General features: G+C 60.4%; 41 protein-coding genes, 1 tRNA gene, 2 rRNA genes and 2 pseudogenes (2 of these 46 only partly in view). 35 read left to right on the plus strand and 11 right to left on the minus strand.

Going from position 1 to position 57,671, the window contains the following annotated elements; all coding sequences use genetic code 11:
* The 3 genes from A0U93_RS15335 to A0U93_RS15345 all read left to right on the plus strand — a co-directional run.
* Positions 1 to 1,573, plus strand: a 23S ribosomal RNA gene (locus A0U93_RS15335) (it extends 1,166 nt beyond the left edge of the window).
* 117 nt (positions 1,574 to 1,690) lie between these two features.
* Positions 1,691 to 1,805: ribosomal RNA gene (rrf, locus tag A0U93_RS15340) — 5S ribosomal RNA — on the plus strand.
* 27 nt (positions 1,806 to 1,832) lie between these two features.
* Positions 1,833 to 1,909 (plus strand) — tRNA-Met (locus A0U93_RS15345).
* On the opposite strand, the gene A0U93_RS15350 is transcribed toward A0U93_RS15345, so the two are convergent.
* Together A0U93_RS15350 and A0U93_RS15355 are read right to left on the minus strand one after the other, a co-directional pair.
* On the minus strand, positions 1,866 to 3,545 hold the full coding sequence (locus A0U93_RS15350; RefSeq protein WP_077808603.1) for a recombinase family protein: 1,680 nt from the start codon (positions 3,543 to 3,545) through the stop codon (positions 1,866 to 1,868). The genes A0U93_RS15345 and A0U93_RS15350 overlap by 44 nt on opposite strands.
* Positions 3,546 to 3,558: 13 nt before the next feature.
* Positions 3,559 to 3,747 (minus strand): hypothetical protein, encoded by a 189-nt coding sequence (locus tag A0U93_RS15355; protein WP_077808088.1) that lies wholly within the window; start codon positions 3,745 to 3,747, stop codon positions 3,559 to 3,561.
* A gap of 678 nt (positions 3,748 to 4,425) precedes the next feature.
* On the opposite strand from A0U93_RS15355, the gene A0U93_RS15360 reads away from it, so the two are divergent.
* From A0U93_RS15360 to A0U93_RS15375, 4 genes are read left to right on the plus strand one after another with little or no spacing between them, the layout of a single operon-like run.
* Positions 4,426 to 7,179 carry a hypothetical protein gene (locus tag A0U93_RS15360; RefSeq protein ID WP_149026887.1) on the plus strand — a complete coding sequence of 918 codons (2,754 nt, stop codon included), beginning with the start codon at positions 4,426 to 4,428 and terminating at the stop codon, positions 7,177 to 7,179.
* Positions 7,176 to 8,243, plus strand: coding sequence for a hypothetical protein (locus A0U93_RS15365; protein WP_077808090.1), 1,068 nt, complete (start codon positions 7,176 to 7,178; stop codon positions 8,241 to 8,243). The genes A0U93_RS15360 and A0U93_RS15365 overlap by 4 nt, the downstream gene beginning before the upstream one ends.
* A gap of 12 nt (positions 8,244 to 8,255) precedes the next feature.
* Positions 8,256 to 13,799 carry a DUF1998 domain-containing protein gene (locus A0U93_RS15370; protein ID WP_077808091.1) on the plus strand — a complete coding sequence of 1,848 codons (5,544 nt, stop codon included), beginning with the start codon at positions 8,256 to 8,258 and terminating at the stop codon, positions 13,797 to 13,799.
* A gap of 18 nt (positions 13,800 to 13,817) precedes the next feature.
* Positions 13,818 to 15,803 carry a DEAD/DEAH box helicase gene (locus tag A0U93_RS15375; protein ID WP_077808092.1) on the plus strand — a complete coding sequence of 662 codons (1,986 nt, stop codon included), beginning with the start codon at positions 13,818 to 13,820 and terminating at the stop codon, positions 15,801 to 15,803.
* Positions 15,804 to 15,820: 17 nt separating this feature from the next.
* Here A0U93_RS15375 and A0U93_RS15380 read toward each other — a convergent pair whose 3' ends face one another.
* Entirely contained in the window at positions 15,821 to 17,749 is a 1,929-nt protein-coding gene (locus A0U93_RS15380) for a Druantia anti-phage system protein DruA (RefSeq protein WP_245824959.1), read from the minus strand.
* A 198-nt stretch (positions 17,750 to 17,947) separates the two neighbouring features.
* Positions 17,948 to 19,546, minus strand: a complete 1,599-nt coding sequence (locus A0U93_RS15385) for an ATP-binding protein (RefSeq protein ID WP_077808094.1) — start codon at positions 19,544 to 19,546, stop codon at positions 17,948 to 17,950.
* 661 nt (positions 19,547 to 20,207) lie between these two features.
* On the opposite strand from A0U93_RS15385, the gene A0U93_RS15390 reads away from it, so the two are divergent.
* The 5 genes from A0U93_RS15390 (at position 20,208) to A0U93_RS15415 (ending at position 25,339) form a co-directional block, all read left to right on the plus strand.
* The gene (locus tag A0U93_RS15390) at positions 20,208 to 20,888 is read left to right on the plus strand and encodes a DNA methyltransferase (protein WP_077808095.1); all 681 of its coding nucleotides are present in this window, start codon (positions 20,208 to 20,210) and stop codon (positions 20,886 to 20,888) included.
* A 365-nt stretch (positions 20,889 to 21,253) separates the two neighbouring features.
* Complete coding sequence (locus A0U93_RS15395; protein WP_077808096.1) at positions 21,254 to 21,670, plus strand: hypothetical protein; 417 nt, start codon at positions 21,254 to 21,256, stop codon at positions 21,668 to 21,670.
* Positions 21,671 to 22,396: 726 nt separating this feature from the next.
* Positions 22,397 to 22,738 carry a DUF736 domain-containing protein gene (locus A0U93_RS15405; protein WP_077808098.1) on the plus strand — a complete coding sequence of 114 codons (342 nt, stop codon included), beginning with the start codon at positions 22,397 to 22,399 and terminating at the stop codon, positions 22,736 to 22,738.
* On the plus strand, positions 22,735 to 23,406 hold the full coding sequence (locus A0U93_RS15410; protein ID WP_077808099.1) for a lytic transglycosylase domain-containing protein: 672 nt from the start codon (positions 22,735 to 22,737) through the stop codon (positions 23,404 to 23,406). Before A0U93_RS15405 ends, A0U93_RS15410 begins: the two co-directional genes overlap by 4 nt.
* Before the next feature lie 193 nt (positions 23,407 to 23,599).
* Positions 23,600 to 25,339, plus strand: coding sequence for a relaxase/mobilization nuclease domain-containing protein (locus tag A0U93_RS15415; protein ID WP_077808100.1), 1,740 nt, complete (start codon positions 23,600 to 23,602; stop codon positions 25,337 to 25,339).
* A gap of 11 nt (positions 25,340 to 25,350) precedes the next feature.
* Here the strand turns inward: A0U93_RS15415 and A0U93_RS15420 are convergent, their stop codons facing one another.
* From A0U93_RS15420 to A0U93_RS16540, 3 genes are all read right to left on the minus strand, one after another.
* Positions 25,351 to 26,247: an abortive infection family protein gene (locus A0U93_RS15420; protein WP_048851032.1), complete on the minus strand. Its 897-nt coding sequence runs from the start codon at positions 26,245 to 26,247 to the stop codon at positions 25,351 to 25,353.
* Positions 26,244 to 26,906 (minus strand): hypothetical protein, encoded by a 663-nt coding sequence (locus tag A0U93_RS15425; protein ID WP_077808101.1) that lies wholly within the window; start codon positions 26,904 to 26,906, stop codon positions 26,244 to 26,246. The genes A0U93_RS15420 and A0U93_RS15425 overlap by 4 nt, the downstream gene beginning before the upstream one ends.
* Positions 26,907 to 27,095: 189 nt before the next feature.
* Positions 27,096 to 27,248: a hypothetical protein gene (locus A0U93_RS16540; RefSeq protein WP_007396835.1), complete on the minus strand. Its 153-nt coding sequence runs from the start codon at positions 27,246 to 27,248 to the stop codon at positions 27,096 to 27,098.
* Positions 27,249 to 27,420: 172 nt separating this feature from the next.
* On the opposite strand from A0U93_RS16540, the gene A0U93_RS15430 reads away from it, so the two are divergent.
* The 12 genes from A0U93_RS15430 to A0U93_RS15485 all read left to right on the plus strand — a co-directional run bounded on the left by A0U93_RS15430 (position 27,421) and on the right by A0U93_RS15485 (position 39,343).
* A complete protein-coding gene (locus tag A0U93_RS15430; RefSeq protein WP_077808102.1) occupies positions 27,421 to 29,421 on the plus strand; it encodes a conjugal transfer protein TraG in 2,001 nt (666 codons plus the stop codon).
* Between the two features lie 7 nt (positions 29,422 to 29,428).
* Positions 29,429 to 29,860: a ribbon-helix-helix protein, CopG family gene (locus A0U93_RS15435; protein WP_025861363.1), complete on the plus strand. Its 432-nt coding sequence runs from the start codon at positions 29,429 to 29,431 to the stop codon at positions 29,858 to 29,860.
* A 149-nt stretch (positions 29,861 to 30,009) separates the two neighbouring features.
* On the plus strand, positions 30,010 to 30,987 hold the full coding sequence (gene trbB / locus A0U93_RS15440; protein WP_077808103.1) for a P-type conjugative transfer ATPase TrbB: 978 nt from the start codon (positions 30,010 to 30,012) through the stop codon (positions 30,985 to 30,987).
* Entirely contained in the window at positions 30,984 to 31,316 is a 333-nt protein-coding gene (locus A0U93_RS15445) for a TrbC/VirB2 family protein (RefSeq protein WP_025861360.1), read from the plus strand. The genes trbB and A0U93_RS15445 overlap by 4 nt, the downstream gene beginning before the upstream one ends.
* Positions 31,316 to 31,594, plus strand: a complete 279-nt coding sequence (locus tag A0U93_RS15450) for a VirB3 family type IV secretion system protein (RefSeq protein WP_025861359.1) — start codon at positions 31,316 to 31,318, stop codon at positions 31,592 to 31,594. Before A0U93_RS15445 ends, A0U93_RS15450 begins: the two co-directional genes overlap by 1 nt.
* Positions 31,595 to 31,606: 12 nt before the next feature.
* Complete coding sequence (gene trbE / locus A0U93_RS15455; protein WP_077808104.1) at positions 31,607 to 34,048, plus strand: conjugal transfer protein TrbE; 2,442 nt, start codon at positions 31,607 to 31,609, stop codon at positions 34,046 to 34,048.
* Positions 34,045 to 34,818, plus strand: coding sequence for a P-type conjugative transfer protein TrbJ (gene trbJ, locus A0U93_RS15460; protein WP_077808105.1), 774 nt, complete (start codon positions 34,045 to 34,047; stop codon positions 34,816 to 34,818). The genes trbE and trbJ overlap by 4 nt, the downstream gene beginning before the upstream one ends.
* Positions 34,819 to 34,823: 5 nt before the next feature.
* Positions 34,824 to 36,254 carry a P-type conjugative transfer protein TrbL gene (trbL, locus tag A0U93_RS15465; RefSeq protein ID WP_077808106.1) on the plus strand — a complete coding sequence of 477 codons (1,431 nt, stop codon included), beginning with the start codon at positions 34,824 to 34,826 and terminating at the stop codon, positions 36,252 to 36,254.
* A 5-nt stretch (positions 36,255 to 36,259) separates the two neighbouring features.
* A complete protein-coding gene (gene trbF, locus A0U93_RS15470) occupies positions 36,260 to 36,943 on the plus strand; it encodes a conjugal transfer protein TrbF (RefSeq protein WP_077808604.1) in 684 nt (227 codons plus the stop codon).
* On the plus strand, positions 36,940 to 37,941 hold the full coding sequence (trbG, locus tag A0U93_RS15475; protein ID WP_077808107.1) for a P-type conjugative transfer protein TrbG: 1,002 nt from the start codon (positions 36,940 to 36,942) through the stop codon (positions 37,939 to 37,941). Before trbF ends, trbG begins: the two co-directional genes overlap by 4 nt.
* Positions 37,938 to 39,113: a TrbI/VirB10 family protein gene (locus A0U93_RS15480; RefSeq protein ID WP_077808108.1), complete on the plus strand. Its 1,176-nt coding sequence runs from the start codon at positions 37,938 to 37,940 to the stop codon at positions 39,111 to 39,113. The genes trbG and A0U93_RS15480 overlap by 4 nt, the downstream gene beginning before the upstream one ends.
* A complete protein-coding gene (locus A0U93_RS15485; RefSeq protein WP_077808109.1) occupies positions 39,110 to 39,343 on the plus strand; it encodes a DUF2274 domain-containing protein in 234 nt (77 codons plus the stop codon). The genes A0U93_RS15480 and A0U93_RS15485 overlap by 4 nt, the downstream gene beginning before the upstream one ends.
* Before the next feature lie 2 nt (positions 39,344 to 39,345).
* On the opposite strand, the pseudogene A0U93_RS15490 reads toward A0U93_RS15485, so the two are convergent.
* Positions 39,346 to 39,696: pseudogene (locus A0U93_RS15490) on the minus strand (LysR substrate-binding domain-containing protein); the annotation flags it as partial.
* Between the two features lie 2 nt (positions 39,697 to 39,698).
* Between A0U93_RS15490 and A0U93_RS15495 the strand changes: the two are divergent.
* From A0U93_RS15495 to A0U93_RS15525, 7 genes and pseudogenes are all read left to right on the plus strand, one after another.
* A pseudogene (locus tag A0U93_RS15495) lies at positions 39,699 to 40,112 on the plus strand (DNA-3-methyladenine glycosylase I); the annotation flags it as partial.
* Positions 40,109 to 42,292: an SF1B family DNA helicase RecD2 gene (gene recD2, locus A0U93_RS15500; protein WP_077808111.1), complete on the plus strand. Its 2,184-nt coding sequence runs from the start codon at positions 40,109 to 40,111 to the stop codon at positions 42,290 to 42,292. The pseudogene A0U93_RS15495 and the gene recD2, both read left to right, overlap by 4 nt.
* 236 nt (positions 42,293 to 42,528) lie before the next feature.
* Positions 42,529 to 44,703 carry a beta-glucosidase family protein gene (locus A0U93_RS15505; RefSeq protein WP_077808112.1) on the plus strand — a complete coding sequence of 725 codons (2,175 nt, stop codon included), beginning with the start codon at positions 42,529 to 42,531 and terminating at the stop codon, positions 44,701 to 44,703.
* A gap of 178 nt (positions 44,704 to 44,881) precedes the next feature.
* Positions 44,882 to 45,709: a retropepsin-like aspartic protease gene (locus A0U93_RS15510; RefSeq protein ID WP_169852789.1), complete on the plus strand. Its 828-nt coding sequence runs from the start codon at positions 44,882 to 44,884 to the stop codon at positions 45,707 to 45,709.
* Between the two features lie 345 nt (positions 45,710 to 46,054).
* On the plus strand, positions 46,055 to 46,666 hold the full coding sequence (locus A0U93_RS15515; RefSeq protein WP_077808114.1) for a hypothetical protein: 612 nt from the start codon (positions 46,055 to 46,057) through the stop codon (positions 46,664 to 46,666).
* 184 nt (positions 46,667 to 46,850) lie between these two features.
* Positions 46,851 to 47,453, plus strand: a complete 603-nt coding sequence (locus A0U93_RS15520; RefSeq protein ID WP_147151231.1) for a hypothetical protein — start codon at positions 46,851 to 46,853, stop codon at positions 47,451 to 47,453.
* 287 nt (positions 47,454 to 47,740) lie between these two features.
* Positions 47,741 to 48,736: a hypothetical protein gene (locus A0U93_RS15525; RefSeq protein ID WP_077808116.1), complete on the plus strand. Its 996-nt coding sequence runs from the start codon at positions 47,741 to 47,743 to the stop codon at positions 48,734 to 48,736.
* A 152-nt stretch (positions 48,737 to 48,888) separates the two neighbouring features.
* Here A0U93_RS15525 and A0U93_RS15530 read toward each other — a convergent pair whose 3' ends face one another.
* The 3 genes from A0U93_RS15530 to A0U93_RS15540 all read right to left on the minus strand — a co-directional run bounded on the left by A0U93_RS15530 (position 48,889) and on the right by A0U93_RS15540 (position 55,270).
* Complete coding sequence (locus tag A0U93_RS15530) at positions 48,889 to 53,250, minus strand: NACHT domain-containing protein (protein WP_077808117.1); 4,362 nt, start codon at positions 53,248 to 53,250, stop codon at positions 48,889 to 48,891.
* 547 nt (positions 53,251 to 53,797) lie between these two features.
* Positions 53,798 to 54,817, minus strand: a complete 1,020-nt coding sequence (locus A0U93_RS15535) for an LLM class flavin-dependent oxidoreductase (RefSeq protein WP_077808118.1) — start codon at positions 54,815 to 54,817, stop codon at positions 53,798 to 53,800.
* Between the two features lie 78 nt (positions 54,818 to 54,895).
* A complete protein-coding gene (locus A0U93_RS15540; RefSeq protein ID WP_077808119.1) occupies positions 54,896 to 55,270 on the minus strand; it encodes an HU family DNA-binding protein in 375 nt (124 codons plus the stop codon).
* Positions 55,271 to 55,548: 278 nt separating this feature from the next.
* On the opposite strand from A0U93_RS15540, the gene A0U93_RS15545 reads away from it, so the two are divergent.
* The 4 genes from A0U93_RS15545 to A0U93_RS15565 all read left to right on the plus strand — a co-directional run.
* The gene (locus A0U93_RS15545) at positions 55,549 to 56,229 is read left to right on the plus strand and encodes a DNA methyltransferase (RefSeq protein WP_077808120.1); all 681 of its coding nucleotides are present in this window, start codon (positions 55,549 to 55,551) and stop codon (positions 56,227 to 56,229) included.
* 437 nt (positions 56,230 to 56,666) lie between these two features.
* A complete protein-coding gene (locus A0U93_RS15555) occupies positions 56,667 to 56,894 on the plus strand; it encodes a transcriptional regulator domain-containing protein (protein ID WP_077808122.1) in 228 nt (75 codons plus the stop codon).
* A gap of 99 nt (positions 56,895 to 56,993) precedes the next feature.
* Positions 56,994 to 57,215 (plus strand): helix-turn-helix transcriptional regulator, encoded by a 222-nt coding sequence (locus A0U93_RS15560; protein WP_077808123.1) that lies wholly within the window; start codon positions 56,994 to 56,996, stop codon positions 57,213 to 57,215.
* Between the two features lie 26 nt (positions 57,216 to 57,241).
* On the plus strand, positions 57,242 to 57,671 hold the start of the coding sequence (locus tag A0U93_RS15565) for a replication initiator protein A (protein ID WP_077808605.1). Its footprint extends 686 nt past the window's final position; 430 of the gene's 1,116 nt are visible here — the first part of the coding sequence; the start codon lies at positions 57,242 to 57,244; the stop codon falls past the right edge of the window.

The raw sequence follows: 57,671 nt of genomic DNA on the forward strand, positions 1-57,671 counted from the left end.
GCGGTAGCGGAGCGTTCCGTAGGTCTGCGAAGGAGACGGGGTGACCCTCTCTGGAGATATCGGAAGTGCGAATGCTGACATGAGTAGCGACAAACAGTGCGAGAAACACTGTCGCCGAAAGTCCAAGGGTTCCTGCGCAAGGTTAATCCACGCAGGGTGAGCCGGCCCCTAAGGCGAGGGCGAGAGCCGTAGTCGATGGGAACCAGTTGAATATTACTGGGCCTGCCAGAAGTGACGAATGCAAGATGTTGTCTGGTCTTATTGGATTGATCAGGCTTTTGGCGCATTCCGGGAAATAGCTCTGGCGTATAGACCGTACCCGAAACCGACACAGGTGGACTGGTAGAGTATACCAAGGCGCTTGAGAGAACGATGCTGAAGGAACTAGGCAAATTGCTCGTGTAACTTCGGGATAAACGAGACCCGATCGTGGGCAACCATGACCGGGTGGCACAGACCAGGGGGTAGCGACTGTTTAGTAAAAACACAGGGCTGTGCGAAGTCGAGAGACGACGTATACGGCCTGACGCCTGCCCGGTGCCGGAAGGTTAAGAGGAGATGTGCAAGCATTGAATTGAAGCCCCGGTAAACGGCGGCCGTAACTATAACGGTCCTAAGGTAGCGAAATTCCTTGTCGGGTAAGTTCCGACCTGCACGAATGGCGTAACGACTTCCCCGCTGTCTCCAGCATCGGCTCAGCGAAATTGAATTCCCCGTGAAGATGCGGGGTACCCGCGGTCAGACGGAAAGACCCTATGAACCTTTACTGCAGCTTTGCAGTGGCATCAGAGACATTCTGTGTAGGATAGGTGGGAGGCTTTGAAACCGGGGCGCCAGTTCCGGTGGAGCCATCCTTGAAATACCACCCTGAATTTTTCTGATGTCTAACCGAGACCAGTCTAGCCTGGTCCGGGACCCTGCATGGTGGGCAGTTTGACTGGGGCGGTCGCCTCCCAAAGTGTAACGGAGGCGCGCGATGGTGGGCTCAGGTCGGTCGGACATCGACTGTTGAGTGCAATGGCATAAGCCCGCCTGACTGCGAGAGTGACAGCTCGAGCAGAGACGAAAGTCGGCCATAGTGATCCGGTGGTCCCACGTGGACGGGCCATCGCTCAACGGATAAAAGGTACTCTAGGGATAACAGGCTGATCTCCCCCAAGAGTCCACATCGACGGGGAGGTTTGGCACCTCGATGTCGGCTCATCACATCCTGGGGCTGGAGCAGGTCCCAAGGGTTCGGCTGTTCGCCGATTAAAGTGGTACGTGAGCTGGGTTTAGAACGTCGTGAGACAGTTCGGTCCCTATCTGCCGTGGGTGTATGAGACTTGAGAGGATTTGTCCCTAGTACGAGAGGACCGGGATGAACATACCTCTGGTGCACCGGTTGTCGCGCCAGCGGCACAGCCGGGTAGCTAAGTATGGACGGGATAACCGCTGAAAGCATCTAAGCGGGAAACCCACCTCAAAACGAGGTCTCACAGGGCCGTGCAAGACCAGCACGTCAATAGGCCGGGTGTGGAAGCGCAGTAATGCGCGCAGCTAACCGGTCCTAATCGCCCCTATCGCTCACACAACGCCTCCTCACCACAGCGTGACGGTAGGCACACACATGCACAGCAGTCATCCACGCAACACACACACACAACCCATCACCAACCTATCCCACCCCCAAAAAGGGTGGTTCAGAAGACCTGGTGGCCATGGCGGGAGACTTCCACCCGATCCCTTCCCGAACTCGGCCGTGAAACGCCCCAGCGCCTATGATACTGCATCTCAAGATGCGGAAAAGTCGGTCGCCGCCAGGTCCCCTGAACTACCCACACAATCACCAACGCGGGGTGGAGCAGCCCGGTAGCTCGTCAGGCTCATAACCTGAAGGCCGCAGGTTCAAATCCTGCCCCCGCAACCATCTGAACTTGCGATGCGAACGCATCACGAACCCCAGTCTGGAAACGGGCTGGGGTTTTCGTTTGTCCGCCCGACGCGACCGTCAGGATGCCGGCCAGATCGCCCCGGACGTCGATCTGAAGCCCCTTGTCGGATGGCGTCAGGATGATCGCCTCGATCAGCGAACGGATCACCTCGGCTGCCTCCTGGCGCTTCTCGTCCAGCTCCGAATGCAGCATGTCGTGTAGCCGCGCGAGTTGCCGGTGGTAGAACTCCGCCATCTGGGGATGGAGCAGGGGCGGCGGCGCCTCGGCGGTGGCGAGGAACTCCTTCAACTCCGCCTTGCGGGCTTCGAGCTTGGATCCGCGTTCCTTGACTGTCTCGATGGAAATGGCTTCGGAAAGATAGAGGTCCATCAGCCGCTGGATGTCGCGTTCGACCCGCTTCAGTTCTGATTCCGCTGCACCGATGTCGGCTGATGCCTCCATGCGCAGCCGGTTCATCTCGGTGGTGAAGGCCGAACAGAATTCGGCGAACAGATCCGGATCCATGAGGTGGTGACGCAGGGCGTCGAGGACGCGGCGCTCCAGTTCCTCGCGGCGCATGTTGGTACGGTTGTCGCAGGTGCCCTTGTTGCGGGCTGTCGAGCAGCCGAGCAAAGTGCCGGAGATCATGGAATAGCCGCCACCACAGCAGCCGCATTTGCTGAGGCCGGAGAACAGGTAACGCGGACGGCGTTTCTCCCGGAAATGATTGGGCGAGGATGTGTCGCGTGTGTCGCGGCTGGCGCTGACACTGGCCTGCCGCACCTTGACCGCGTCCCACAGCTCCTGATCGACGATCCGCAGCTCTGGCACTTCCTGGATTACCCACTCAGAGTCCGGATTGGGACGGGCCTGACGCTTGCCGGTGTCGGGATCCTTGATGAAGCGCTGGCGGTTCCAGACCAGCCTGCCCACGTACATTTCATTATTGAGGATACCGGTGCCGCGTAGCCGGTTGCCATTGATGGTGGAAAATCCCCAGGCACCGCTGCCCGGTGCGGATATGCCTTCCTCGTTGAGACGGAAGGCTATGGCGCGTGGCCCCAGTCCGGCCGCGAAGTCACGAAAGATACGACGGACCACTTCGGCTTCCGCTGGATTGATGGTCCGGTCGCCCCGGATGGGCTCGCCATTGGCGTCCAGTCTGCGCACCACGTCATATCCATAGGCGTTGCCGCCGCCGGACTTGCCCAGTTCCACGCGTCCCCGCAGGCCGCGATGGGTCTTCTCGGCCAGGTCTTTCAGGAACAGGGCGTTCATCGTGCCCTTGAGGCCGACATGAAGGTGGGAGACTTCGCCTTCGGAGAGGGTGACGATCCGCACGCCGGCATAGTTCATGCGCTTGAAGACGCCGGCGATGTCCTCCTGGTCGCGGGATAGGCGGTCCATTGCCTCGGCCAGCACGATCTGGAACCGTCCGCGTTGTGCGTCGGCGATCAGCGCCTGGATGCCGGGCCGCATCAGGGAGGCGCCCGAGATAGCGTGGTCGGTATACTCCTCGACGATGCTCCAGCCCTGTTTCTCCGCGTGGGTGCGGCACACCCGAAGCTGGTCGGCGATCGAGGCGTCGCGCTGGTTATCTGATGAGTAGCGGGCGTAAAGCGCGACCTTCATGACGAGGTATCCCTTACGGTCCGGAGCGGCGGCGCTGCTCCTGTTGCTGTGACCGGAACCAGTCCCGTGCCGCGCGGCGTGCCATGAGGCGGACCAGCGCCACCAGACGCGGGTCGGGAGTGTTGGGGCGCAGGACGAGCCGCAACTCGGGCTCGGGCGGCCGATACGCCGGGGCAATGGACTGGCAGGGTCTGTCCGTCATCGTCGCTCTCTTCCGACCGCAAGGCAAGGAAAACAGACACACGATCTGGACAGATCGCTGTTATTTCAATGGAAATCCGCACTATGGACAGGCGTGCTCAGGCGTATTCCAGCGTACGGAATCGTAGTTACGGCTGGTCCCGGATACAGGCGCGTCGTACAAATACTGGCTAATGGCGGTATCCAGAAGAACAAATGAATACGCACGTCACCGAAATCGCATTTACGGAAGCGCCGGCAGGTTTTGTGGAACTGGTCACGTTTCACAAGGCGGAGAGCGGCTGGTCTACGTCACTACTGTCTACAAGAGCCGGTGGACTGTTGTGCTGCGGAGATATCGTTGCGGTATTACGTATGCCATGCTGGTATGGAACCTATTCTACACAGATAGCATGCCAGGGGCTTGGTCAATTCGTTCACACTAGGCTATCTTTTTTAGCGGCTTAAGTTCCTAATTTGCATAACGAAGCAGTAGTAACGTCGAGCAACAAAGGGGGAGGCGGGCGATGAATACCGAGAAGGCTTTGGCAGCGTCGCTTGTCTTGGCACATGTCGCACAATCGATGCCAGCGTACTGACTCGTCGGCGAAGGATGTCAAGCACATTTGCAGAATGGACTACACGTCTTGAAGCGCATTTTAAGGCTCTCGCGGAACTGCGTCGAGCCCATGGTCTTCCCGTGTTCGCTCTCGAGCATGGACTCGACGAGAATGAACAGCGGAGTCTTGGTAAAAAACTCAATACATCTCTAGCAAAAGGCGAAAGCACGTCAAAATATTGGCTGTTGTGGGTCGTTTATTCAGCTGAACAAGGTTACGATTATGATGGTGAGGAATTTTGGGAGACTTTTGAAAGAAGAACTCCTTATTGGACGCGATATTGCGATCGACGGTCACTTAGAGACTGGTTTGTAAAATTCCACCAACGCTTTGACGGGTTCAAGCCAACAGGCCCATGGGCTTCATGGTTCTCGATCATCGCGTGGCCGATAACGCATGCGTTATTGCCGCGAGATCTGCAGCTACAACTGGCAAAGGCACTCTATGAGTGGCGCTATGCATTGGCTGCGCGGATCGACTCACCTCCTGCAGAACTAGGTCGCTTTCTCGCGACGGTGAGCGACGAGGCGAGTTCGCGCTTTCGTAATTTCCTCCAACAGGAGGAGGTCGCAGGTAGGATCGTGTTTGCGCTGCTCGGAGGTAGAAACGAAGCCGTCGAACATTTCATCCATTCCAGTACGCTCGACCGAATCGTCACCGACCTCCAAAAAGCTGCCAGCGGAAGGGCATGGTTACACGACGCGCGAAAAGTCGTTGAACGCGCGCGCTTTCATGGAACATCATCTGTAAATCAGACAACCAATATGGCTGATGTCTATCGCAGGGACACTGGAACTCATGAGCAAAGGCCAGAAATCCGGCCGGCGTTGACGCTACGGCGAGTATCGGCTCATGAGTGGAGGCCGGTCATGGAGTTGCCCTCGTTGAGACCCATTGCCGAGATCAACTCAGACCTGAATAAGTTCCTTCGGCAAACCCGTTGTCAGGTTGCTGGTTCATTAGGCGCCCTGCCGGCGGGCTGGTTACTGCAGGGCGACCAGAGGCGTGTCCTGACCAGTTGGCCTTCACCGAACAACCCCGTGGTCAAATTCGACCGCGAGCAGCCAGTTTTGGAGCACCTTCTGCGCGTCGACGGGTGTATAACTTCAGGTCTGGCATGGCTTTTTCGGGTTGGATCGGACGGTCTTGCGCGCGAGATTATCAGTCGTGTTGTTCGCCCCGGGGGCCGATACATCTATGTTTCGTCCGAGCAAATTGCAGCCCCATCTTTTGGTGAGGAGATCAGTCTGACCGCTAGCGGCGTGACCGGACTGGCGCTCGATCTCCCAAACGTCCTTGCGTCAGTGGAGATTGATGCGCTGAGGGCGTTGCATCTTAGCGTCTCCAAGAATGTGAGGCTCGTGCCCGTTGGCCTCGGTGCGAGGCGGTGGGACGGCGAAGGTTTTGCAGAATGGATGGATGGCGAGACACCCTGCGTGTCACTCCTTGCCGATTTTGGGGTCGATAGTTACTGCGTAAAGCTCGACGCAGAATTCGTGCATGTCGACGTCAATGGGCGATCTGATCCAATATTACTCAGATTCTCAGATTTGAGCCTAGGTCTCCATTCTCTGACAGTCGAGGTCCGCCCAAGCGACAAGACCAGCCCGGTGATTTCGGGCCTTCTTCAGATATCGATGCGGCATGCTCGACCGTGGATAGCTGGCACTTCCGCGCATATCGGCTTGGTCACGACCATCGAGCCCGAAGAGCCGAGCCTAGATCGCCTCTGGGAGGGGGACGTGAAATTGCAGGTCTTCGGACCCGCCGACCACCATGTTCGCGTGAGCGTAGATTTGCTCGATGCTGCTGGCGCGAAGCTCGGCAGTGAATTTATTGCCGACCTGCCATTGCCGGTGACAGCCGAACGCTGGGAGCGCGCGCTTTCAATCTTTCTCTCAAAGGAGACAGATCCCTGGGCATTCCTGCGCGCCACTTCGGGGCGCCTCGTTGTCGAAGGCGATCAACTGGGCGTTCGTCAGATCAGTCTCCAGCGCGAAGTCGCTCCCGTCCGCTGGGTGTGGCACAAGACAGGGCACGGCACGACCTTGCGGCTGGTTGACGACCATGAAAGCAATGATCTGCCAGAACTGAGTTTCTATCCCTTCTCCCATCCGGCCCGGCTTGAGCCCATCAGTCTCGAACTCGCGACCGAGGGCTTCCTACCTGAGAATGAGGGAGGCCTCTGCGTCGTCTCATATGGGGAGATCCAGCAGGCCCTGATCGTGAGTATGCCGACTGTCGTCGGAGGCTTCCGTGGGCTGCTCGTTCAGCCGAGTTTGGCGAACCTTCTACCTTATTCGATGTCGATGATGCCGCGCATTGCTAGCCTCATAGAGATTTGGTCCACGGCTAAGCTCGTAGGCCCACTCGCGGGAAATCGACGTGACAGGGCTGTAACCGCGCTTCGAGGCGTCTTGTGTGAGTTCGTGTGTGGGAGAGACTGGATCGACGCTGAGAATGAGTATGCCAGTTCGCCGAAAGGTGTGTCCAATCTGAAGCGCTTCGCTGGCGCGACCGGGGCACCAGCCGCCTTTAATTTCGTTCTGGCCCGCGACGTCGCTCGGTTTCAAATGATCCCGCCCACTGAACGCACGAAGGATCTCATCGACCTAGCCCAACGTTACAAAATTGCTTCGCGTGAGGCCTGTTCTGATGCGCTCCAAGTTGCGTCCTGGCTGGAGCAGGGCGACCGATGGTCGGAGGCGATCGCTGAACGTATCACCTCTTCCAAAGACGCTGCGAGCCTGACGCGAGCCGCTCGCTTTATCACTACAGCGACGTCATTACCGTTCGAAGGGCAACCGACGGTGCCACAGGTAACTCGCCGATGATCGAGATCGTGAACGTGGATGAGATCATCGCCTCCGCGCGCCGTGATCTCGGGCTTCCCGTCGGGAGCGAGGTGGACAGCGCCTATTGGTTCGCCGGCTTGCGGCGCCTCGCCGGGCAATTGTGCCCGTGCTCGCCACGCACCCTCGTTTCGTCGATGGGGGGCAGTCATCGCGTCTTTGCGCTCGACGTGCCCGATCTAGTCGGCCACCTTGAGGATTGCGTGGACGCGCTCGTTGCCGTTGGTGATTTGCTCGAGTTCCACGACGTGACAACGCTGGACGAGAAAGTGAAGGCGACATGGGTCTTCGCCGCGCCGCCCTCATTCGTCATGCATCCGTCGGGTGCGGCTTACATATTGGGACTAGCGCCTGACGACGCGCTTCCTCTGCCGATTGCATGGAGGGAGCGCGTGGTCTCGAGGGGCCCTGTCCGGGTGCTCGAGCCTCTGCCTGGTGAAGATCTCGACGCATCGCTCAAGAGCATCGGCTTTCGATCCTTGTCTCTTAATGCATGGATGCGGAGCCCTAGGCTGGAGAGCGCGGCCTCCCTCATCGCCGGGCTTGACGCCAAGCTGGCAGCGCTGGGTCCGGCCGGCCACGTTCCAGATCTGAAGGTTTTCGACGGGGCAAAGGACACGCGTAGCTACCGGGCACGGTGGGTCGCCCCATCGGGGCAGGACGGCAATTACATCGTCCGTCGCCCGCAGGCCTATGGAGCGGACCTTTGGGGTTATGCGCGCCTCGAACGGGGTGAACTTACGAAACTCGTCGACTTTCCTGTCCCCGGATCCCGGTATCGGGGGTGCGACATGGCATGGCGCGTCCAACTTGCGATCGACGCTTTGTTAAAGAAGCCACAGCGATACCGGATCGTGCCATTGGACGGGGCCAAGCGCTTCGACCTGTTCTTCCCATTGCCGGATTGGGCACGGCGGCGTCTCTCGACGATCGGGCAGGAAGTGGCTCCCGACAAATGTCTGATGTCGTTCTGTCTTCCGCTTGATTCTGTGAGAGCGGAACAGGCCTTCCTAAAAGAATATCTTTTTCTCGAATGTGAAGAGTAAGGACTGAATTGTATGGCTGCGACGATACAAGAGACGATTGAACAACTGCACACTTCACTCAGGGATTATATCGAGGCAACCTACCATATCGGCGACGCGACACTTATCAGCCAACGCCAAACACTACTGAAGAGGACCGGCGTTACTCACCAGATCCCTTACCTCGAATCTACGCCCAAATATCAACTCGGCCAGAATTTCGCAAAGATCGAGGGTCTGCCTCCCGCGGCCCTTGCAGTGTATTCGGCGTTGGCGAAGACTGATGGCAAGCAGCCAAGACTGCTCTTCGACCCGCCTTATCGGCACCAGGCGGATGCTATCAAGCATTCGCTGATCGGCGGGCAGAACCTCGTCATCATGACCGGCACCGGCTCGGGCAAGACGGAATCGTTCCTCCTGCCGATCCTCGGGAAGTTCGCCCGCGAGGCGGCGACGAATCCCAAGGCTTTCGGCAGCCAACACGGTGTCCGGGCGCTGCTGCTCTATCCGATGAATGCGCTCGTGAATGACCAGCTTGGCCGTTTGAGGGCCATTTTCGGCGATCCCCGCTTGGCGGCGGCGTTCACCGAATGGGCAGGCAGACCACCGACGTTCGCGCGCTACACCAGCCGTACGCCCTATGCTGGTGTCCGCACCAGTAAGCGCGACAGTAAGAAGTTCATGTCGTTTGAGAGCTTCTATGTTGAGATCGAGCGTCAGGCGTCGGGTCCAGAATCAGAGGATCAGCAACGCGCGTCGAAGCTTCGCAGCGAACTGAAGGCGCGCGGAAAATGGCCGGCGAAGCCCGACCTCGAAAAATGGTTCGGGGCGAAGGGATCGAAGTGGGCGGACCCGAAGACTGGCGAACCGTTGCGGGCAGTCACCCTACCAGAGGATTCCGAACTGATTACGCGGCATGAGGCGCAGCATGCCGCGCCGGATATGCTGGTCACCAACTATTCGATGCTGGAATATATGCTGATGCGTCCGATCGAGCGGACCATCTTCGATCAGACGAGCGCTTGGCTCGCTGCGAACCCGGACGAGAAATTCACGGTTGTCCTCGACGAGGCCCACCTCTACCGGGGCGCTGCTGGTGCGGAAGTCGGATTGCTGATGCGGCGGCTGCGCGCGCGGCTCGGTATCTCAGTCGAGCGGTTCCAAGTGATCTGCGCCACAGCGAGCTTCAACGAGAAGGAGCATGCGGGCGACTTCGGATCGCAGTTGACCGGGGTTGATGCAGACAGCTTCGTGGCGGTCACCGGCGACCTCGATCTGCGGCCGCACGCGGCCACGGGAAGTAAAGCGGACGCAGATTTGCTGGCAGGGGTCGATCTGGCAGGCTTCTATGACTCCGACGAGGACAAGCGGCGAGCGGCCATCGCTCCAGTCCTCCAGCATTGTGGCATTACGCCGACCGGAGATATCGGCCCCGATCTGTATGCGGCCCTCGAGACCTTTCCGCCGCTCGGCCTATTGGTGAACAAGACGATGAAGGCCCCGCGTCCGGTGGCCGGCCTCGGCTCCGAGCTTTTCCCGGATACGCCCGATCAGGCGGACCGCGCTGTGACGACGCTGCTGGCGCTCGGAAGTGTCGCCCGGGAAAATCCGGAAGCTGCCGGTCTGCTACCCTGCCGTATCCACAATTTCTATCGGGGCTTGCCCGGCCTCTGGATATGCATGGATCCCGATTGCACCGAACTCGGCGCCGACGAGCATTCAGGAATCTGCGGCAAAATGTATAGCCAGCCCCGCGAGATATGTGGTTGCGGCGCCCGCGTGCTCCAATTCTACACCTGTCGGAATTGCGGCGCAGCCCATGCGCGCGCCCATTCTGATGACGTCGACACGCCGAACGCTTTGTGGTCAGAGCCGGGGCGGCGTCTGAAGATGCCGGGAATGGAGACCTCGCCGCTCCTCGATCTTGATCTCCTGCTGGAAGAACCTCGGCATCCGGATCTCGCGGAGATAGCGGAATATGATCTCGAGACGGGCCGGATAAACCCGCTCAATCAGAGTCCGCGGACCCGTACCGTGTATCTGCGTAAGGATCGCGTCACCCCGTCATTCGACGATGAGGGAAATCAGGACAGTCGGTTGGAGGTGCGCGGCCAGTTCACACCCTGTGCGGTTTGTGGCGATACGGCTGCCTTTGGGCGAACCTCGGTTCAGGATCACCAGACCAAGGGGGATCAGCCTTTCCAGGCCCTGGTCGCACGCCAGATTCAGGTCCAGCCACCTGGGCCGCAGCCGGCATCGAGCTTTGCGCCGCTGCGTGGACGCAAGGTACTGGTATTCAGCGATTCCCGTCAGGTTGCCGCCCGCCTCGCGCCGAACCTCCAACTCTATTCGGTGCGCGATGCGCTTCGAACGCTGATCGTATGGGGCTTCGACCGGCTTCGTCAGCACCCGATGATCACATCGATGCTCAGCCTCGATGATCTATATTTCGCCGCGCTCCTTGCGTCCAAGGGCCTCGGTGTCCGGCTCCGACCCGAGATCAAGGTGGGGGAGAACTTTGCCGCCGAAGCCGCGATCGAAGCCGGTGTTCAGGCCGGCGCGCTCGATGATCCGACCCAGTTCATGATGCTCTGGATGAAGAACAGGGGCGATCGTCCGCCGGAGGGCTTGCTCGACGATATCGTCAAGACCGTCAGGGACCGTCATCTCGGACTCGAAGCGCTCGCGCTCGCCTCGCTGTGCGAGAGTGTCGACAAGGCGGCGGCGGTTCATGCGTTGCCGGCAATCCCGGGAATTGCGGATACCAACGAAGACAAGATCGCACTGGCTCGTGCCTGGCTGCGATGCTGGAGGCCGAAGGCCTTCTGGCTGAACGCCATGCCGAACACCTGGTACAAGCGCGGTGGCGGAAGCGGGACCAGCGTGCGATCGCAAAAGGGCTCGTTCAAGGCGATGCGCCGCGTGCTCCCCGACAAGACCGCTTACTCGCTCTTCGACAAGCAATGGCAGCCTGCCCTGATGCAGATCTTTGCCGAAGAGATGGAAAGCGGGTTCAAGCGCCTCGCTGGCAAGAACCTCTCGCTGCTCATGGATGGCGAGTGGGTGCGCTGCGGCGCATGCCGTTCGGTTCACCGACCCGTGCCGAAGCTGCCGCATTGCCTCGATTGCGGCAGCAGGGAGATCGTCTCCCTCGATCCCGCTACGGACCCTGTCTTCGTCGCACGCAAAGGCTATTATCGGGCACCCGTCATAGCGGCGCTCCATGATCCCGAGCACAGGCCGATGGCATTGATCGCGGCCGAACATACGGCGCAGCTAAACGCGCCGCAGAGCGAAGACGTCTTTTCACGCGCGGAGGAAAATGAGCTTCTCTTCCAGGACGTGGCGCTCGATTGGGGCGCGGCGGCGAACCGCTCGACTGCGATCGATATCCTTTCGAGCACGACCACGATGGAGGTCGGCATCGACATTGGCGCGCTCTCTGGCGTGGCGCTTCGCAACATGCCTCCTGGTCGCGCGAACTACCAGCAGCGTGCTGGTCGTGCCGGCCGCCGGGGCAACGCGGTCGCGACCGTGGTGGCCTTCGGAAGCGCCGATAGCCATGACGAGCATTACTTCAGCGACCCCGAGGCGATGATCGCAGGGCCGGTGGTCGACCCCCAACTCACCCTCAACAACCCCGACATTGTGCGTCGCCATGTCCGGGCTTATCTGCTCCAGCGCTATCACCAAGATCGGATTCCGGGGTTCGATCCCGACGTCGATCCCAACTTGTTTTCGGTATTGGGCACCGTCACCGGATTCCAATCGGGAGATGAAGTCCTCAACCGCGCCGATTTCGAAGCGTGGCTGAAGAAGAATGCCAAGTCGCTCCGGGACTCCGTCGCCGACTGGATTCCAATTCAGTTGTCGCCGGAGGATCGGCAGGAATTGCTCGATGATATGGCGGCCGACTGCCTGAAAGCGATCGATGACGCCCTCAAGGGCAAGGTGCTGGGCGGCGAGAAGGTCTTCGAGGAGCCTGACGGGGAAGGCGTCGAGGTTCAGGAAGAGGAAGGCGAAGAAGTTCCGCCCGAGAAGGCACAGACTGGCAAATTGCTGGACCGGCTGCTGTATAGTGGCGTGCTGCCGCGCTACGCATTTCCAACCGATGTGGCGCCGTTCAATGTGTTCGACATCGACCGATCGACGGACTTCCGCCCGGTGATGAAATTTGCCCCGTCGCAGTCTCTGCCGGTCGCGCTGTCGCAATATGCGCCTGGCAAGACGGTTTGGATCTCGGGCAAGTGCTATACGTCAGGAGCGATCTATTCGCCGATGTGGGAGGACCGTGTCGAGGCGTGGCAAAATCGCCGCCTCTATCGCGAATGCTCCGAATGCCATTTCGCGCAGACGGTGCCGCTCGACGAGGGCCTCAAACCCGGCGTGATTGACAACTGTCACGCTTGCGGCGGCGAAAGCACGTTCGGACCGACGCAATATTGGCTGCGTCCGCCAGGCTTTGCCCATCCCGTCTATGTGGACGAGATGACCTCGCCCGACGACATGCCCGAAACGGCTCACGCGACGCGGGCGAAGTTGACGATGCCAACCCCGGCCGACACTGAGAAGTGGATCGCGATTAACGACCGGATCCGTGGCATGCCCGATCGCAAGCATCTGCTGGTGTCCAACACCGGGCCGAAGCAGAAGGGCTATAATTACTGCACGAAATGTGGTGTGATCGAGGCCAGTGCCGAGAGCACGGCGATGCTCGGCGGGCCTCACAGGAAACCCTATCCCGACGAGAAGGAACCGATGTGCGAAGGCGCGGGCACGACCCGGCACCTTGTTCTCGGCACGGACTTCATCACAGATATTGCATTGTTCTCGCTGCGCGTGGCGGCGCCGCTCAAGCTGAAGCCCGGCTTCTATCCGACGGATGTCGCGCTGCGGACGGTGAGCGAGGCGATCGCCAAGGCCGCCTCATCGATGCTCGAGATCGAGCCCGGTGAACTCATGGCGGAATATCGACCGGCGTTGACGCCAGCGGGAATAAGCGGGCTCGAGGCGGAAATCTTTCTCTACGACACCCTCCCCGGCGGCGCCGGCTTTTCAGGCCAGTTGGCCCACCGCGGCGAAGAGTTATTCCAACGCGCGCTTACCCTGATGAAGACATGCCCGGAGAATTGCGATACATCGTGCTATCGTTGCCTGCGTAGCTTCAAGAACAAGTTCGAGCATGGGTTGCTCGATCGGCATGTCGGCGCGGAACTGCTCGCATATCTGATCAGCGGCGAGATGCAGCCCTTCGACACTCGCCGAATCAAGGCCTCGACCGTCCTGCTCCACCAGGATCTCGAGCGCCAGGCTGACGGTGTCCGGTTCGGCCTCGATATCGACGTCGATGTACCGGGGATGGGGCCGGTGACGATCCCGATCCTCGCCAAGCGCTCGGATGGTCGGCGGTTTGCGATCGCGCTTGCCGGCGGATTGACCGGTGACCATCCGGCCGATCCAAGGATTGTGGAGATGCGTGAGAGGTGGCCGGATCTCCTCGTCATTCCGGTAAACGAACTGCTGGTCAGGGGCAACTTGCCGGCGGCATCGCGCTCTGTTCTTTCCGCGATCGCCTGAAACGGTAGGATGTAGCCCATGATCGAGATTTTGGGTGTTAACAGCGGCCAAGAGTATGAGGCCGCTGTTCACTTGCGCAAGCAGATACTGAAGCTGTGGCCCGACCTCGCACAGAGCAAGGACGATATCGTCAAGATATTCGTCGGGTTCAAAATGTATGGATATAAATTCCAGGATATCGACATCATCGTCGTCGGCAGCTTCGCGACGCCGAGATCGTTCGATGCCGAGATGAAATTCTATCCTTCTGAGGGGGAGCCATTCATTCCGAAAGGCGCGTCTATTCGGAACTTTGCCCTACTGATCGAGGAGAAATCCCATAACGCTCTCGGTGTTCGATTTGAGGGCAGAACCGCCACTGTTAAATACAGAAACAAAAAAGACGGGGAGTGCGTCACCGAGAAGGCGTTCAAACAGATGTTCGAGTTCAAGAAATATCTGCGCGATCGGAATGGCGGGAACATTTTCGTTCAGGAACTAGTGCTTTTTTCGGGGCTGAAGGAAGCACAACTTCCGCCAAGACCTCATAATTTCATCGCGAGCGACACGAGTTTCGAGAGGCTTCTGAACACGTTGGGGCAAACCTCCAGTCCTGTCAGATCCGGCCCTTTCGCCAATCTGAACTTCGGAGCAACGGAAGTCTTCCGAAAGATATTGGACCCAAACTTTGCGCTTTTCGACGTCCTCGAACCGACGCCTCTCGATCGGAAGCGCATGGACCTAATCGCGAAACAGGCGCTGCCGGACGATTGGGTCGAGGACATGGGTGAAAAGCAGATACTGCTGAAGGGGCGCGGTGGCGTCGGCAAGACCGTTATCCTCTTGCAGATGGCGTATCGAGCCTACCAGTTCGAAGAGAAGCGTTCACTGGTCCTGACCTTCAACAAGGCGCTCGTCGCGGACCTCCGTCGATCGATGGCCCTTCTCGGTGTGCCCCGTGCTGTGGAGACTGGGGGCATCGGTATTGAAACGGCGCACGGGTTCTTTGGCCGCCTCATGATGGCCCTCGGCATCATCGAAGGCTACGCCGACTTCCTCGAGCGCTATGGCGAGCACAAGCAAGCGTTGCTCGCTTATCTCGATTCAGGTGCAGTCAGCCGCGATGATATAGACAAGCTTATTCGCGATCAGGCTGATCAGTTCGGCTGGGACAATGTGCTCGTCGACGAGGGGCAGGACTGGCCGTCGGACGAGATTGCAATTCTGCGGAAGATCTATGGCTTGGAAAGCCTGGTCATCTCCGACGGTGTCGATCAGTTAGTTCGCGGGACTGTGGCCGACTGGAGTACCGGTGTCGGCAAGGCGTTATTGCGCAAGCGACGGCTGACGCGCTGCATGCGGATGAAAGCTAATTTGGCGGCGTTCGTGTCCGATATGGCGACAAATCTCGGGATTGATGATTGGGTTCTGGAGCCGAACACGGATGCCGCTGGCGGCCGTATCATCATCGTCGATGGCGACCTGAGTTCACAACCGGAGCGTTTGAAGGAATGGTGCGACGAGGCAGAGGCGCTGAAGAACGCGCCGGTCGATCTTCTGGCCTGCGTGCCCCCATCATTGGTCGGCACGGTCCGCGACTGCCTGTGCAAGCCTGCTAGAGAATTCGTTTCCCTGGGGCACCGCGTCTGGGACGGTACGAGCCGCGACGTACGGGAGCATTTCGCGACGAGCCGTGACCAGTTGAGATTCGTCCAGTACGATTCATGCCGCGGCCTCGAAGGTTGGACTGTTATCAATTACGGCTTGGACGAACTCTGGGATTATAAGTATGCCCAGTGGGTCAACGAAGGCCATCAGGTCGATGACCTTTATACCTCTGTCGAGGATCTCGCCAAACTGCATGCGTCTCGATGGGTGATGATTCCCCTGACGCGCGCGATTGATACGCTCGTCATTAACATCGGAGCCCAACAGAGCTTCGTACGCGATGCCCTGTTGAAGGTGGCAAAGGCACGGCCCGATATCATCGATTGGATCGGCTTCGAAGACGCTGCAGCGTTCTGATGTGGTTTTAGCCGGTATCAGGTCGGAAGCAGAGACGGATCCGACCCCGGCGAGATCAATGTCGCATGGACGCTTTGTGGACCAAGCTTTCTGATAGCGGCGAGGGTTTCCGAGCGTTTGGATCGCTGCAGCAGCCAGCGACGGCGCCACGCGGCGCCTATCGACGCTGCGTTGGAAAGCAATGGTGGTTCGGAGTGCATCCCGAGGAGTGCATCGCGCGATGCCGAGCCGAGTTCACACGCGTAAAAGAGCCGTGGGGTAGCGTGGTGTAGAATAGCGTCGCTGTCGATGCCGAGAGCATCGAGACCTTCTCTAATTTGCCGAAGCCGAGGACTTGTTCCTTCGCCAAAGCGGTTGTTCACGCGTCTGGAGTTGTGACGGGCTTGTGCCATCTGCCCCAGCGCGTGCGCCGTCTCGTTGCCCAAATGCAGAGTACCGAAACCGCCGGTAAGGCTCTTGCCTATGGCATCCCAATGGACATCGTGGCCCAACTCGTCGTGATCGCTCGCGCGCAGGAGAAGCCGGTTATATTGGCTCGAACCCACGCCGTAGAGGCTCGTCGTTGTCAGGATTCGGAGGTCGGCAGGTTTGCAGATCGCGCGGCCTGCCATCTGGGACGCGATGATGCTGACCTGTGAACCGTACCGTTCGGCGTAATAATCGTGGATTTCCCGCGACGCGAGGATGAGGGCGACTAGTTTTCCGCCGAGCAACTCATTGTAGGGATGGATCGCACCACAGATACTGACGTCAGCAACTTGGCTCGATAGGCCGGCCTTACGAAACTCGGTGAGGACGATATCGATCGCACGCTGACCGGTCTTCGCGGCGAGAAGTTGCTCGATCGCGGCGCGCGGATTCTTTGCAAGGCCGGCCGCGCGAAACATTTGCTTAGCGAATAGAAGTTGCGCCAGAAGTTCCGATCGTTTGCGCACGAAAAGGAGATCTTCCGACGCTGCGCGCCAGTCGGCATCGCCATGTGCGTCTTTTACGTTGCCGCGCATCGGCCGCACGCTGCCGTCGGCAACTCGGTTGTCCTCATAATGGGCGCGGAGTTGGAGATCACGCGAGTGTGCCGCGCCCGAGGCCTTTTGCTCCAATCGCAGGATCGTCGTTTCGACGGGTGACCGGATCTCGCTTTTAGACGCTAGGTCGTCCCACCTGAGATTGGCGATCGACGCATCGATCCGCCCCAGAAAGGCCTTCGCGATATCTTCGGGTACCCATTCGCCGGTGAGGAAGCGCGTCTCCATCGATTCTCGGAGCCAACCGATCCAGCGGTCGCGCGCTGTGACCCGCATGACGGGGCTCGCAAGCATGGCAATGCCCATGACCGGGCGATTAGGGCGGGCAGCGTTTCGGATCAGCACCAGCAACTGGCGACCAGGGATCGGGCGATATTCGTGCGCCCAAGTGTGGCGGAAATAGCGCCAGATATCGTTGAGCGGCAGACCGGTTGCGGAGCAGCGGTCGCCGGCCTTGCAGATCTCGACGACCGGATCGACGACGTCCGCCAACGCAGCCTCCTGCTGATCGGAGGGAAGTGACGCGATCCGTTGGAACTCGGTGGCGAGGTCGGAGCCGTTGTCAACCACGTCGAGAACGCAACTACGCACCCCGGCCGCGCGAAGCGTCCGGCGTTCCATGCGCCGGACAAAGGTTTGGACGGAGGGCTCCTGCAGTTGTCTTTGTCGTGCGGCTTGCAGGGCATGGCGAATGCGACGCTTCACGTCATCGACAGATTGCTCCGATTGCCGCGCGATGCCGGGCGCCTCGAAGAGAATGTGGTCGTCTTCGACGGCGACGCGCCAGCCTTGCTCAAAAAGGTCGGCGACGAGGAGGCAGACGGTGCGGAGCTTCCGGCTCTCACCATCATCGATGTAGCGACGCGCCAACGTGCGCATTTCCTCGGCGAAGGAGGGCTGGGGGGCACCCTCGAAGCTCATGAGGCTGCGAAACTCTTTCTTCTGAGTGCCGCGTAGGAAAGGGGACACGGTTCGCACTTGACCCGGACCCGACCGCAACCTCCTTTCCGACATCAATCATAACCCCCTTTTCAACACCGTTATCCTGTGTGTGTTTATGCCAAAAATTGCCCCGAAATTCCAGTGCGATCAGGCGCGAAAACTGGCAGCAGGCCAGTTTCAATATGTCTCGGAAGCAAGAATGTCTGTGATCGACGATAAGCCTGGATCGAGCGACCGTCCCCAATCCGTAAGGATTTCGACAACAATCCTGCGACGGATGTCGGTATCGTCCCGTCGCCCATTAGTGATAGCCGATAAAAGAGCCTCCAGCGCAGTTTGAAGAGTGATCGGGTTAGGTCGGCCGCCATGCGCGAAGACCGGATGATCTGTGTTGAGGCTAAGTGATCCATTGCTAGCACGGAAGAGGAGAAGAGGGCGGTGGCCTTTTTCCCGAGCGGATGAAGTCGTCTTTGATCTGGCGATTGATTCTTGCTTGTCGCGGGCTACGGCCTTAGGAAAGGCGCAAACTGTGTTCTTCAGGGTGCGTGCGGTCTTCAACGATCTCACTCGACCGCGAAGTTGCTCGATCGCTTTGACAAGCCCGGCTTCCTGGAGCCGATCCCACATTTCCGGTGACACGGAAATTTGTTGCTTTGCAGTAGTGACGCCGAATAACTCGTCTAGGGACGCCGGGAACTCCACCTCGATCCGGATATACCGGTCATTGTTGATAAAGGTGGTCCAGGGGGTTTTGGTCTTGCAATCGATAAGGCGGCCATTTCGACTGAAGATGATGCCGTGATAGTCTTTTAGGATCGGAAATCTCTCATTGGCGTTGAGCCCGACGGCATCTCTGCTTTTGTCGATCGATGCGAAGCTCGGCGGTAGGTACGAATAGCGGAGGAGAATCCGCGCTGGCCCAGTAGGCATGTTTACTATTAGAGACACGGGTTCGAGCGCGATGGCTCGGTCGTTATCAATCCGGCAGAGGGTGTGGCTCGGATCGAGGAATAGTGGATCGGTCGGCGAGACGGGATTTCCATTAATAAATATCAATGTCGATATTAGCAGTTTATGATATGTAACGCCGAAGCATTGATCTAAATGCTTTGCAAAGCCAAGTGTCGTCGTCCAGTCAAGACGATCGAGTTTCTCGATAAGAATAATGGTCCCTGATTCCCAACCGTCTAGATATAGAAGGTTGATATAGTTAGACAGAAACTGGGGAATCTCTGCGTCGCACGGTAACGGAATAACTGTGTCGCCCTCATTGTCTGTGTATTTACCATTGTTCAGATCATCGAGGTCAAGTGTGACTTGTTTGGCTGATCTACCAGCGACTTTGGATATGACGGTGAAGCGCTTTCCGATACTCATGGTCGAACACGGCAATCCGTAGCCGTAGCGACCTAGCCCGGATCGATCATTTTCACGATGAGTTCCGCCCCACATCATAGCTAATTGGATCATGTCCGGCGTCATGCCGTGCCCATCGTCGAGAACAGCGATCTGGGTCGGCTTCTTTTGAGAGTCTGTACCGTCGTAGCCGAAGACGATGTCGACATGCTCTGCATATGCCTGGATGGCGTTGTCGACGAGTTCTGCGATCGCTTCGACGTTACTTCGATATCCAAGATGGCGAATGCCGCGAACAAATGCATCTGGCACAGTAAGTCCTAACTTTCTGGCTTTATGCTTTTGTATGGAATATTGAGCCTGTGCCGAGATATCGGCGGTCGCGCGTTTCGTTGCACTTCGACGTGAATTCAGGCGCATAGGGGCCTCTTTCGATTGCTTGTTACTGCTCCGGTAGGCCTTGTGAGTTTGACGATCTGCTTGGAATCTGAACAGACTGACCGATCATGTTCACTCCTTCTTTTTCTCGTTTCGACTGTAGGGCCGAATCTAGTTCCGTGGCCGGTTCGTTGCTCCCTCTTCAAAACCATTTTGTCGGGTGAAGACTCTCTGACAGGGAAGCAACTCCTGTGTAATCATTGATCGGGCCAACTGTCATGAAGAAGTTGAGCGGACGTCTGTTTCTGTCCATGACTGGATGCAGTTTCGTATTTATGCCGCCTTTGGTACAGCCAATCAGTCACTGTAGATTTTTTACTCGAAGGCTCAAAGCCTTGCGGTGTGCCTTGAAAATAGGTCGTATTAATCACGACGGTCGATGATCTGGAGCTGTGATTTTTCGAAAGCTAGCCCAGCAAAGGAAGAAAAAGCTAATGGCTCCGCCCTCGCGCCGGCAAGGGTTCGCGTCAGCGAGTTGACGCCGCCCGATGGGGTGTCCCCGATCTTCCTGCGCTGCGCTGCGCTCCGTGCAGACCGGGCGATACCCCTCCCCATCGGTCGCTCTTGCCGTTGCTACCCCGCTGCTCGCCGCGAGGCAGAGGGACAGCGGGGGCTGTTCCTCGCGGAACAAAAGGCAAAGACCATGACCAGCTACACCAACACAGCGACCGATTTCCGCAATGCCATCCTCAACGGGGACAGCGTGCAGTTGATGCGCGCACTTCCCCGTAATGCGGTGGATTTCATCCTGACAGACCCGCCCTATCTGGTGAACTATCAAGGCAGGGATGGCCGGAAGGTTCGCAATGATGACAATGCGCGCTGGCTTCGTCCCGCTTTCAACCAGATGCACCGTGTCCTGAAATGGGGTGGGTTTGCCGTCAGCTTCTACGGATGGAACCGGATAGACTTATTCGCCGATGCCTGGAAGGCGGCCGGGTTCCGTATGGTCGGGCATATCGTTTTTCGCAAATCCTATTCATCCTCTTCCCGTTTTCTTCGGTATGAACACGAAAGTGCCTACCTGCTGGCCAAGGGGAACGTGACGCCGCCCGCGAAGCCCATCCCGGACGTGATCGACATGCCCTATTCGGGCAACAAACTGCACCCGACACAAAAGCCGGTGGCTTCACTCCTGCCCCTGGTGGAAGCCTTCTGCCCGGTGGGCGGTCTGGTTCTGGACCCGTTCGCGGGTTCGGGTTCGTCGCTGGTGGCGGCCCAGCGTCTTGGCCGCGACTGGCTGGGCATGGAACTGGACCCGGATCACGCCGCGACGGCAACCCGTCGGCTGGCCTGGCACGGGACGGGGAGGGCGGCGGCGTAGGCCGCCCCTTCTTTACCTCACCGGACGGCCAGAAAATCGCGCCGGTCCCGATGGCCTGGCGCCGGGCGCGCGCCGCTGCCCGGCGCGTGCGGCGCTCGCCGGCGGGGCCGGCTCGCACTTTTCTTTCTGGATGAATGTACGAGATTTTTCCCCGTCAGCCACCCGCAACGCTGCCTGGGCAACGCGCCATGTCCAGGGCGCGAGCGGAAGGCGCCAACAGGTGGCGCCCAGGTCGTAGTCCAGCGCGCTCCGCGCACTGTCCAGATCGTGAAAACAGATACAGAAAACCCACTTCTATTTCATGGATATTCCTGAATCGTCTCGGCATGTGTGTGGTGTTCCCTCCCGTGGAAAGGACGCGATCCATGCTGCTCGGTCTCGGTATTATCCTTGGCTTCGCCAGTATCTGTTTCCTGTGCTGGCTGCTGTTTCTCTGCGCGGTCTATGCCGCGCCCCTTTTCGTGGCGGCGATGGCCTGCACTCTGCTCTACGACCATGCCATGATGTCTGGCGCCCATGCCATTCTCGCCGGCATTGCCGCCGGGATCATGGTGCTCGCACTCGGTCAGGCGATCCTCGCCTCCTCGCGCGATCCCTCTTTGCGGGTTGTGGTGTCAGCGCTGCTTGCCCTACCAGCCGCACTGGCGGGGTTCGGCATGACGCTGGGGTTCAGCGGTATGGGCGACATGGGCACTATTCCGGCCTACCTTTTCGCGACGTTCGGCGCGCTGTGCGTGGGCGGGGCCGCGTGGGCACGGCTCTGCGCCATCCAGCCTGCGTAAGTTCCCGGTGGCAGAATCACAGTTTCGGCCAGGTCAGAAAGGTCAGCGTGGGGTGGTCAGTCCCCGTTGCGCGAGTACGGGCGGACCAGGGTTCAGGATAGGGCAGCGCCTTTCCTTCTGCGAGAGATGCCTGGCACAGGCCCAACCGGAGTGAAACGTCGGTCAGCTTTAGTACGAAAATCGCATGTCGTTCTGCCGGCGTGACTGGTGGCCCGGCGTCAACGTCCCGTCTGTCGAGCGGGAAGAGCAGGGAACATGGTAAGACCAGCGGGTTCTCCCGGCGATGGATACTGTTCGGTCTGTATTCTATCTGGAAACGGATATTCCCCCGACAACCCGCGCCCCTGTCATGGAACACGACGGACTGACCTGTCCCAGTAACGCTGACGGCACCGCACACCATGGCCTCTCGATATGGCCGATCTGCCCGAAGATCGGCTTCGCCTCGCCCGGCTATGGCGCAACGGCATCCCGCAACTTTCTTCCCCTGGGCTTCGCCCATTCCTCGCGAGACAACAAAGTTCCGTGCCGCCGTGCCGGTTCATGTCCGGACCGGTGAAGCCGAACCACCGCCACCGCATTTCGATCCTCTTCCGGAACTTGGCGCTTCGATCCGGGAGCGGCCGCTCCTAGCGCCGCCGATGATGCCCATGAAACCCGGTGAACCATCCATCCAATGATGGTCACCAGCCATTAAATTTTCATACTCCCGAAAGGACTTCTCTCATGAGCCAGATCGGATTTTTCACGCGCACGTCGGATGGTTTCGCCGGACGTGTGCGCACCCTGTCGCTGGACGCCGAACTGACCTTCGTGCCAGCGGAAAACAGCGGCGCGGAGCATGCACCCGATTACCGCATCCATCTCGGGGATGGAGAGTCCGGACCCGAACTGGGAGCGGGATGGAAACGCACCGGGGAACGTGCCGGCGAATACATTTCTATCGTGCTGGATGATCCCTCTTTCACGCAGCCAATCCGCGCCACGCTGTTCCAGGCCGGGCGCGGCGGGCGTGAGTGGCAACTCGTGTGGAACCGGCCTTTGAGACGTCCCGGAGGGCGGGAATGAGCCGCCGGTTTTTCCTGTCCGCTGGCGTGCTGGCCGTGCTAGCGCTGCCGCTCTCGCCGACCATTGTCCGGGCGCAGGATTTTGACGATCTCGTGCGGCAGGCAGCGGAGCAAAACGCGATCCCGGCGACATGGGTGCGGGCGGTCCTTCGGGCTGAAAGCGCTGGCGATCCGCACGCGGTTTCCGGTGCCGGTGCGATGGGCCTGATGCAACTCATGCCGGGCACATGGAAGGATGTCCGGCGCGCGCTCAATCTGGGCGCCGATCCCTTCGATCCGCATGACAATATCGCGGCAGGGGCAGCCTATCTGCGATGGCTGCACGACCGCTATGGCGATGCGGGTTTTCTCGCCGCCTACAATGCCGGTCCCGGTCGCTATGACGACCATCTGGCGACCGGCCGGCCATTGCCTGCCGAGACGGTTTCCTACGTGGAATTCGTCACACGGCTGATGAAAAACCGATCGTCTGACATTCATCTGCCCGTTTCCTTTTTGTCCTTTCCAACTCGCTCCTGGGTGACGGCCGCGCTCTTCGTTTCAGGCTATCCCGATGCGTTTCGAGCACCCATGGCACGTCATGTCGCTGCTCCCGACAACCTCTTCGCAGGACATGCCGGGGAGAGGTCCGGCATGGTCCCGCTGAGGGGATCGGATCAGGTCCAGTGAGGCGTGAAAAACCCGGAAAGCCAACAGAAAAGTGAGGGCTGGATAAAAGGCCGCACATCGCGGCTCGGTTGGGATGGTGGTTTTCCGGGGTTTTTGAAGTCTTGTCGCGAGGTGCGTGGAAATTCCGCACCTCGCGACAAGGTGTCATCTCTTTGATCCGACGCGATCTTTCGCGCGGTGCAGGACATTTTTCATGAACAGGGACGAAAAATTCCTGGTCCGGCCAGGGCGTATCCGCTCCACCCGCGCCCGGCAGGCGCGACCCTTCGTGACGCAGGTGCTGGCCTCCGTGCAGCGGGCCGGCGGCAGGGTGTCCCGGGCTGGGAAAATCAGCTCGGGTGGGCGGTCCATCTTCGGGCGCGGCCGGGCCGCCGCTCATGCTGCTAATCGCCTTCTGACCAGCCGTTCGCGGGGCGTTGTCATCAAGGCCCGCGTCGTGCGCCATGCCCCGCGCGCGACACCACTGGCGGCGCATCTTCGCTATCTCCGCCGGGAAGGGGTAACGCGGGACGGAGAGGATGCGCGCCTGTTCGGGAAGGACAGTGACGACATCCGCGCCTCGGACTTCGCGGATCGCTGCGATGGCGACCGCCACCATTTCCGCTTCATCGTCTCGCCCGAGGACGCGCCGGAGATGTCGGACCTGCGGACCTTCGCCCGCGATCTGATGGGGCAGATGGAAACCGATCTCGGCACGAAACTCGACTGGGTTGCCGTCGATCACTGGAACACCGCACACCCCCATTTGCACGTCATCGTTCGGGGTGTCGCGGAGGACGGTTCCGACCTGGTGATCGCGCGGGATTATATTCGCGAGGGGATGCGCGCCCGTGCCCAGGATCTGGTGACGCTGGAACTCGGGCCACGCACCGATCGCGATATTCATCAGGCGGTCGAGCGGCAGGTGAACGCCGACCGCTGGACCCAGCTTGACCGTCAGCTTCAGAAGGACGCGGGAGAGGATGGCGTCATCAATCTCGGGCGCGCGCCGGGCGAAACACCGGACGCCTTCGCGACAGTGAAGCTGGGGCGCCTGCGCCGTCTGGAGACCATGGGGCTGGCGCACCAGGTCGGGCCAGATCGCTGGCGGATGGACGAAGGTGCGGAGGCGACGCTGCGGGAGGTCAGCGAGCGCAACGACATCATCAAGAGGATCCACCGGGGCCTAGCGGAACAGAAGATCGACCGCGCCGCATCTTCCTGGGTGCTGGCGGGGGAGGGCACCACCGAACCCGTTATCGGCCGGCTGGTCGATCGTGGTCTGGATGACGAGCTGCGCGGTACGGCCTATGCGGTCATCGACGGGATCGACGGACGGACGCACCATGTCCGCCTGCCGCACGTCGAAGCCGCCGGTGACGGAGCAGCCGGTTCCATCGTGGAATTGCGACATTTTACCGATAAACAGGGCCGTAACCGTTCTGCGCTGGCCGTGCGCTCGGACGTCACGCTGGAGCAGCAGGTGACGGCGGAGGGCGCGACCTGGCTTGACCGGCAGGCCATCGCGCGGGAGCCTCCTGCTCTGGCGTCCACCGGGTTCGGCGCCGATGTCAAAGAGGCGATGGAAAAACGCACGGATCATGTGGTGGAGCAGGGTCTGGCCAGTCGTGACGGCGGGAGCGTCCGCTACGCCCGGAACCTGATCGCCACGCTGCGCCAGCGGGAGCTGGACGCGCTGGTTCGGAACCTCGCCGGGAAGTCGGGGATGCCGTTCCGGGGGAGCGGGGAGGGCGATCCCGTTACCGGCATCTACCGTCAGCGTTTCAACCTGGCGTCGGGCCGGTTTGCCATGATCGACGACGGGCTGGGATTTGAGCTGGTGCCATGGTCGCCGTCGCTGGAAAAACAGCGAGGGCGGGAGGTATCGGGAATCATACGCGGCGACGGAGGGATCGATTGGTCGTTCGCGCGCAAGCGGGGACTTGGATTGTGATGGGCGAATCTTCAGAGATGCTCAGCATGTTGGGGCAGGGTGCGATGTTCCTGGCGTTCCCAGGTTTCGATCAGGAACAGTGCCAACGAACTCGCCGCATTGATGGCAAGCCGAGCAATCCGCGCGTCAATGCGCCGGAAACCTTTTTCGCGACCATGCGCATCTCCACCGTGCGTTCGTAATGCGCCAATGCCTTTGGCAACGGAGGTGAGACCACTGAGCGTCTGACGGATGTCCGCTTCTATTTCCGACGGGAGATCGGTACGCCCAGGAGATAGGCCAAGTGGTATCTGCACAGCGCGGATCAGCCCATCAATATCCTTTTTGGGCGGCAGTGGCAGGGCAAGTTCCACGAGGATCGAACGGCACACCGCCTCAATCAGGGAACAGGCCGCTGTAACCGCATCTTCCGGATCGCTTTCCAGATTGGGGAGAGCCCGTGCGATTTCCATCTGGACCGTGTCGAAATCCAGCGTGGCCACTTTCTTGATAAATGGTTCGACAATTCCGCCGGCTCCCTGACGCTCTGTCAGAACAGCCTTCCCGCCGACGATAACGACGGCCAACTGGTCAGCTCCAAGAGCCTTGTTGAGATGCTCGCGTACAGCGGTCGCTCTGTCAGGATGCTCCAGATAGGTGCGGGGGTCACAGACCTGTTCGATAATCCGGGTGAGATAGACCTCAGCGTTACCATCAGGGTGGTTGGCGACCCTGCGGAGGAAGTCAGTTGTGGCCGGGACGCGCGAACTCGCGCCAATACGCATGTCGAGGCCACAGTTGAGAAAGAACTGCTCGATTTGGGGGCCTGAGCGATAGACCCCGATTGGGGGTGTATTATCGTTTCCAGCACCACCCGTGATTGTGTCGACCAAGGCTTTGATGACAAACGGAGAGAACTTGTTGGTCATGGCTTCATCGCGAGCAGGGTGAGAACGGTCTGCTTTCGGTCCATCCAGGCGGCGGCCACCTGACTGCGCCATGCGATCATGTCATGGATCCGTTGATAATCATCGGCGATATTGCGAGTGAAGATTGGTTCGTGATGCGCGATCCGGTTCCTCAGACGTCGAATGATCTGGAGGTCCGCATAGGCCGCTGCCCGCAATTGCGGTATCGTTTGTCCTGATGGGGCTCCGGGGAAACAGTTACGCAAATGTGTGTTCCAGATGCGACTGTCCTGACCAGCAGTGAAAATGTTCTCCCAGAATGCAAACTTTAATTCGGCTATAATTTTGCCGGTGGTAGGCAGTATCGCGGCGCGAGCTTGAAGATCGATCGCCGGGTTACATCGTGCCCGCCCCTTCGGGCGAGGCAGGCTTCGGATGAAACCATTGTTCCATGGCCAGTTGGCACCATGGACGTGCTCAATCGCTTCAGCGATGCCATTGCGGACAGCAACCTCGCAGACCTGAAGCGGGATGATCAGCGCCGATGAAACGTCGAGATTCCACTCATAAAGCGCGAGAGCCTTTTCCCGGTCGTTGCCCATGGCTTGCAGGTATGTTGCAAAGCGTGGTGCGGAAATGACGACGGGCAGATCCTGTATCTCGGCCGGGGAGAAAGGCAATGAGGAGTTCCTGTAGGCACGATATTGACGGTGGCATCAGAGCCACGATATAAGAACGCAGCGGCTTTGAGAACGCGGGCTTATGCCCCCCCTCATCGTCCAAGGATATATTAAGGCCCGCCGAAAGGCGGGCCTTTTTCTTTATATTGCCCGTCAAGCGCCTTGGCCAGAGTGACTATGGCGGGCAGTTCAAAGCGTTGGAAATTCATCGCTCAGGAAGCCGTGCCCTGTGTGCAATGCGTTCACCGCATCAATCACATGGTCGAGCTTCCGCTGTTCCTCCGTGCATTGCTGATCGACGGTATCGTCAGACGGGGGGAAGAGGGGCGATGATCCGGTCATGGCTCGACTCCTTCCGGGGTTATTCTGCGCATGATGTGCGGGTTTGGCTGTAGTCCGCAACGTGCAAGTATTTCTTCGCTCCTGCCCGCTCCTGTACGACGGCCTCCAGTTCGCGCTTGCTTCCCGGAAAACCCCGGTTCTTCGCTGTCTCCCATAACGAGGGGAGGACACGATGGACCAGCCGGGAACACGTATCCAGTGGGGACAGGCGCTCGTGGTCCTGTCCATGATCGTGCTGTCCTGGTGGACGGCGACACAATGGACGGCCTGGGAGCTTGCGTTCCAGCCGGAACTCGGTCCGCCATGGTTCACGGTCCTGCATCGCTGGCCGGTCTATGCCCCGCCGCTGTTCTTCTGGTGGTGGTACGAGTTCGACGCCTATGCGCCGGCGATCTTCGCGCGCGGCGCCTGGATCGCGGGCTCCGGCGGTGTGCTGGCTTTTGCCGCCGCAGTGGCGCTGTCCGTCCATCGCGCCCGTGAAGCGAAGCGCGCCGCGACCTATGGCTCCGCCCGCTGGGCCGAGGATGCGGAAATCCGCGCGGCCGGATTGCTGGGCGAGGATGGCGTGGTGCTGGGCAAATACCGCCGCGACTATCTCCGGCATGACGGTCCCGAGCATGTCCTGACCTTCGCGCCGACGCGCACCGGCAAGGGGGTGGGTATGGTGATCCCCACACTCCTGACCTGGCCGGGGTCGGCCATCATCCATGACATCAAGGGGGAGAACTGGCAGATCACCGCCGGTTTCCGGAATCGCTTCGGGCGGGTGCTGCTGTTCGATCCTACCAATCCAGCATCCTCGGCCTATAATCCGCTGCTAGAGGTGCGGCGCGGGGCGTCGGAAGTTCGCGACGTGCAGAACATCGCCGACATCCTGGTCGATCCCGAAGGCTCGCTGGAGCGGCGCAATCACTGGGAGAAAACCTCCCATGCCCTGCTGGTTGGCGCGATCCTGCATGTGCTCTACGCCGAGGACGATAAGACCCTCGCCGGCGTAGCGAAATTCCTCTCCGACCCGAAGCGGTCGATCGAGGCGACCCTGTCCGCCATGATGCGGACACCGCATCTCGGGAAAGCGGGGCCACACCCTGTCGTAGCGTCGGCGGCGCGGGAACTGCTGAACAAGTCGGATAACGAGCGCTCCGGCGTGCTATCCACCGCCATGTCGTTCCTCGGTCTCTACCGTGATCCCGTAGTGGCCTCCGTGACCAGTCGTTGCGAATGGCGGATCGGCGATCTGCTGGAGGGTGAACAGCCTGTCTCGCTGTATTTCGTCATCCCGCCGTCGGATATCAGCCGCACCAAGCCGCTGATCCGCCTGATCCTCAACCAGATCGGGCGGCGGCTGACGGAGGATCTATCCGGCCGGGAAGGGCGGCGTCGCCTGCTGCTGATGCTCGACGAGTTTCCGGCTCTTGGCCGCCTGGACTTCTTCGAGAGCGCGCTGGCCTTTATGGCGGGCTATGGGATCAAGGCGTTCCTGATCGCGCAATCCCTCAACCAGATCGACAAGGCATACGGCCAGAACAACAGCATCCTGGACAATTGTCACGTCAGGGTCAGTTTCGCCACGAACGATGAACGCACCGCGAAGCGGGTGTCCGATGGACTGGGCGTGGCGACCGAGATTCGGTCGCAGAAGAACTATGCCGGGCACCGGCTGTCGCCCTGGCTCGGGCATCTCATGGTCTCGCGTCAGGAGAGCGCGCGGCCCCTGATGACGGTGGGCGAAGTCATGCAGCTTCCGGCGCGGGATGAGGTCGTCATGGTGGCAGGCTGTCCGCCGATCCGAGCACGGAAGGCACGGTATTTCCGGGATCGCCGTTTTGTCGAGCGTATCCTGCCGCCGCCTGATCCGGTGCAACTGCCACGGCCGGTCCGGCCTGATGACTGGCGTGACCGTCCATCTCCTGTCACCCCGCCACCGGAGCAGACGGGGTCGCCGGCAGCACCGGATAAACCCGGCGATGCCGATAGTGATGAATCCCTCGGCACGGGACGGAAATGGTCGCGCGAGCATGACCCAGCGGATATCGGCAAGCACAGGAAGCCCACAGCGCCCGACCTCTTTGGCGAGGAACCACCACCGGATCCGGAAGCACGGGATCGCGCCGACCTGACGCGGATTGCCCGGCAGGCCGGGCTCGATCGTGGCAACGATCTCGGGCTGTGAGGGCGTGATGAGGACATCCCCCAAGAAGGCACGACTGTCGGTCTATCTGGAACCGAAGCTGCTGGACGCCCTGACCGCTCATGCGGCGCGGCGCGATCTGTCCCTCTCCCTGGTGGCGGAAGCGGCCATCGCATCCTTCCTGTCCCCTGATGCTGATGAACGGCGGGAGGCGGCGATGAGCCGCAGGCTGGACCGTCTTGACCGGCAGGTCGCCCGCATGGAGCGGGATCTCGGGATCAGCCTTGAGACGCTGGCTCTGTTCATCCGCTATTGGATGACGGTCAGTCCACCCTTGCCGGAACCAGCGGCCGCTGCGGCACGGGCACAAGGGGCGGAACGGTATGAGGCGTTCGTGGCGGCCCTCGGTCGGCGACTCAGCCGGGGGCCGTTCTTCCGGCAGGAGATCCCGGAGGATGTGCCTCCCACATCGGAATTATGAGGTCCGCAGTCAGCAAGTAAAAGCCGCATCTGTTACGATCCTGTACGACCGCAGGAAAATACTGTTGAAATCGGGAGAAAACAGCACTCTCTAATGATCCCCGTCGTCGTCCGGGCAGGCCGGATGACCCAAGCAGACGGGGGATTCCCATGGCGGTCACACCGATTGAAAGTGCCGTCCGACAGCGTGGGATTTCTATGCTGCGTACAGCGATGGGAGCAGCGATCGCGGGGCACCTTGCCGATCCTGCCGTGGTCGAGGTGATGCTCAATCCGGATGGGCGGCTGTGGATTGACCGGCTGTCCGAAGGGTTATCCGATACGGGTGAAACCGTCACCCCGGCAGATGCGGAGCGCATCGTGCGTCTGGTGGCCCACCATGTCGGGGCGGAAGTGCATGAAGCAGCACCCCGCGTGTCGGCCGAACTGCCAACCGGGGAACGGTTCGAGGGATTGCTGCCGCCCGTTGTGACAGCTCCCAGTTTCGCCATCCGCAAGCCCGCCGTCGCCGTGTTCACCCTCGACGATTATGTCGCAGCCCGGATCATGACCGATGCTCAGGCCCGTTTCCTGCGTGGGGCCGTCGCGGAGCGAAAGAACATTCTGGTTGCAGGCGGCACCTCGACCGGCAAGACCACGTTGGTCAATGCCCTGCTGGCCGAGGTCGCGAAAACCGACGACCGGGTCGTGCTGATCGAAGATACGCGCGAACTGCAATGTGCGGCACGCAATCTTGTCTCGCTCCGCACCCGCGACGGCATCGTGACCCTGTCCGAACTGGTCCGTTCGGCCCTGCGTCTGCGCCCCGACCGTATCCCGATCGGCGAGGTGCGCGGCCCCGAGGCGCTCGACCTGCTCAAGGCGTGGGGCACCGGCCATCCCGGCGGGATCGGCACGCTCCACGCTGGTACCGCCATCGGCGCCCTGCATCGTATGGAGCAGCTCATTCAGGAGATCGTCGTCACGGTGCCGCGCGCGCTGATCGCGGAAACCATCGACGTGATCGCTGTCCTGTCCGGACGCGGCAATGCCCGCCGGTTGTCCGAACTCGTCACCGTGGACGGGCTCGACCCCACCACAGGCGCCTATCGTATTCATTCAATTGATATCGATGGAGATTTCCAATGACCCCCACGCTGTTGCGCGTGCGTCGCCACGCGCCTGGCCTTTCCGCCATGCTGCTTCTGTCCATCGCATGGTGCTCCTCGGCTCTGGCGTCTGGGTCGGACATGCCATGGGAGGAACCGCTCAACCAGATCCTGGAATCCGTGCAGGGACCGGTGGCGCGTATCGTGTCGGTGATCATCATCACCGTGACCGGCCTGACCCTGGCGTTCGGGGAAACCTCGGGCGGGTTCCGTCGCCTGATCCAGATCGTTTTTGGCCTGTCCATCGCTTTTGCCGCGTCCAGCTTCTTCTTGTCGTTCTTCTCCTTCTCCGGTGGAGCACTAATCTGATGGCCGCCGGATATGACGATGACGCGGTACCGGGTTTTCATGTCCCGGTGCATCGCTCGCTTACCGATCCGATCCTGCTGGGCGGGGCACCCCGGACACTCGCGATTGCCAACGGCACGCTGGGGGCGGCGATTTCGCTGGGCCTGCGGCTCTGGCTGGTCGGGGCCGTGTTCTGGATCGTCGGGCACAGCCTCGCGGTCTGGTGCGCTAGGCGCGATCCGCTGTTCGTGGAAGTCGGCCGGCGGCATCTTCGCTATCCCGCCTGGCTGCGGGCATAGGAGGTATCGATCATGATGTCCCTTGGCGAATATCGCAACCGTGCTGCCCTCCTGTCCGACTTCCTGCCATGGGCGGCGCTGGTCGAGAAAGGTGTCGTCCTGAACAAGGACGGTTCGTTCCAGCGCACAGCAAAGATACGCGGTCCCGATCTCGATAGCGCCACGCCTGCCGAACTGGTGGGTGTGACGGGACGGCTGAACAATGCCCTGCGTCGGCTTGGCTCCGGCTGGGCGGTGTTCGTGGAGGCCCAGCGCGTGCCGGCCACGCTCTATCCCGAGAGCGACTTTCCTAATGCGGCCAGCCAGATGGTCGATCTCGAACGGCGCGAACAGTTCGAGGATGAGGGCGCGCATTTCGAGAGCCGGTATTTCCTCACCCTGGTCTGGCTGCCCCCTGCGGAATCATCAGGCTGGGCCGAGCGTTTTCTGTATGAAGGCAGGGAACGCGATGGTCCCGATCCGTATGGCATGCTCCATGCCTTCGTGGATCGCTCCGACCGGATGCTGGCTCTGCTGGATGGGTTCATGCCCGAGGCGGCGTGGCTGAATGACGCCGAGACGCTGACCTATCTGCACAGCACCATCTCGACCAGGAATCAGCGCGTCAGAGTGCCGGAAATTCCGATGCACCTCGATGCGCTCCTGGTCGACCAGCCGCTCGCGGGCGGCCTGGAACCGAAGCTCGGTGATGCGTTTCTGAAAACCCTGACGATCACAGGTTTCCCCAGCCGGACTTTCCCCGGAATTCTGGACGACCTGAACCGGCTGGCCATGCCGTATCGCTGGTCCACCCGTGCCATCCTGCTCGATAAGACGGATGCGACGAAGGTGCTGACGAAGATCCGTCGACAGTGGTTCGCAAAGCGCAAGAGCATCGCAGCCATTGTCCGGGAGGTCATGACCAACGAGGCCTCGGTTCTTGTGGACAATGACGCCGCCAACAAGGCGGCGGATGCCGACCTGGCCTTGCAATCACTGGGCGCCGATGATGTCGGGCAGGCTTACATCACCGCGACCGTCACGGTGTGGGACGGCTCCGCGTCGATTGCCGCCGAAAAATTGCGGCTGGTCGAGAAGATCATTCAGGGCCGCGACTTCACCTGCATGACGGAAAGCCTCAACGCCGTGGAAGCCTGGCTCGGCTCTCTTCCCGGCCATGTCTACGCCAATGTCCGCCAGCCCCCGGTCTCGACCCTGAATCTGGCGCATATGATCCCCCTATCTGCCGTGTGGGCCGGGCCGGAGCAAGACGGGCATTTCAGGGCAGCACCGCTGTTCTACGGCAGGACGGCGGGTGCCACACCGTTCCGGTTTTCCCTGCATGTCGGCGATGTGGGTCACACGCTGATCGCGGGACCAACAGGAGCCGGAAAATCTGTCCTGCTGGCGCTGATGGCGCTCCAGTTCCGCCGCTATGCGGGATCGCAGATTTTTGCCTTCGATTTTGGTGGCTCCATGCGTGCGGCGACGATGGCAATGGGAGGAGATTGGCACGATCTCGGCGGCGGCTTGACCGATGATGATCCATCGGAAGAACAGGGTGGCAGTGTATCGCTCCAGCCGCTGGCACAGATTGACGATCCCGACGAGCGCAAATGGGCCAGTGAGTGGCTGGGGCAGATCCTCGTGGGTGAGGGGATAACGCTTAACCCCGAGGTGAAGTCCCATCTCTGGTCGGCCCTGAATTCCCTCGCGTCATCGCCCGACCATGAATGCACGATCTCCGGCCTAGTGGCGCTCCTCCAGTCCAACGTCCTGAAGCAGGCTCTCGCCTCATACTGCCTCGGTGGTCCTTATGGCCGGTTGCTGGATGCGGACGCCGAGCGGCTGGGCGATGCCGATGTCGTGGTGTTTGAAACCGAGGGGCTGATCGGTTCTGATGCAGCCTCTTCCGTGCTGTCCTATCTGTTCCACCGCATTGAGGGCCGTCTGGATGGTCGCCCGACCCTGCTGGTCATTGATGAGGGATGGCTGGTTCTCGATGACGGCGACTTTGCTGGCCAGCTCCGCGAATGGCTGAAAACCCTGCGCAAGAAGAACGCGTCGGTGATTTTTGCCACTCAGTCCCTGTCCGATATTGCCAATTCCCCCATTGCTCCGGCTGTGGTCGAAAGCTGCCCGACGCGGATATTCCTGCCGAACGAGCGGGCGATCGAACCGCAGATCATGGCGCTCTATCAGGATTTCGGCCTGAATGACCGGCAGATCACGATCATCGCCCATGCGGCGTCCAAGCGGGAGTATTACTGCCAGACCCAGAGGGGAAACCGCCTGTTCGAACTGGGCCTCGGTCCTGTGGCGCTGGCATTGTGCGCTGCGTCCGGCAAAGACGATCATCGACTGATCGATAGCGTGCTGACCAAGCACGGGCGGGATGGTTTCCTGCCTGCGTGGTTCGAGGCACGTGGTGTCATGTGGGCCGCCGATCTTCTGCGGGAAGGGGGCGCGTCATGATGGAAAAACTTTTGCGTATCCGGGCAAAAGATTTCCGCTCCGGATATGTCGTGGCCGTGGGAACGGCTCTGGTTTTTCTCGTGCCGGTCGTGCCTGCCTATGCGCAGTGGGCGGTCTATGACGGCGCGAACCACGTCGAGAACGTGCTGATCGCGGCCCGGACGCTCCAGCAGATCGACAATCAGATTACCTCGCTGGCCAATCAGGCGCAGATGCTGGTCAATCAGGGCCGTAATCTGGCGAGCCTGCCGCTTTCGACATTGGGCACACTGCAATCAACAATTTCCCAGACCACTTCGCTGCTCGTGGAGGCGCAGAACATCGCCTACAGCGTCCAGTCCGTCGAGCAGCAATACCGGCAGGCGTACACGTCCGTGTCCTCTGGCATGTCCGACAGCGCCCTGTTCGGTCAGGCACAGACACGCTGGCAGAATTCCGTCGGCGGGTTCGAGGATGCCCTGAAATTGCAGGCCCGCGTGGTGGGGAACATCCCGAGCGACAGCAGCGCCATGACGCAACTGATCTCGGCCAGCCAGACCTCCGCCGGGGCGTTGCAGGCCGCGCAGGCGGGCAATCAGCTGATGGCCCTGCAATCCCGCCAATTGTCCGACATTCAGGCCGAACTTGCCGCCAACGGTCGCGCCACGGCCCTGCAACAAGCACGCGATGCCGCGACGGAAGCGGAAAGTGATGCGCAGTATCAGCATTTCTCGCAGCATGACGTCTATGTGCCCGGCACGGTGTCCATGTTCGGCAGCAGCGGGAACTGACGGCCATGGCTACCAATGACGTGGGCGTTATTGATACATTCCTCAATACTTTCACGACCACGATCGACAGCGGCTTCGGTCTGCTGAAAGGAAACGTCGTTTCTCTGGCCGGAACACTCTCCGTGCTGGATATCGCGCTGGCCGGTCTGTTCTGGGCCTGGGCGGCGGATGAGGACATCATCCAGCGTCTGGTGAAGAAGACGCTGTATATTGGCTTCTTTGCGTTCCTGATCAACAATTTTGACCATCTTGCGAAGGTGGTGTTTGACAGTTTCGCCGCTATGGGCCTGAAGGCCGGGGGTGGCAATCTGACATTGTCGGACTTCCTCCGTCCCGGACGGCTGGCCGCGACCGGGTTCGATGCGGCCCAGCCGCTGCTGGAGTCCGTTCATAATCTTCTCGGTCCCGTCGCGTTTTTCAAAAACTTCATCCAGATTTTTGTGCTGTGCCTGTCATGGCTGATCGTGCTGGCGGCGTTCTTCATTCTCGCCGTGCAGCTTTTCGTGGCGCTGATCGAGTTCAAGCTGACCAGCCTCGCCGGTTTCGTGCTGATCCCCTTTGCCCTGTTCAACCGGACGGCCTTCCTGGCGGAGAAGGTGCTGGGCAATGTCGTGTCATCGGGCGTGAAGGTGATGGTGCTGGCGGTGATCTCCGCCATCGCCTCGGTGCTCTTCCGGCAGTTCAACACCTCGTATGGTGATGCCGTACCAACCATCGGTCAGGCGGTCTCTGTCGTGCTGGCCTCGATATCGATCGTGGGCCTGTCCATTTATGGCGGCAGCATTGCCAATGGGCTGATCTCCGGCGCCCCCCAGCTTGGCGCGGGCGCCGCTGTCGGCACGGGTATGGCGGTCGGCGCCATGGGCGCTGCTGCCGTGGCCGCACCCGCTGCGATCGCATCTGGCACCGGGGCCGCCCTCGGCGCGACGGCTGCTGCCGCACGGGGAGGGGCTACGATCGCGGGGGCTGCCACGACGGCCTACAGCGCCGGGGCAGAAGGAGCCGGCGGCGCCGGAGGTGTGGCGGCCGGGATCGGCGGCATGGGCCGGGCGGTCGGTGGTGCTGCCATGAACGCGGCGAAGGGCAAGGCCAGCGCGGCAGGCTCATCATTGAAGGAAAGCTATGCCGCCGGTGGCCGCTGGGCCGCGCGCGGGATGGGTAGTGGGAATGGCGGCGGCGGAAGCGGCGGTGGTTCCGGTACGGGGCCATTGGGGTCAGGTGGGGATGGCAATCCCGGAGGTGGCAGTCCTTCGGGTAACGGCCCATCGGGAGATGGCGATCACCCTGGTTCCCCGCCCAGCGGCGAGCCACCGCGCTGGGCGGGGAACATGAAGCGCCGCAAGGCCGCAACCCATGCCGCCGAGGCGGCTCATGTCATCCGCTCGGCCGATGGCGGCGGCGGCAGTTCCAGCATCGATCTGTCGGAAAAGGAATGAGGATGATGTTCCGTCGCTCGACCACACGCTACGGGACCACGCCCGAACCCGTGACCCCGTATCAAAAAGCCGCGCAGGCGTGGGATGAACGGATCGGCTCTGCCCGTATCCAGGCCCGTAGCTGGCGGCTGATGGCCTTTGGTTCGTTGTTCCTGTCCGCAGGCCTTGGGGCCGGGCTGGTCTGGCAGTCCGCGCGCGGCACCATCACGCCATGGGTCGTGCAGGTGGACCGTCTGGGGCAGGCGCAGATCGTGGCGCCAGCAACGGCGGGTTATACGCCCACCGATCCGCAGATCGCCTGGTATCTGGCGCAGTTCGTTCACGACGTGCGTTCCCTGTCGTCGGACGCTGTGGTGGTCCGGCACAACTGGCTTCGTGCCTATGATTTCACCAGCGTTTCCGGCGCGGTTGCCCTGAACGATTACGCCCGCCTGAACGACCCGTTTTCGCGGATCGGCCGCGAGCAGGTCGAGGTGGACATCGCCTCGGTGATCCGGGCCTCTTCCGGCAGTTTCCGTGTCGCCTGGACCGAGCGCCATTACCGCGACGGGGCCTTTGTGGGCACCGAGCGATGGACCGCCATCGTGTCTGTCGTGCTGCGGACGCCCCGTGATGCCGATCATCTGCGGAAAAATCCCCTCGGAATCTACGTCTCCGCCATCAACTGGTCGAAGGAACTCGGACAATGATCCGCACGCTCACGCGCGCCCTGCCGTTGCTGATCCTGCCCCTGGCCGGATGCGCGCAGCATTATCATCCGCCCGTCATCCGTTACGATGACGCTGTTCAGGCCACGCGCCTGCCGGACCCACCGAAACCGGTTCAGGTGGTCGAAGTCCCGAAACTGCTTCCCCTGCCGGGCCAGCTCAAGCCGGTGCCCTCACGACGCGCGGTCCATCCGGCCCCTGAAGTCTCGGACCCCACAACTCGTGTGACGCAGGCCAATCTGGCAGCGCGCATTCAGCCCACGCGAGCCGGGTTCATCAATGCGGTGCAGGTCTATCCTTATTATCCGGGCGCCCTCTATCAGGTCTATGCCTCACCCGGCGAGATTACCGACATCATGCTCCAGCAGGGCGAAAAGCTGGTCGGCACCGGACCGGTCGCCGCCGGCGATACGGTACGCTGGATTATCGGCGATACCGAGAGCGGGGCGGGGGCCACGAAGCGGATTCATATCCTGGTCAAGCCAACGCGGCCGGACCTGACCACCAACCTGATCGTCAACACCGACCGGCGGACCTACCTCGCCGAACTGAGATCGACGCCCGCGACCTATATGGCGTCTGTGTCCTGGGACTATCCAGAAGACGATCTGATTGCCCTGCACCGGCAGGACAGTGCGGCCGATGATGCTGACCCTGTTGATGCGGGGCTGGATCTGAACGCGCTGAATTTCCGTTATGCCATCCAGCCGGTGAAAGGTGGCACGCCGCCCTGGCTGCCCGGCCGGGCGTTCGATGACGGCCACAAGGTCTACATCGCCTTTCCAGCCGGCATAGGGCAGGGGGAACTGCCGCCACTTTTCGTGCTGGGGGCGGATGGTGGCCCGGAACTGGTCAATTATCGGGTCCGGCAGAACTGGATGATCGTCGACCGCCTGTTTGCCGCCGCCGAACTGCGCCTGGGTGACAAGCATTCCGAGCAGCGTGTGCGGATCGTGCGCACCGATGGACGGCGGATATGACCGGGCAGGCCCCGACAGCGGGAAGCCCCGCAGGTGCTGCGTCACCGCCACCGCCCGATCTGCGTCTGCGGGCCGATCGGCCGCGCGTGGTCCGTCTGTCGCGCACCGTGGTCTGGTCGCTGGGTGGGGTCGGGATGGTCGCGGTGGCCTTCGCGCTGGGCTATGCTCTTCAGGCCAGCCATCGGCCGCCATCCCCGCCCGCTACGCAGGACACCGATGTGCGTCCCTCGGCCGACGGGCTGGCCGGACTGCCGTCCGATTATGTCGGAAATGGCGTGCCGAATCTGGGGTCGCCCCTGCCCGGTGATTTGGGCGGGCCGATCCTCAATGCGCAGCGGCAGGGACGTGCGGGGCCGGTTCCCGGCATGGGGGATCGTCGCGGCGAGCAGGAGATGGAAGCAGCGCGGACCAGTCGGCTGTTTGCGCAGGTCGAGGCGCGGGAGGGGCGGAGTGGGCAAGTGGTCCCGGCACAGGCAGTGTCCGGAGCGCAGGCATCATCGGCAGGAACCGACCAGCAGGCTGGCAATCGCGCTTTTCTGGCGGGCCAGCCGGACCGTGCGACGGTCAGCCCGGACCGAATTATGCCGCCTGCGTCCCCTTATATCCTTCAGGCGGGCACTGTCATCGCTGGTGCGCTGAACACGAAAATCAGCTCCGACCTGCCAGGCCAGATCACTGGCCACGTCACCCAGAACGTCTATGACAGCCCGACCGGGCGCTATCTCCTGATCCCGCAGGGCAGCACCCTGTTCGGAGCCTATAACAGCAGCGTCTCCTTCGGGCAGCAACGCACCCAGATCATCTGGACCCGGTTGATTTACCCGAACGGGGAGAGCCTCGTGCTGGAAAAGCTCCCCGGTGGCAACGCTATCGGCCAGTCAGGCCTGTCCGATGAGGTGAACAATCACTGGGGCCAACTGTTCCGCGCAGCCCTTGTCACGACCCTGCTCAGTGTGGGTTCGGAAGCGGGCACGTCATGGAATGAGAATAACCTGATGCAGGCGATCCGCAGCGGCGCCAGCAATGGCTTCTCCATGGTCGGCAACCGGCTGATCGATCGCAGCCTGAACGTCCAGCCCACGCTGACCGACCGGCCGGGGCTGCCATTCACAGTCCTGGTCGGGCACGACCTGCTGCTCAAACCCTATCGGGATCAGGGAGATATACGATGACGGACCTGAAAATCAGGGAACTGCCTGATGAGAAACCGGTCAGAATGACCGTGGCGTTACCTCCCGATATCCATCGCGACCTGCTTGCCTACGCAGCACTTCTTTCCGGTAGCGGTGAGGCAATGGATCCAGCCCTGCTGGTGGCACCCATGCTCCGGCAGTTCATGATGTCGGACAAGGGATTTGGCAGGGCGCGGCGGCAGGCAAAAGCAGCATCACCGGAAAAGTAGCCTCACGGTCGAAGGGATTCGAGATACCGGACGAAGGTTTGGGCGCAGGGATTTTCATTGTCGGGCCGCCAGACAATGCCGAATTCCAGATGGGAGGAACCTTCCGTATCCCGGATTTCCACGATTGCGATGTCATGGCCATGCTGGTCGCGGATCAGGGGCAGCCACGAGGCTGGAAGCAGGGCGATGCCTTCGCGGTTCTGGACGAGTGCGATGACCCGGTTGCTGCCGATATCATGACGGCGGATTCCGGGATGCGTATCGGCTTCGCCGAGTTTTCGCCGGATAAGTTCCTTGAAATCCTGACCGGCATTATCACGTCCGATCAGGAATGTTTCATGACGCAGGTCTGATCGTACTGCGACGCCGTGACGGCTTTCGTCGGGCGTTCGCGAATTTCGATCCCGACATCGTCGCGCGCTTTGACGAGCACGATGTCGAACGCCTGATGGCCGATCCCGGGATCATCCGTGCCCGGGCCAAGATCGAGGCGACGATCGGTAACGCGCTTGCCTATCTCGCCATGCAGGAGCGGGGCGAGGACTTTTCAGGGTTCGCGTGGGGCATGGTGCCGGACGCGCCGATCCGGAACACGACCGGTGCCGTGCTGCCGCAGTCGCCGCTCTCGCAGGCGATGTCGAGGGCCCTGAAAGCGCGGGGATTCAAGTTTGTCGGGCCGGTGATCGTTTACGCCTGGATGCAGGCGGTCGGGATGATCGATGATCATGACCCTGTCTGCTTCCGGCATCACCAGCATAGGGCAGGGTGAACGGGCAGACTTCTTCCGCGCCGACCGAGGCGCTGGCGGGACTGGTGGAACGGGTGACGTTTCACAACGCCGAGAACGGCTTCTGCGTCCTGCGGGTGAAGGTGCGCGGACAGCGCGATCTGGCCACTGTTGTCGGCCATGCCGCCATGATCTCGGCAGGCGAGTTCGTGCAGATGTCGGGGCGCTGGTTCAACGACCACACCCACGGCCTCCAGTTCAAGGCGGAGTTTCTGAAGGCCAGCCCGCCGACCACGGTCGAGGGCATTGAGCGCTATCTGGGCTCCGGCATGATCCGGGGCATCGGCCCGGTTTATGCGAAGAAGCTGGTGAAAGCATTCGGCGAGGCCGTGTTCGACCTGATCGAGCAGGAGCCCGGCCGTCTACGGGAGGTGATGGGGATTGGCCCGAAGCGGGCCGGACGGATCGTCGCCGGCTGGGCGGATCAGAAGGTGATCCGCGAGATCATGCTGTTCCTGCATAGCAACGGCGTCGGCACCTCGCGGGCGGTGCGGATCTTCAAGACCTATGGCCAGGACGCGGTTAAACTGATCAGCGAGAACCCGTACCGGCTGGCGAAGGATATTCGCGGGATCGGGTTCAAGACCGCGGATCAGATCGCCAGGAAGATGGGCATCGCGCCCGACGCCATGATCCGGGTACGGGCAGGGATTTCCTATGCGCTCGGCGAGGCGATGGATGAAGGGCATTGCGGCCTGCCGGTCGGGGAATTGCTGACCAGCACCGCTGAACTGCTGGAGGTTGCCACCCCTCTGATCGAGACGGCCCTCGCGCTGGAACTGGAAGCGGGAGATGTGGTCGCTGACAGTGTTGGCGAAACAGACTGCATCTTTCTGGCTGGTCTCTATCGCGCCGAGCAGAGTATTGCCGAACGGCTGCGCGCCTGCGCCGTCGGTCGTCCGCCCTGGCCGGAGATCGATGCTGACAAGGCCATGACCTGGGTGGAAAGGAAGACCGGGCTGGCTCTGGCCCCCAGCCAGCAGGAGGCGGTGCGCCTGGCCCTGCGCAGCAAGGTCCTGGTGATCACCGGTGGTCCCGGTGTCGGCAAGACCACGCTGGTCAACGCCATCCTGAAGATCGTGACGGCCAAGGGCACGGACGTGCAGCTCTGCGCGCCGACGGGCCGCGCGGCGAAACGCCTGTCGGAAAGCACGGGGCTGGAGGGGAAGACCATCCACCGCCTGCTGGAGACGGACCCAGCAACCGGCAGTTTCAAGCGGGACGATACCAACCCGCTGATCTGCGATCTGCTGGTCGTGGACGAGGCCAGCATGGTGGACGTGCTGCTGATGCGCTCCCTGCTGCGTGCATTGCCCGATAGCGCAGCCCTGCTGATCGTGGGCGACGTGGACCAGTTGCCGTCGGTCGGACCGGGGCAGGTGCTGGCCGACATCATCGGCTCCAACGCCGTGCCGGTGGTGCGGCTGACGGAGGTGTTTCGCCAGGCAGCGCAGAGCCGGATCATCACCAATGCGCACCGGATCAATGAGGGCAGGATGCCCGAACTGAGTGCGGAAGAGGGATCGGATTTCTACTTCGTCGAAGCGGCCGACCCGGAGATCGGGCTGCGCAAGCTGCTGGCGCTGGTGAAGGACCGCATCCCGGCGCGGTTCGGGTTGGACCCGGTTCGCGACGTACAGGTGCTTTGCCCGATGAATCGGGGCGGCCTTGGGGCGCGGTCCCTGAATATCGAACTGCAGCAGGCGCTGAATCCGCCGGGCGAGGTGAAGGTCGAACGGTTCGGCTGGACCTATGGGCCGGGCGACAAGGTGATGCAGATCGCCAACGATTATGACCGGGATGTCTTCAACGGGGACCTCGGCGTTATCGACAGGATTGATGTGGAAGAGGGCGAACTGACGGTCTTATTCGATGGTCGGGAGGTCGTTTATGGTTTTGGGGAACTGGACGAGCTGGTGCTCGCCTACGCCACGACCATCCACAAGAGCCAGGGATCGGAATACCCGGCCGTCGTCATCCCGCTGGTGACCCAGCATTACGCCATGCTGGCGCGGAACCTGCTCTATACGGGTGTGACACGGGGGCGGAAGCTCGTTGTGCTGGTCGGGCAGAAGAAGGCGCTGGCCATCGCCGTGCGGAATCAGGGCGGCAGACGGCGGTGGTCGAAGCTCAGGGAATGGCTGGTAGACAGCACCGCATGATGGGATGCGGGGGGCGTGTCTCCATGTCGGGTTCCGCCCGCAACTCGGTCATCGAAAGCACGCTGATTCATTCCACGAAGCGGACAGTCCGAAACGCAGAATAGTTGGCCATGCGTGCTTCAAGCGACGCAAGGTGCCCGATTGACAACAGATTCGTTCCGAAATCACAATAGGGCAGCCGCTTTTGATTGTGGTAAATTCGATGATAATACGGACACTTGACGATGCAATCCCCCATGCGGCCTCGTTTTTCTCCTGCCATCGTTATCGCCAGTGTCTTTCTGTCGTCACACATCGCAGTTGCCCAGGCTCCGGCCGAGCGGGCCAACCAAGCTGTCAAATCGATGTCGCTGGAAGAGCAACTGGCTGTTGTCTACAGCCGGGACGGCGGTGGTTTTGGTGCAGCTTCCATTCCTGAGGGGGCTCTCGGTTCTGCCGCCTTCCTCCGGTTTCCCGCGCGCCTCGGCTTACCCAATCTCGAATACTCCGATGCAGGATTAGGCGTCGGAGATCCACGTCACGTGCGCCCTCACGGGGTTGCTGTTTCGCTCCCGGCGGGTCTGACAACGGCCGCCACCTGGGATCCAGACATGGCGCGCGAAGCCGGTCGGATGATCGGCTCCGAAGCCTGGCACGCTGGCTTCAATGTTTTGCTGGCGGGCGGTGCGGATCTGACTCGCGATCCGCGCAATGGCCGCAATTTCGAATATGCGGGCGAAGATCCGCTGCTTACGGGGCGTATCGTCGGCGCGACAATCGCGGGCATTCAGTCCCAGCACGTTATTTCTACGGTCAAACACTTCGCGATGAACGATCTCGAAACTTCGCGGATGACCATGAGCGCCAATATCAGCCCCCAAGCCATGAGAGAAAGCGATCTGCTGGCTTTCGAGATCGCGATCGAGATTGGGCATCCGGGGTCGGTGATGTGTTCCTACAACCGCGTGAATGATCTCTACGCCTGCGAGAATTCATATCTTCTGACCAAGACCCTCAAGCAGGATTGGCATTATCCCGGTTTCGTCATGTCAGACTGGGGCGCCGATCACACGACCGTACGTGCCGCGCTTGCCGGTCTCGACCAGGAGTCGTCCGGAAATACGATCGATTCACGCCTCTTTTTCGGAAAGATGCTGGCGGAAGCTGTCCACAGGGGCGACGTCCCAAAAGATCGAATAGCCGATATGGCGCAACGCATCCTGTACGCGGTGTATGACATTGACCTGCCCGCACATCCCCCGGTGGTCGGACCCATCGACGTTTCAGATGACATGGCCGTGGCCCAAAAGGACGAAGAGGAAGGCGCGGTCCTGCTGAGGAATGTGCATAATATCCTTCCGCTACGTCGAGATATGCACGTTCTGGTCGTGGGAGGGCACGCCGATGCCGGCGTTCTGTCGGGCGGTGGATCGGCGCAGGTTCCGGCGATCGGCGGAAACGCGGTTCCGATGAACGACGCCAATTTTCCCTGGCCCGGTGCGCCCGTCTATTTTCGCTCGTCTCCATTCAAGGCCATGCAGGCGCTCGGGTTGGGCTCTGTGACATACGAGCCCGGGACAGATATCCCGCGAGCCAGCAATGCAGCACGCTATGCCGACGCCGTCGTGGTTTTTGCGACCAAATGGTCGGTGGAATCCATCGACTCTTCCGATATGGCACTTCCGGAAAGACAGAACGATTTGATCGCCGCACTAGCGAGGGCCAACCACCATGTCGTCGTGGTCCTCGAAACAGGCAATCCGGTTGACATGCCGTGGATAAACGACGTCGAAGGCGTCATGGAAGCCTGGTATCCTGGCGCGGCAGGCGGACATGCCATCGCGCGCCTGCTCTATGGTCGCGCCAATCCGTCTGGCCATCTCCCCATGACCTTTCCGCGAAGCGCAACGCAACTGGCCCATCCGGATATTGCCGGTGTGGATGCGAGAACCGCCTTTGACGTGCAATTCCACACTGATCAGGAACTCTTCTATGATGAGGGAAGCGAAGTCGGTTATCGCTGGTTCGATAGCCAACGCCAGACGCCACTATTTCCTTTCGGCTTCGGGCTGTCTTACTCACAATTTCGCCTGAGCAACCTCCAGCTTCATCCCGGGCCGAAGACCCTGTCAGCCAGCTTCACCGTCACCAATACCAGCCAGCGCGAAGGCGTCGCGGTGCCGCAAATCTATGTCACCCTCCCGGACGGAGGCGGCCGTAGACTGGCGGGGTGGCAACGCATCATTCTGGCTCCCGGCAAAAGCAAAGCCACCACCGTTGCGCTTGGTCCGCGTATTCTCGCCCATTTCGATGCCGCGCATGATTGCTGGCGCGTACCTGCTGGCGATTTCCGCGTGCGCCTTGCGGAAACGGCATTGGACGACGGCGCCGCACGTGTCGTTACTCTACCGTCATGGATAATGGCCCCGTGATGCCGGAGATGCGTAGGCTCTCATAACCAGTGGTTGGGGCTATCTCGATGAGATGTCTGCTTCTGATTGCTTTAAGTCCATAGCGGACCTTCCGTTTGTTCCCCCGTACATGACGGCTCCCCGCAAGATAATATCAGACAGTGATTTGGCTAATAATGAGAAACGTATGTCCGTCAGAATGAAACAGTTTTATCTGGCGGTCCTGATCGTCTTCGGCCTGGGCGCGGCATCCGTAGAGGCGCGGGAGGTCATTCCCCTTGAGGTAGACGACCAAGATATCGCTGCGACCCTGGCTATGGTTGACGGCCAGAGCGGTCTCTTCATGTTCGATAGCGGCATCGGCACCTCTGGCATCACGCCCGCTACGGCAAAACGGATCGGGTGCATTCCATGGGGCAAGGTCACCGGCTTTCGGGCGATTGGCGAGCGGCTCGATCTTTCCCGATGCAACACGACAAGCGTGACCGTTGGCGCATTTCGCGTATCGATGCCGCAGGTGGTTGTCATCGACCTCGAAAAGTTCATGGGGCCGTCGGCCCGGAAGTTCGCTGGTATCCTGGGCCTCGATCTCTTTGCCGGACAGATCGTGACCCTTGATGTCGCCGATAACCGCGTCGTTTTAGAGGATCACCGGAGCCTTGCGGAGATCAGACGTGCCGCTACCGAGGTGCCGATACGGTTGGTCAGGGCAGCTGAGGGGGCCGCGCTCACGGTCGACCTTGGCGTTCCCACGCGACAGGGACTGCTCTGGATGGAGATCGACACGGGTAATTACGGTCCCTCGCTGATCGATAGGAAGGCAGCGCCGCTCGTCAGCCTCGATGTAAACACGACAGCCCGACAGGACTGGCGCGTGAGGCCCAGGCTGGGCCTTGAAGCTTCAGGGAGCGCCGTGGTGCGTGACCTGATTCTGGACGGCGATCTGGGGCGCGACGTGTTGCGTCACTGGCTCGTCACCCTTGACTTGGCGACAGGCCAGGGCTGGATCAGGCAGTCGGAGCAATAATGCGTAAAAACCGCTTCGCTGCATGGCTTTGCAACGAGATCCGCTTTGCCTGTCCTGTTGCCCATTTGCGGACAGACCGGTTTCCCCCGAACCCGCCCGTCGGCTCCACGGTTTCGGAGCAGACAGGCGGGACTCGCCCTCTAAGTCGGTCATAAACTGGTTGCACGGGCGTTCCCGAAAGCGGACGCTCAGCTTAATGCAAAATTCACGGAGCCGCACCGTGCGTGGCGCGAGGTAGACTGAGCTTCGATCATGCCAACCAATGGAAAGTGACGTGAAAAAACCTGCAGAGCCGCAAGATTACGTCATCTTCCCAGAGGAGGCCATGAAGTATCTGCCCAAAGAGTGGAAAAACACCTGCATGCGATCAAAGAAGAAGGGCAGGGCATTTTAGACGCGGCAGATGAGAATCTGACCATCTTGAATCGTATCGTCCATGCATATCCCACTATGGCTAGTCTTCGTTACATTCAGCAGCGGCTCGCCTCCATCGGGTTTGAAGCGACGACGGAGTGGGTGCTTGAGAACGATATGCTTACATTGGCCTTCGTAATTACATATGCTCGTCTTGTCCAAGGTGGCATCGGCAGTGGTGTTTCACGAAAAACGCTACCAGCCGAGCTTCGCCCCGTTCATGACAACATCATTGAGCTTCGTAATAAACGCTATGCCCACAGCGACGAACACGAATCGATAACGAGGCGTCTAGAAGTCGGTTTCGAAGAGGGAAAGTTCGACATCAACGTCAATGTCAGCATGGGCTTTCATGTCGGGGGCGCACGCGAATGGAAACCTCTCGTTGCGCTTCTTGATGAATTAATGGTTAGTCGGCTTCATACCCAACTTGAAAAGTTGAAGGAGAAGACGGGTCGCGAATGGTCCTTCCCTAGCGGGCCGCCACCAGAATGGGTCCGATTTGACCCCGATAATTCGGCTTCGGCAGATGATGACATCTAACGTACGTTCATGAATCAAGGTTTTTGAAACGTGCGACACCACGCTAAATCTTCGTCGGGGCGCGACGCCAGGCCAAGCTTACTTTCATCATTCTCGGCTTCTCCGCCGTCTCCCACCGGTTCTTCTGCTCCTCTGACGGGTTTCAACAACCTAGCAGGCGCCGCTTGCCCGCGCCCTGCAGCTCATGCATCATTTCGGCATGCGTAGACCCTGTGTCATTTGCGGTTCGACAAAAACGGTGCGCTCCCACCTTTTGCCCGCCGCCTTTGGGCGCGATCTACGGGGCAAAGGGACAAATTTTTGGATAGGAAACACGGAGCGGCCCGGCAAAACAATAAGCCAATCTGGTGTATTTGACCAATTCCTGTGTGATGAACATGAAACACAGATTCATGATTACGAAAATTATGCGATTGAATTCATCCGCAATTTCTCACTCTCGCAGGCCGAAATTGACGCAAGAGCTTTCCGACGCGTTACCTTCGGCGGAAACGTGTATCAAGCCCCCGACGTCTTTATGTCAGCGATCCACCAGACCGTGCTTCCTAAGGATGCCTTTATGCTGACCCCCGCCCGAGGCGTGCAATGGGAGCAGCAAGTGATCCAATTCTCCCTCAACGGTCTGGCGTTTAATACGAAATTAGATCACGGCGAGTGGCCGCCCGTTATCCAAGGCGCAGTACTCAACCAGACACCGAACTGGCTCGCAAGTGGAGTCCATCACTGGGGTGAGAGGGAGTGGGAAGGATTCAAGGCGGCAGCAGCTCAAATGCAGAGCGGTGCATAAAATCCATGAATCACGTACCACCAATTGAGGCGCAGGATAAAAATCATCTAGCCTGGAGATATCGCCTGCGAATGTCTGGTAGCCGCTCGCTTTGCCCGAAAGCTGCCAATCCGCTCTCCCCCAAAGCCGCCTGTTTGCGCCTTCACGACCGTTGGTCAAAGTGGCGTGTATCAAAGTTCTTAACTACTTTTGAGGCAAATCATGCATACTGTCGCACGATCCCGGCACCGCCATTACGGTGGCGGCCGCGTGCTACGATCCGATTTAAGTGAAATAGACGTCAGACCATGCGCGGTAACGAAACACGCAATCAGCACTTTGTATCCCAGGTTGAGCAGAGGCTCAACGCGAGCAATCCAAACAGCACCAACGGTAATTCCCGGATTTACTCGTTTCGCATCAAGGATCGAGAGGCTTACCGGATTGAGCTAGAGAATCCCCGTGGGCGTACGATCGCATCGACCTTATCGATGCTTGACCTCTTCAGCTTCGACGTGCCGGGAGGTGGCCCGCTGCGTATGAATCTCGAGGCGCTGTTCCACAAGTACGAAGCGAATGTCGCGATCCACACCAAAAGCCTGCTCGAGAAGCTGGCAGCGGGTAGCGCGGACATCAAAACTGAGCTTATCGATCTGTTCGCCGCGAAATTGCTGAACTTCGTCCGCAATCCTTTCTGCATCCAGAAGGTGTTGAACAGCTTTTCCGGTGTTGGACAATACGAGCCTACTGATCCGGAACTGCTCGCCGTCTATAGACGGATCGTCAAAGGACAGAAGCCGCATCAGGCCCATCTATGCCAGCAAATCGACGTATCGCAGGAAGCCTATGTTGAGTGGCTCCGGCTGATCTTCGTTCTGTTGATGCAAATCGGGGACGACCAGCCGAACCTGTTCGAAGGCATGATCAAGGGGCTTTTTGAGGCGCGTGACACGCAGGCTGCAGCCTTTGTCTGGACCTACAACCAAGGCGTCTGCCTGCTATCAGATCGAAGCTACTGCCAGCCCATTCCAGACGGCGCTCACATGGCGATGTCCTTCAATCTATGCTCCACCGCCTTCGTAGACTACGTTTTCGCCGACGCCGCGACCCTGGTTGAAGGTCGCGCTGCGCCTGCGTTTGTGGCGAATGCCTTAACCGCCTGGCGGCAGCGGCCCCAGGCCACAATTAATGTGACAGTGACAAAGAACAATCGCCCAATGTTGGCCCGCTACAATCGGAGAATTATCGAGCAGGCACGCGAACGGGTCTACTGTGCGGAGAAGACTGGCATCATGCTGGCATAGCCAACCTGGCGCAGGTTAATGGCAACTTTTCTAAACATTTGGCGACCAAAACCCTTCGGTCCTCTCCCGCCTTCAAAGCCGACAATCCTTACGCAGTTGGTTAACTTCGCAATCTGGTCGGTGCGGGCAGAGCCGTTGAGGCAAAGCGAGCATTAGCCTGTTAAATCAATTCCAACGACTGCTAGCCTCACCTGATGGTTCAACTGCACCTCAAGGCTGGTTGCAAAGCTGTGCAGCCGCCCCAGCAGGGCCGAGAAATCAATCGCGGATCCGGTATCCGGGCATCGCCAAGTGCGGCGCTCGTTCATGGTCACAAGTAGGCAACCCGCCCGGCAATCATCATGTTGCATATACTGCCCGACTAGCTGGCATTCCAAAGCCTTCTCGAGATCGACAACGGAATACCCATTATTGGCAAGTTTCAATTCGATCACGGCCTTCGCATTCGAGCGCACCGAGAGGAGACGAATGTCCGTTTCCTTGTCATTGACCACGAGCGCCTCACGATCGACACGATAAGCTCCATTCTCGCGTTCCTGCAGGCGCTTGGCGAACCATACCTGCATATCCTTTTCCTTTTCGATACCGACCAGGATCGATCGCTCGGAAAACTCGTGCGCGCGAATATCGTGCTGTAAATCGGCAAGCCGATCCATCATCAGCCGGAACATGCCGTTGCAGCCCACCTGCGGGGCTTCGCCATAAAGCTCGATCTGCGAAAGATCGCGATCGGCCAGTGGGGGCCCTTCAGCTTCACTGGCCGCTTTCTCGCGCGCAATCTGGTCAAGCCTGTCTTTGAAACGGGCAAACAACGGGTCATTGCGCATAGCCTGCTTGATGGCCCAAGCCTCAGCGCCAGTGTGGGCGAGCAGAGCACTCAACACCGCTCCACGGCCATCCTGCGCCTCGTCGCGCGCAGTCGGACTGAAGACTCCGCCGCCCGCCCGGTCAATATCATCAGAGAGGCGGATTTCGGCATAGGCCAGCCTGACCAGTGAAAGAAGCATGGCGGGGGTGAAGTCCTGGTCAGTTAAATCGAGACAGAAGCGGACGCTGCGTCGGTCACCGAGCATGGCGAACAAATTTTCGCACAGGCGATACCGGGTTGGCGGATCAAGCATTCCGATATGTTGTTCCAGCAACCCAATAGCCTGTTGCGGCGCAGTGCTCAGCAAGAGCATCAACCAGAGCAGCGCGAAAGGCTTGCCAAGGCCATCCGACAAGTGGTTCTGCGCCAGAGTGATCAGACAGGATCGGTCGAATGAACTTCGAAGCAGGTAATCAATCGCCCCCTCAAGATGCCCATTCATTCGAGCCTGCTGCTGGTCACCGTCGAACGCCGCATTGGTTGTCGACAGCCACGCCCATACGCGCGGTGCGCAGAACTCAAGGACACGCTGGTCAGCCTGCAAGAGAAACCCGAGCAATCTCGGAAATTCAAAACTAACGGCATCATCTAGCTCGGCTAAAAGCTCCTTGCCAAGCGTGGCCTCAACGGCCTCAGGCTGATGCGTGACCAGATCCGCTATCCATGGGGGCAAGCCATTGAGCTCGACAAGTGCCAAGCGAGTTGCTGTCTCGGCATACTTACGTTCGAGATCACGTGCCCAACCCGGTTGCTCCGCCTCCGCATAAACCCCTGCGAGCGCATGGATCCACGTGTTCCAAACAGTGTTTCGTTCATCAGCAGCGCGCTCGCTGCGCAGCGGAACCTCGATAGTGCGCCAATAGGCGCAGAACACAGCGCGCACTCGTTCGGTGATCGCATCGTTGAAATGGGCCGAGATTGATGTGCTGTCCCAACGGGCACCCCAACATAGGTCTTTGGGGTCACTTTCAAGAGTCTGCGCAAAATCCCAAACTATCTTGGAAATACTCGCCTTTGAGAAATAGGCGTTAGGATCACGCAAGACGTCCTGCCGCCAGTCGATCCAAGTCTGGACAGCCGCAGCTTCCTCCGCCTCGCGCGCCTCTGTCTGCTTCTTCCACTCTGCTTCCTGCGCCACATAGGACTGATCCGGCTTCGCAGGAACGAGCCATCGCTCCAGCTTTTCGAGCCAAGCCGGATTATCTTTCGCAACGTCGCGCAGCGCTGCGACCCTGTCCTCAACCATCTGACCATCGACACGAGGCAGATATAGAGCGTCGCGGAAAGCCCCGGCTCGGATGCGCTGATCAAGTCCGGTGTCAGCCGCCACCTCCAACAACCAGTCGAAATCATCATAGTCAATTGGATTAACGGTCGAGCCGTAAACGATGTTCATTCCGAACTCGTCGTCATTACGGGCCGGCACATGGGCAGCGCAAAAGTGCCCCTCCGCTAAGTAGATGAATTTTCGCCAACTTCTAGGAGCATGGCGGAGCCACTCGATCACTTCTTCTGCAGGCTTTTTATCGCCAAATTCATTGTCCTTCAGGCGGGCAGCGATCACGGCGGCCTCGACCAATCCCTCGGGAGGCCGAAGGGTGTTGTCGAATTGACGCAGGCAAAACGCTGCCAGCGCCGACGTGAGGTGCCGATATCTGCTCGCATAATGCGGCCAGTGTTCGACGCGCTCGATGCTGTCTTCGATCAGGCGCGCTAACAAGTCGCGCAGCAACGTAACCTCCCCGTCAGGAAGCGTCCAAAGCGGTATCAGCCTTGGCAGTGTCCATTCGATCCCGCCGACATTGCGTTTGTCGACGTTAATCTGTCCAAGAAGCCGGACGAACTCTTCAGCTGAAAGATGCTTAGGAAAAAGTGGGTCAATCACCCCCTCCTTCACGCGCGATGGCCAGTGCGGCTCGCTCAGTAGTGATGCGACCAGGTTCGACAGCTCGCCGGGTGCTGTCATCTCTGCAAGAGCCGTAACAGCCGTCACACGATCGGTCGGCAACGCCTGGGGATCATTCGCCACTTCTGTTGCAATATCGCAGCAGTCTTCGATGCGCGCCGCTTGTATGAGATCGATCAGCAGTTCGCGGACTTCTGGGCTGGTGCTTCGTTCTTGCCAAAGCCTGCGGACGGTAGGCGACAGATCGGACGACGCAAAACGCAATACCTGAGGATAGGGAATGCGCACCCCGCGCCAGCCATCGCCTCCATAGCGTTCGACATAGGCCGCGAGGATACGGGAGCGCGCATTTACAGAAAAACTCTCCGGGTCGCCGTCATCCATCAAGGCCTCGGGCTCTCGGCGCACCATCTCGTCACGTACAGCGTCGTTTGTTATCGCCAACCAAGCCGCGACTGGGCGCATTGAAGGGAATACCAGATCCCGACCATAGCATTCGCCGAACAGGAGTCGAAACAACGCTGCCCTTGACATTTGGCCATCGGCGCTGAGGCGCTGAAGTCGTTGGGCCGCGAGAAATTCGGAAGTTGACCGGTGGTGAAACCGGACACGTCCATAACTGGCAAACCCGAACAACGGACGCTGCAGCAATTCAGCTCGGTCGCTTTCCGACCAGTCATGGAGAATGATCGACGGGTCGATCGCTGCTTCTGCCTCGTGTGCGTCAAGCGACAGGTCTGAAAAACGGATGGTTCTCTTGCGAGTCAGCACCTGCGCGAGTGCCAGCCGCTCGGCACCATCAAGGGCTCGTGCATCGGGCAGGCGGATGTGGCGCTTGCGCTCCCCTGTTTCCTGAAGTTTGTGACGGATATCTTCGGCGATCTGTTCAGAGCGGGTCCCCAGACGCTTATATTCGTTCCAATACGCACAGATCTCGATCAGTTCTTGAGGGCGTCGAGCGAACTCCCAAGCACGTTTATGGTCAATCTCCGCTAGTATTCCAGCTATGTTCTTGACTTTCTTGACTTCAGCAATCTGCTTGATCTGCTCGTTGCTCAACGGTGTGAGCCCGACGATACGGACGCCACTTTGCGGGTCATGGTCGAGCGGTGTTTTTTTCGTTTGTGACCGCTGCTTGCGTACCTCGCCGCTAATCAGACGCCGGAACTCTGCATCAGGATCTCTAGCAATATCCGGCGGCGGTGCTGGTTCGACGACAGGCACTTCACTAGCAAATGCATCAAAATCGAGCGCAATCGGCCGACTGGTGACGACAATCTTTGCCCGGTGAAGCTGGCCACCTATCGCGAGCGTGAGTTTGCGCAACGCGAGCCGGAAGCTGCCGTGAGACAACAGGAGTTCGTCGGCAGAATCGAGAAAGAAATGCGCTTCGGAGTGACCGTCGGCCAACCACTGCCGATAGCGCATCGTCTGTTCTCGGTCGAACAGGAGCGATAGTTCAGTCGTCGCAACAGCTTCGAGGCTGAGAAAGAACGCAGCCTTTTCATCGGCGAACAACCGCCTCGCCGTCTCCCGGCATTCATGGGTCTTGCCGGCCCCTGCGGCCGAGATCAGCAAAACCCTAGGTAATACTAGCAAATCATCCCATGTGAGACGCCCGCCAAGCCCCATAGCCCCGAGCGCATCCAGCTTGTCGGGGTCGCTGACTTCCTTCCGGCCGAGATCACGAAACGATCGCTGAACAGTGGAATTTTGATACTGCTTCTGAGCGCCTGCCATTCGTTTCTAACTGCCCATCTTATTCTGCTGGCGCAAGTACAATTCATGCCGAGGCCTGCCGCCTGCGTCGCCTATCGGCCGCTTCTGTCTGAACCCGACGGTCATGGTGGCTGTGGTGAATGGTCGACATGGCTGAAAGCTGCCGCACCGTCGACCCGGGCACGCAAGTATTGGGCAATAGTGTGGAAACGGCGTTTCGCTATTCTGTTGGTGGTGTGCGGTGACCGGCGGGAATTTCGGGTCACAGCGAGAAATCGGCGGGTTTGCGGACTAATTGGAATTCGAACACCTACAACGAATTAATCGATTGGTGCTTGGCTAACTCTGAGTAAATGCCGCTTTTCAGAGAGGCGGACAACTTATTTGAACGGCCGGGATGCGGTAAAAGCCTTCGCGAACGTCGCCCATGTGGATATCCGCTTCTTGCTTACACAAAGCCGATCTTCTGTCCTCCTCCCTTCTTGTCCGATAGCGGATATTCCGCCTTCCCCCCTTTTTCGAAGTCCCATGTATTTACCGCACATCAGCAAGCTGTCTATGGCGTCCTTCAACGCCAGCCGAGGACTGGCGCCACGTGCGTGAGGATCGCCTCGATGACATGGGCGTTATACGCAACACCAAGCTGGTTCGGCACGGTCAGCAGGAGCGTGTCGGCCTCGGCGATCGCTTCATCCCCACGAAGCTGCTCGATCAGCACGTCCGGCTCCGCAGCATAACTGCGCCCGAAGATCGCGCGCGTGGTCTCGTCGAGCATGCCGACATGGTCGGCGTCCTGACGGCCGCCGAAATACGCACGATCCCTATCGTTCACCAGTGCGAAGATGCTGCGGCTGACCGAGACACGCGGGGCGCGGGCATGCCCAGCGTCCTTCCACGCCGCGCGATAGGCGCGGATTTGCCGGGCCTGCTGGACATGAAACGGCTCGCCGGTCTCGTCGTCCTTCAGCGTCGAGCTTTGTAGGTTCATCCCCATCTTCGCTGCCCAGATGGCAGTCGCATCCGAGCCTGACCCCCACCAGATGCGGTCCCGCAGCCCTTCGGAGAATGGCTCCAGTCGCAGCAGGCCATGCGGGTTGGGGAACATCGGGTTTGGGTTGGGTCGGGCGAAGCCTTCTCCCCTGAGTAGCTCGAGAAACACCTCGGCGTGCTGTCGCCCCATATCGGCGTCGGTCTGGCCCTCGGCTGGCTGGTAGCCGAAATGCCGCCAGCCATCGACGACCTGCTCGGGGGAGCCACGGCTGATGCCGAGTTGCAGCCGACCCCCAGCGATCAGATCGGCCGAGCTTGCGTCCTCGACCATGTAGAACGGGTTTTCATACCGCATGTCGATCACGCCGGTGCCGATCTCGATGCGGCTGGTCTTCGCCCCCACGGCGGCGAGCAGCGGGAAGGGCGAGGCAAGCTGCCGTGCGAAGTGATGGACGCGGAAATAGGCGCCGTCCGCACCCAGTTCCTCGGCCGCCACGGCGAGATCGATGGATTGCAGCAGGACGTCGGCCGCCGAACGTGCCTGCGATTGCGGCGACGGCGTCCAGTGTCCAAACGAGAGAAAGCCAATCTTCTTCATCGGATCCTACGCCCCAATCTGTGCAACGGCCTGTAGTTTGCCATGTCTTTCCGACTGGAAAGAGATGCCCCGGCTTCGTTAGGTCCGCTTGCGGCCTGCCGCCTTTGGCGGGGCTGCCTTTACTGCCACCTTCTTGGCTGCTGGCGCTTTCGCGGGGGTTTTCTTCGCAGGGGGCTTCGGGAGCGCCAGCGCGTCTTTCGCACCCTTTCCGGCCGAGAAGGCCAGTTTGCGCGACGCCGGGATCTCGATGCTCTCGCCGGTGGCCGGATTGCGGCCCTGCCGAGCGGCGAGCTGACGGGCGGAGAATTTTCCAAAGCCGGTCAGCGTCACGTCCTCGCCCTTCTTCGCGGCGGCAAGAATGCCATCCAGCAGGGCGTCCAGAACCTCCCTGACCTCGGTCTTGGAGCGGTCGGTCGACTGGGCAATCTGATCGATCAGGTCGGATGTCTTCATGGCGAGTCCAATGGTCCGGTGTTGATTTTGATGTCCAGCACAGTGAAGCAGGGAAGCCTGTTCGACAATTCTGAATGTCATCGAAGAAACCGCTCAAAGCATTAAAAACTTGGGGCACTGCCCCCGGCGCACTTCGTAACGTCTTCCGCCCGGCTTCCTTCGCTGCGCTCCGTGCAGCCGGTTCCCCGCGAAGCCGTCACGCCGTTTGCACCCCCGCTGCTCGCCGCGAGGCAGAGGAACAGCGGGGGCTGTTCCTCGCGGAACAAAGGGCAAAGACCATGACCGGCAACATCACCTCGGCGGCCGATTTCCGCAACACCATCCTCAACGGTGACAGCGTGCAACTCATGCGCGCACTCCCCCGCAATGCTGTGGATTTCATCCTGACCGATCCGCCTTATCTGGTGAATTATCAGGGCAGAGACGGCCGGAAAGTCCGCAACGACGATAATGCGCGCTGGCTCCGGCCTGCCTTCAACCAGATGCACCGTGTCCTGAAATGGGGCGGGTTCGCTGTCAGCTTTTACGGCTGGAACCGTATCGACCTGTTCGCCGATGCCTGGAAAGCGGCCGGGTTCCGCATGGTCGGGCATATCGTCTTTCGCAAGTCCTATTCATCCTCTTCCCGGTTTCTCAGGTATGAACACGAGAGCGCCTACCTGCTGGCCAAGGGTAACGTGACGCCGCCCGCAAAGCCCGTCCCGGACGTGATCGGCATGCCCTATTCGGGAAACAAGCTGCATCCGACGCAAAAGCCGGTGGCGGCACTCCTGCCCCTGGTGGAAGCCTTTTGCCCGGTGGGTGGTCTGGTGTTGGACCCGTTCGCCGGTTCGGGTTCATCCCTGGTCGCGGCACAGCATCTTGGGCGCGACTGGCTGGGCATGGAACTGGACCCGGACCATGCCGCCACGGCGACCCGTCGGCTGGCTAGGCGCGGGGCGGGGAGGGCGGCGGCGTAAGCCGCCCCTTTCTTCACCGGACGGCCGGAACATCGCGCCGGTCCCGATGGACCGGCGGCCGCCGCGCGCCGCTGGCCGGCGGGGCCGGCTCGCGGAGAGTGTGGCCGGAAAGGGGACGTTCCTGGTTTCGTTGCCACAACGCTGCCGGGAAGGGCTTTCCCCGTCGCCGGGTTACGCGGCCCGGATGGCTGACACATCTTCGCCTCACGTTCCTGCGATCGTGGCGTCGTTGCTGGTCCCGGGTGAGATCGCTGTCATCACCGCACTGCTGCCGGCAGATCCCGGTCGTTCGTCATGTCTGTTGCTGATCCAGCCGGCTTTTCGTCGCGGGATCACGGCCCGGTGGGCCTGCTCCCGTGCTCCGTGATGCGATCCCGGCACCTATGCCGTCCCGTTCCATCCGGGGCATTCCCGGAGCATGAGGGGAGACGTGTCGCATGATCGATGGCGCATGGGATTGGCGGGATGATGACGCGGCGGTCGACCTGCGGCGCGCCGAGAGCGTGGTGCTCGCGCAGGAGTTCCTGCGCTGCAACCCGGTTTATGCGTCCAGCCGTCAGCAGTTGATGCGCGCACTGTCTCCCGCAGGTGCCTCCCGAGAGGCGGAACTGGCCGGCTTCGCCTGGCCATGGGGGTTGAGCTTTCCCGTTCGATCCCGCCCATAGCTGGTGGCAGGAACCGGCTTTCTGGCGGCCGGAACTGCTCGACAGCGCCATTACGATCGGCGCCATACACACACCGGACGCCCGGAGAAGAAGCTAGTGATGACGCCCGAGGCCGCCCGGCTGGTCGGGCTGTCCCCGCGCACGCTGGAGACGTTCCGCTGCCGTGGCAGCGGTCCCGTCTTCCGCAAGATCGGCGGGCGGGTGCTCTACGCGACCGATGACCTCCAGGCATGGGTGGACCGGGCGGCGTGCCGGTCCACCTCGGAGGACAGCTACGAGGCCGCGCTGGCGGCAAGCCGGGCGTGGAGGAAACGGGCATGAACGGCCAGTCGAATCCCCACGGGGCGATGATGCCCGCGCCCGGCGACTGGCGCGAACCCGACCGGCGTTTCGTGATCTCCGGTCCCGCCCGCCCCCGCGATCTGCGCGACCTCATGGGCCAGCCGTTTTTCGCGCTCGGGCGGCGATCGCACAGCGAACCGCTGCACTATCGCACACGCCAGGTGGATATTTCCGTCACGTCGGGCACATGCGGCATGGCCACGATCCGGGATGCCGACATCCTGCTCTGGCTGGGGGGCCAGATCGTTGATGCCCTCAATCACGGTCTCTGGGTCTCGCGCCATGTGCGTTTCACACCCTGGCGTCTGTTCGCCGATCTCGGCTGGGCTGACGGCGCGCACCAGTATCGCAGGTTTCACGGCGCGCTGATGCGGCTGTCGGGAACGCGCGTCGCGACCAGCCTGCGCAACGGTCCGGACTGGCAGGAGCGCGCCT

The sequence above is a fragment of the Neoasaia chiangmaiensis genome, from assembly GCF_002005465.1.
Lineage (GTDB): Bacteria > Pseudomonadota > Alphaproteobacteria > Acetobacterales > Acetobacteraceae > Neoasaia > Neoasaia chiangmaiensis.

Coding starts and splice junctions, on each gene's coding strand:
- A0U93_RS15435 (WP_025861363.1), top strand. CDS start 29,429: ATGAGGACATCCCCCAAGAAGGCACGACTGTCGGTCTATCTGGAACCG.
- A0U93_RS15545 (WP_077808120.1), top strand. CDS start 55,549: ATGACCGGCAACATCACCTCGGCGGCCGATTTCCGCAACACCATCCTC.
- A0U93_RS15505 (WP_077808112.1), top strand. CDS start 42,529: ATGCGGCCTCGTTTTTCTCCTGCCATCGTTATCGCCAGTGTCTTTCTG.
- trbB (WP_077808103.1), top strand. CDS start 30,010: ATGGCGGTCACACCGATTGAAAGTGCCGTCCGACAGCGTGGGATTTCT.
- A0U93_RS15520 (WP_147151231.1), top strand. CDS start 46,851: ATGCATCATTTCGGCATGCGTAGACCCTGTGTCATTTGCGGTTCGACA.
- A0U93_RS15540 (WP_077808119.1), bottom strand. CDS start 55,270: ATGAAGACATCCGACCTGATCGATCAGATTGCCCAGTCGACCGACCGC.
- A0U93_RS15375 (WP_077808092.1), top strand. CDS start 13,818: ATGATCGAGATTTTGGGTGTTAACAGCGGCCAAGAGTATGAGGCCGCT.
- trbE (WP_077808104.1), top strand. CDS start 31,607: ATGATGTCCCTTGGCGAATATCGCAACCGTGCTGCCCTCCTGTCCGAC.
- trbG (WP_077808107.1), top strand. CDS start 36,940: ATGATCCGCACGCTCACGCGCGCCCTGCCGTTGCTGATCCTGCCCCTG.
- A0U93_RS15415 (WP_077808100.1), top strand. CDS start 23,600: ATGAACAGGGACGAAAAATTCCTGGTCCGGCCAGGGCGTATCCGCTCC.
- A0U93_RS15405 (WP_077808098.1), top strand. CDS start 22,397: ATGAGCCAGATCGGATTTTTCACGCGCACGTCGGATGGTTTCGCCGGA.
- A0U93_RS15410 (WP_077808099.1), top strand. CDS start 22,735: ATGAGCCGCCGGTTTTTCCTGTCCGCTGGCGTGCTGGCCGTGCTAGCG.
- A0U93_RS15445 (WP_025861360.1), top strand. CDS start 30,984: ATGACCCCCACGCTGTTGCGCGTGCGTCGCCACGCGCCTGGCCTTTCC.
- A0U93_RS15385 (WP_077808094.1), bottom strand. CDS start 19,546: ATGCGCCTGAATTCACGTCGAAGTGCAACGAAACGCGCGACCGCCGAT.
- A0U93_RS15480 (WP_077808108.1), top strand. CDS start 37,938: ATGACCGGGCAGGCCCCGACAGCGGGAAGCCCCGCAGGTGCTGCGTCA.
- A0U93_RS15535 (WP_077808118.1), bottom strand. CDS start 54,817: ATGAAGAAGATTGGCTTTCTCTCGTTTGGACACTGGACGCCGTCGCCG.
- A0U93_RS15530 (WP_077808117.1), bottom strand. CDS start 53,250: ATGGCAGGCGCTCAGAAGCAGTATCAAAATTCCACTGTTCAGCGATCG.
- A0U93_RS15365 (WP_077808090.1), top strand. CDS start 7,176: ATGATCGAGATCGTGAACGTGGATGAGATCATCGCCTCCGCGCGCCGT.
- A0U93_RS15525 (WP_077808116.1), top strand. CDS start 47,741: ATGCGCGGTAACGAAACACGCAATCAGCACTTTGTATCCCAGGTTGAG.
- A0U93_RS15485 (WP_077808109.1), top strand. CDS start 39,110: ATGACGGACCTGAAAATCAGGGAACTGCCTGATGAGAAACCGGTCAGA.
- trbF (WP_077808604.1), top strand. CDS start 36,260: ATGTTCCGTCGCTCGACCACACGCTACGGGACCACGCCCGAACCCGTG.
- A0U93_RS15380 (WP_245824959.1), bottom strand. CDS start 17,749: ATGAGCTTCGAGGGTGCCCCCCAGCCCTCCTTCGCCGAGGAAATGCGC.
- A0U93_RS15350 (WP_077808603.1), bottom strand. CDS start 3,545: ATGAAGGTCGCGCTTTACGCCCGCTACTCATCAGATAACCAGCGCGAC.
- trbJ (WP_077808105.1), top strand. CDS start 34,045: ATGATGGAAAAACTTTTGCGTATCCGGGCAAAAGATTTCCGCTCCGGA.
- A0U93_RS15390 (WP_077808095.1), top strand. CDS start 20,208: ATGACCAGCTACACCAACACAGCGACCGATTTCCGCAATGCCATCCTC.
- A0U93_RS15430 (WP_077808102.1), top strand. CDS start 27,421: ATGGACCAGCCGGGAACACGTATCCAGTGGGGACAGGCGCTCGTGGTC.
- A0U93_RS15355 (WP_077808088.1), bottom strand. CDS start 3,747: ATGACGGACAGACCCTGCCAGTCCATTGCCCCGGCGTATCGGCCGCCC.
- A0U93_RS15395 (WP_077808096.1), top strand. CDS start 21,254: ATGCTGCTCGGTCTCGGTATTATCCTTGGCTTCGCCAGTATCTGTTTC.
- A0U93_RS15510 (WP_169852789.1), top strand. CDS start 44,882: ATGAAACAGTTTTATCTGGCGGTCCTGATCGTCTTCGGCCTGGGCGCG.
- A0U93_RS15420 (WP_048851032.1), bottom strand. CDS start 26,247: ATGACCAACAAGTTCTCTCCGTTTGTCATCAAAGCCTTGGTCGACACA.
- trbL (WP_077808106.1), top strand. CDS start 34,824: ATGGCTACCAATGACGTGGGCGTTATTGATACATTCCTCAATACTTTC.
- A0U93_RS15560 (WP_077808123.1), top strand. CDS start 56,994: ATGACGCCCGAGGCCGCCCGGCTGGTCGGGCTGTCCCCGCGCACGCTG.
- A0U93_RS16540 (WP_007396835.1), bottom strand. CDS start 27,248: ATGACCGGATCATCGCCCCTCTTCCCCCCGTCTGACGATACCGTCGAT.
- A0U93_RS15450 (WP_025861359.1), top strand. CDS start 31,316: ATGGCCGCCGGATATGACGATGACGCGGTACCGGGTTTTCATGTCCCG.
- A0U93_RS15555 (WP_077808122.1), top strand. CDS start 56,667: ATGATCGATGGCGCATGGGATTGGCGGGATGATGACGCGGCGGTCGAC.
- A0U93_RS15370 (WP_077808091.1), top strand. CDS start 8,256: ATGGCTGCGACGATACAAGAGACGATTGAACAACTGCACACTTCACTC.